Source organism: Sulfurimonas sp. hsl 1-7, assembly GCF_030577135.1.
In the GTDB taxonomy this organism is placed as follows: Bacteria; Campylobacterota; Campylobacteria; order Campylobacterales; family Sulfurimonadaceae; genus Sulfurimonas; species Sulfurimonas microaerophilus.
Genome location: NZ_JAUIRR010000004.1, coordinates 57,672 through 115,342, shown reverse-complemented (window position 1 = coordinate 115,342; position 57,671 = coordinate 57,672). Strand labels below are relative to the sequence as shown.

The 57,671-nt window shown below is 38.0% G+C and carries 57 protein-coding genes and 1 pseudogene (2 of these 58 cut by a window edge); 35 read left to right on the top strand and 23 right to left on the bottom strand.

Going from position 1 to position 57,671, the window contains the following annotated elements; translation table 11 throughout:
- The 3 genes from acpP to accA form a co-directional block, all read left to right on the top strand.
- Positions 1-204, top strand: the 3' portion of a protein-coding gene (gene acpP / locus QWY88_RS09390) for an acyl carrier protein (RefSeq protein WP_193113119.1). Its footprint begins 27 nt before the window's first position; the window shows 204 of its 231 coding nt (coding positions 28-231); the start codon falls outside the window, past its left edge; its stop codon occupies positions 202-204.
- 121 nt (positions 205-325) lie between these two features.
- Complete coding sequence (locus tag QWY88_RS09385; RefSeq protein ID WP_304546132.1) at positions 326-1,543, top strand: beta-ketoacyl-ACP synthase II; 1,218 nt, start codon at positions 326-328, stop codon at positions 1,541-1,543.
- 16 nt (positions 1,544-1,559) lie between these two features.
- Positions 1,560-2,495, top strand: a complete 936-nt coding sequence (gene accA / locus QWY88_RS09380) for an acetyl-CoA carboxylase carboxyl transferase subunit alpha (RefSeq protein ID WP_304546131.1) — start codon at positions 1,560-1,562, stop codon at positions 2,493-2,495.
- Between the two features lie 7 nt (positions 2,496-2,502).
- Here the strand turns inward: accA and QWY88_RS09375 are convergent, their stop codons facing one another.
- From QWY88_RS09375 to QWY88_RS09355, 5 genes are read right to left on the bottom strand one after another with little or no spacing between them, the layout of a single operon-like run.
- Positions 2,503-3,300: a 3'-5' exonuclease gene (locus QWY88_RS09375; RefSeq protein WP_304546130.1), complete on the bottom strand. Its 798-nt coding sequence runs from the start codon at positions 3,298-3,300 to the stop codon at positions 2,503-2,505.
- A complete protein-coding gene (locus QWY88_RS09370; protein WP_304546216.1) occupies positions 3,287-3,874 on the bottom strand; it encodes a phosphoribosylanthranilate isomerase in 588 nt (195 codons plus the stop codon). Before QWY88_RS09370 ends, QWY88_RS09375 begins: the two co-directional genes overlap by 14 nt.
- A 17-nt stretch (positions 3,875-3,891) precedes the next feature.
- Positions 3,892-4,533, bottom strand: coding sequence for a ribulose-phosphate 3-epimerase (rpe, locus tag QWY88_RS09365; protein ID WP_304546215.1), 642 nt, complete (start codon positions 4,531-4,533; stop codon positions 3,892-3,894).
- Between the two features lie 51 nt (positions 4,534-4,584).
- Positions 4,585-5,979: a chemotaxis protein CheX gene (locus QWY88_RS09360; RefSeq protein ID WP_304546129.1), complete on the bottom strand. Its 1,395-nt coding sequence runs from the start codon at positions 5,977-5,979 to the stop codon at positions 4,585-4,587.
- The gene (locus QWY88_RS09355; protein WP_304546128.1) at positions 5,979-6,776 is read right to left on the bottom strand and encodes an HDOD domain-containing protein; all 798 of its coding nucleotides are present in this window, start codon (positions 6,774-6,776) and stop codon (positions 5,979-5,981) included. The genes QWY88_RS09360 and QWY88_RS09355 overlap by 1 nt, the downstream gene beginning before the upstream one ends.
- A 159-nt stretch (positions 6,777-6,935) precedes the next feature.
- Between QWY88_RS09355 and rpmB the strand changes: the two genes are divergently transcribed.
- The 3 genes from rpmB to argJ are packed head-to-tail and all read left to right on the top strand — an operon-like array spanning position 6,936 to position 9,441.
- A complete protein-coding gene (rpmB, locus tag QWY88_RS09350; protein WP_013326380.1) occupies positions 6,936-7,124 on the top strand; it encodes a 50S ribosomal protein L28 in 189 nt (62 codons plus the stop codon).
- Positions 7,125-7,139: 15 nt separating this feature from the next.
- Entirely contained in the window at positions 7,140-8,270 is a 1,131-nt protein-coding gene (locus QWY88_RS09345; protein ID WP_304546127.1) for a potassium channel family protein, read from the top strand.
- On the top strand, positions 8,263-9,441 hold the full coding sequence (argJ, locus tag QWY88_RS09340; protein ID WP_304546126.1) for a bifunctional glutamate N-acetyltransferase/amino-acid acetyltransferase ArgJ: 1,179 nt from the start codon (positions 8,263-8,265) through the stop codon (positions 9,439-9,441). Before QWY88_RS09345 ends, argJ begins: the two co-directional genes overlap by 8 nt.
- A 63-nt stretch (positions 9,442-9,504) precedes the next feature.
- Here the strand turns inward: argJ and QWY88_RS09335 are convergent, their stop codons facing one another.
- Positions 9,505-9,645: a hypothetical protein gene (locus QWY88_RS09335; RefSeq protein WP_304546125.1), complete on the bottom strand. Its 141-nt coding sequence runs from the start codon at positions 9,643-9,645 to the stop codon at positions 9,505-9,507.
- 166 nt (positions 9,646-9,811) lie between these two features.
- Here QWY88_RS09335 and QWY88_RS09330 point away from each other — a divergent pair, with 166 nt between their 5' ends.
- From QWY88_RS09330 to QWY88_RS09320, 3 genes are read left to right on the top strand one after another with little or no spacing between them, the layout of a single operon-like run.
- Positions 9,812-10,084, top strand: coding sequence for a hypothetical protein (locus QWY88_RS09330; protein WP_304546124.1), 273 nt, complete (start codon positions 9,812-9,814; stop codon positions 10,082-10,084).
- 56 nt (positions 10,085-10,140) lie between these two features.
- Positions 10,141-10,785, top strand: coding sequence for a carbonic anhydrase (locus tag QWY88_RS09325; protein ID WP_304546123.1), 645 nt, complete (start codon positions 10,141-10,143; stop codon positions 10,783-10,785).
- Between the two features lie 3 nt (positions 10,786-10,788).
- The gene (locus QWY88_RS09320) at positions 10,789-12,381 is read left to right on the top strand and encodes a SulP family inorganic anion transporter (protein WP_304546122.1); all 1,593 of its coding nucleotides are present in this window, start codon (positions 10,789-10,791) and stop codon (positions 12,379-12,381) included.
- Here the strand turns inward: QWY88_RS09320 and QWY88_RS09315 are convergent.
- From QWY88_RS09315 to QWY88_RS09305, 3 genes are read right to left on the bottom strand one after another with little or no spacing between them, the layout of a single operon-like run.
- A complete protein-coding gene (locus tag QWY88_RS09315; RefSeq protein WP_304546121.1) occupies positions 12,378-12,911 on the bottom strand; it encodes a gamma carbonic anhydrase family protein in 534 nt (177 codons plus the stop codon). The genes QWY88_RS09320 and QWY88_RS09315 overlap by 4 nt on opposite strands.
- Positions 12,912-12,914: 3 nt before the next feature.
- Positions 12,915-15,008 (bottom strand): RNA degradosome polyphosphate kinase, encoded by a 2,094-nt coding sequence (locus tag QWY88_RS09310; RefSeq protein ID WP_304546120.1) that lies wholly within the window; start codon positions 15,006-15,008, stop codon positions 12,915-12,917.
- Between the two features lie 54 nt (positions 15,009-15,062).
- Complete coding sequence (locus QWY88_RS09305) at positions 15,063-16,277, bottom strand: apolipoprotein N-acyltransferase (protein WP_304546119.1); 1,215 nt, start codon at positions 16,275-16,277, stop codon at positions 15,063-15,065.
- An 85-nt stretch (positions 16,278-16,362) separates the two neighbouring features.
- On the opposite strand from QWY88_RS09305, the gene yajC reads away from it, so the two are divergent.
- Genes yajC through QWY88_RS09230 form a run of 15 tightly spaced genes read left to right on the top strand, consistent with a single transcriptional unit; the run spans position 16,363 to position 31,790 of the window.
- Positions 16,363-16,629 (top strand): preprotein translocase subunit YajC, encoded by a 267-nt coding sequence (yajC, locus tag QWY88_RS09300; RefSeq protein WP_304546118.1) that lies wholly within the window; start codon positions 16,363-16,365, stop codon positions 16,627-16,629.
- On the top strand, positions 16,619-18,184 hold the full coding sequence (secD, locus tag QWY88_RS09295; protein ID WP_304546117.1) for a protein translocase subunit SecD: 1,566 nt from the start codon (positions 16,619-16,621) through the stop codon (positions 18,182-18,184). The genes yajC and secD overlap by 11 nt, the downstream gene beginning before the upstream one ends.
- A 1-nt stretch (position 18,185) precedes the next feature.
- Positions 18,186-19,157, top strand: a complete 972-nt coding sequence (gene secF, locus QWY88_RS09290) for a protein translocase subunit SecF (RefSeq protein WP_304546116.1) — start codon at positions 18,186-18,188, stop codon at positions 19,155-19,157.
- 16 nt (positions 19,158-19,173) lie between these two features.
- Positions 19,174-19,512 carry a DUF6394 family protein gene (locus QWY88_RS09285; RefSeq protein WP_193113100.1) on the top strand — a complete coding sequence of 113 codons (339 nt, stop codon included), beginning with the start codon at positions 19,174-19,176 and terminating at the stop codon, positions 19,510-19,512.
- Between the two features lie 11 nt (positions 19,513-19,523).
- Complete coding sequence (leuS, locus tag QWY88_RS09280; protein WP_304546115.1) at positions 19,524-21,977, top strand: leucine--tRNA ligase; 2,454 nt, start codon at positions 19,524-19,526, stop codon at positions 21,975-21,977.
- 3 nt (positions 21,978-21,980) lie between these two features.
- Positions 21,981-22,502, top strand: a complete 522-nt coding sequence (locus QWY88_RS09275) for a hypothetical protein (RefSeq protein WP_304546114.1) — start codon at positions 21,981-21,983, stop codon at positions 22,500-22,502.
- 2 nt (positions 22,503-22,504) lie between these two features.
- Complete coding sequence (locus QWY88_RS09270) at positions 22,505-24,049, top strand: GGDEF domain-containing protein (RefSeq protein ID WP_304546113.1); 1,545 nt, start codon at positions 22,505-22,507, stop codon at positions 24,047-24,049.
- Positions 24,049-25,194 (top strand): bifunctional folylpolyglutamate synthase/dihydrofolate synthase, encoded by a 1,146-nt coding sequence (locus QWY88_RS09265; RefSeq protein WP_369811226.1) that lies wholly within the window; start codon positions 24,049-24,051, stop codon positions 25,192-25,194. Before QWY88_RS09270 ends, QWY88_RS09265 begins: the two co-directional genes overlap by 1 nt.
- Positions 25,187-26,128 carry a M23 family metallopeptidase gene (locus tag QWY88_RS09260; protein WP_304546112.1) on the top strand — a complete coding sequence of 314 codons (942 nt, stop codon included), beginning with the start codon at positions 25,187-25,189 and terminating at the stop codon, positions 26,126-26,128. The genes QWY88_RS09265 and QWY88_RS09260 overlap by 8 nt, the downstream gene beginning before the upstream one ends.
- A complete protein-coding gene (locus tag QWY88_RS09255) occupies positions 26,044-26,415 on the top strand; it encodes a bactofilin family protein (protein WP_193113095.1) in 372 nt (123 codons plus the stop codon). The genes QWY88_RS09260 and QWY88_RS09255 overlap by 85 nt, the downstream gene beginning before the upstream one ends.
- Positions 26,399-29,380 carry a transcription-repair coupling factor gene (gene mfd / locus QWY88_RS09250; RefSeq protein WP_304546111.1) on the top strand — a complete coding sequence of 994 codons (2,982 nt, stop codon included), beginning with the start codon at positions 26,399-26,401 and terminating at the stop codon, positions 29,378-29,380. Before QWY88_RS09255 ends, mfd begins: the two co-directional genes overlap by 17 nt.
- A gap of 2 nt (positions 29,381-29,382) precedes the next feature.
- Positions 29,383-30,192, top strand: a complete 810-nt coding sequence (locus tag QWY88_RS09245; RefSeq protein ID WP_304546110.1) for a TIGR00282 family metallophosphoesterase — start codon at positions 29,383-29,385, stop codon at positions 30,190-30,192.
- Positions 30,193-30,194: 2 nt separating this feature from the next.
- A complete protein-coding gene (locus QWY88_RS09240) occupies positions 30,195-30,869 on the top strand; it encodes a response regulator transcription factor (protein WP_304546109.1) in 675 nt (224 codons plus the stop codon).
- Positions 30,863-31,210, top strand: coding sequence for a hypothetical protein (locus QWY88_RS09235; protein WP_304546108.1), 348 nt, complete (start codon positions 30,863-30,865; stop codon positions 31,208-31,210). The genes QWY88_RS09240 and QWY88_RS09235 overlap by 7 nt, the downstream gene beginning before the upstream one ends.
- 4 nt (positions 31,211-31,214) lie before the next feature.
- Positions 31,215-31,790, top strand: a complete 576-nt coding sequence (locus QWY88_RS09230; RefSeq protein ID WP_304546107.1) for a hypothetical protein — start codon at positions 31,215-31,217, stop codon at positions 31,788-31,790.
- Between the two features lie 17 nt (positions 31,791-31,807).
- Here QWY88_RS09230 and QWY88_RS09225 read toward each other — a convergent pair whose 3' ends face one another.
- The 14 genes and pseudogenes from QWY88_RS09225 to QWY88_RS09160 all read right to left on the bottom strand — a co-directional run bounded on the left by QWY88_RS09225 (position 31,808) and on the right by QWY88_RS09160 (position 48,780).
- Positions 31,808-33,628, bottom strand: a complete 1,821-nt coding sequence (locus QWY88_RS09225) for a DNA polymerase III subunit gamma/tau (protein ID WP_304546106.1) — start codon at positions 33,626-33,628, stop codon at positions 31,808-31,810.
- Positions 33,629-33,696: 68 nt separating this feature from the next.
- Complete coding sequence (murD, locus tag QWY88_RS09220; protein ID WP_304546105.1) at positions 33,697-34,896, bottom strand: UDP-N-acetylmuramoyl-L-alanine--D-glutamate ligase; 1,200 nt, start codon at positions 34,894-34,896, stop codon at positions 33,697-33,699.
- Positions 34,893-35,636, bottom strand: coding sequence for a glutamate racemase (murI, locus tag QWY88_RS09215; protein ID WP_304546104.1), 744 nt, complete (start codon positions 35,634-35,636; stop codon positions 34,893-34,895). The genes murD and murI overlap by 4 nt, the downstream gene beginning before the upstream one ends.
- 11 nt (positions 35,637-35,647) lie before the next feature.
- Positions 35,648-36,994, bottom strand: a complete 1,347-nt coding sequence (rho, locus tag QWY88_RS09210) for a transcription termination factor Rho (protein WP_304546103.1) — start codon at positions 36,992-36,994, stop codon at positions 35,648-35,650.
- Positions 36,995-37,102: 108 nt separating this feature from the next.
- Positions 37,103-37,357 (bottom strand): annotated as a pseudogene (locus tag QWY88_RS11715) (methyl-accepting chemotaxis protein); the annotation flags it as partial.
- A gap of 928 nt (positions 37,358-38,285) precedes the next feature.
- Positions 38,286-39,257, bottom strand: a complete 972-nt coding sequence (locus QWY88_RS09200) for an LLM class flavin-dependent oxidoreductase (protein ID WP_304546101.1) — start codon at positions 39,255-39,257, stop codon at positions 38,286-38,288.
- Entirely contained in the window at positions 39,254-39,649 is a 396-nt protein-coding gene (locus tag QWY88_RS09195) for a globin domain-containing protein (protein WP_304546100.1), read from the bottom strand. Before QWY88_RS09195 ends, QWY88_RS09200 begins: the two co-directional genes overlap by 4 nt.
- A 318-nt stretch (positions 39,650-39,967) precedes the next feature.
- Positions 39,968-42,001 (bottom strand): TonB-dependent receptor plug domain-containing protein, encoded by a 2,034-nt coding sequence (locus QWY88_RS09190; protein ID WP_304546099.1) that lies wholly within the window; start codon positions 41,999-42,001, stop codon positions 39,968-39,970.
- 64 nt (positions 42,002-42,065) lie between these two features.
- Entirely contained in the window at positions 42,066-42,857 is a 792-nt protein-coding gene (locus tag QWY88_RS09185; RefSeq protein ID WP_304546098.1) for an ABC transporter ATP-binding protein, read from the bottom strand.
- Entirely contained in the window at positions 42,848-43,876 is a 1,029-nt protein-coding gene (locus QWY88_RS09180) for a FecCD family ABC transporter permease (protein WP_304546097.1), read from the bottom strand. The genes QWY88_RS09185 and QWY88_RS09180 overlap by 10 nt, the downstream gene beginning before the upstream one ends.
- An 8-nt stretch (positions 43,877-43,884) precedes the next feature.
- The gene (locus QWY88_RS09175; RefSeq protein WP_304546096.1) at positions 43,885-46,119 is read right to left on the bottom strand and encodes a TonB-dependent receptor; all 2,235 of its coding nucleotides are present in this window, start codon (positions 46,117-46,119) and stop codon (positions 43,885-43,887) included.
- Positions 46,116-47,138, bottom strand: coding sequence for an ABC transporter substrate-binding protein (locus QWY88_RS09170; RefSeq protein ID WP_304546095.1), 1,023 nt, complete (start codon positions 47,136-47,138; stop codon positions 46,116-46,118). Before QWY88_RS09170 ends, QWY88_RS09175 begins: the two co-directional genes overlap by 4 nt.
- Positions 47,139-47,149: 11 nt before the next feature.
- Entirely contained in the window at positions 47,150-47,908 is a 759-nt protein-coding gene (locus QWY88_RS09165; RefSeq protein WP_304546094.1) for an energy transducer TonB, read from the bottom strand.
- 95 nt (positions 47,909-48,003) lie between these two features.
- On the bottom strand, positions 48,004-48,780 hold the full coding sequence (locus tag QWY88_RS09160; RefSeq protein WP_304546093.1) for a TOBE domain-containing protein: 777 nt from the start codon (positions 48,778-48,780) through the stop codon (positions 48,004-48,006).
- A gap of 62 nt (positions 48,781-48,842) precedes the next feature.
- On the opposite strand from QWY88_RS09160, the gene surE reads away from it, so the two are divergent.
- The 11 genes in view from surE to QWY88_RS09105 are tightly spaced (at most 56 nt apart) and all read left to right on the top strand, a layout consistent with a single transcriptional unit that may run on beyond the window.
- A complete protein-coding gene (surE, locus tag QWY88_RS09155; protein ID WP_304546092.1) occupies positions 48,843-49,631 on the top strand; it encodes a 5'/3'-nucleotidase SurE in 789 nt (262 codons plus the stop codon).
- Positions 49,624-50,265, top strand: coding sequence for a tRNA threonylcarbamoyladenosine dehydratase (locus QWY88_RS09150; RefSeq protein ID WP_304546091.1), 642 nt, complete (start codon positions 49,624-49,626; stop codon positions 50,263-50,265). Before surE ends, QWY88_RS09150 begins: the two co-directional genes overlap by 8 nt.
- Positions 50,265-50,645: a hypothetical protein gene (locus tag QWY88_RS09145; RefSeq protein ID WP_304546090.1), complete on the top strand. Its 381-nt coding sequence runs from the start codon at positions 50,265-50,267 to the stop codon at positions 50,643-50,645. The genes QWY88_RS09150 and QWY88_RS09145 overlap by 1 nt, the downstream gene beginning before the upstream one ends.
- Entirely contained in the window at positions 50,629-50,877 is a 249-nt protein-coding gene (locus QWY88_RS09140; protein WP_304546089.1) for a thiamine biosynthesis protein ThiF, read from the top strand. Before QWY88_RS09145 ends, QWY88_RS09140 begins: the two co-directional genes overlap by 17 nt.
- A 56-nt stretch (positions 50,878-50,933) precedes the next feature.
- Positions 50,934-51,431: a transcription elongation factor GreA gene (greA, locus tag QWY88_RS09135; protein WP_304546088.1), complete on the top strand. Its 498-nt coding sequence runs from the start codon at positions 50,934-50,936 to the stop codon at positions 51,429-51,431.
- Positions 51,418-52,422: an N-acetyl-gamma-glutamyl-phosphate reductase gene (gene argC, locus QWY88_RS09130; RefSeq protein WP_304546087.1), complete on the top strand. Its 1,005-nt coding sequence runs from the start codon at positions 51,418-51,420 to the stop codon at positions 52,420-52,422. Before greA ends, argC begins: the two co-directional genes overlap by 14 nt.
- The gene (locus tag QWY88_RS09125) at positions 52,412-53,149 is read left to right on the top strand and encodes a UDP-2,3-diacylglucosamine diphosphatase (protein ID WP_304546086.1); all 738 of its coding nucleotides are present in this window, start codon (positions 52,412-52,414) and stop codon (positions 53,147-53,149) included. Before argC ends, QWY88_RS09125 begins: the two co-directional genes overlap by 11 nt.
- A complete protein-coding gene (locus tag QWY88_RS09120) occupies positions 53,150-54,091 on the top strand; it encodes a chemotaxis protein (RefSeq protein WP_304546213.1) in 942 nt (313 codons plus the stop codon).
- An 11-nt stretch (positions 54,092-54,102) separates the two neighbouring features.
- A complete protein-coding gene (locus tag QWY88_RS09115; RefSeq protein ID WP_304546085.1) occupies positions 54,103-56,514 on the top strand; it encodes a hybrid sensor histidine kinase/response regulator in 2,412 nt (803 codons plus the stop codon).
- Positions 56,514-57,008 carry a chemotaxis protein CheW gene (locus QWY88_RS09110; RefSeq protein WP_304546084.1) on the top strand — a complete coding sequence of 165 codons (495 nt, stop codon included), beginning with the start codon at positions 56,514-56,516 and terminating at the stop codon, positions 57,006-57,008. The genes QWY88_RS09115 and QWY88_RS09110 overlap by 1 nt, the downstream gene beginning before the upstream one ends.
- Positions 57,009-57,019: 11 nt before the next feature.
- Positions 57,020-57,671, top strand: partial view of an ABC transporter permease gene (locus tag QWY88_RS09105; protein WP_304546083.1) — the 5' portion only. It continues 467 nt past the right edge of the window; 652 of the gene's 1,119 nt are visible here — the first part of the coding sequence; it begins with the start codon at positions 57,020-57,022; the stop codon falls past the right edge of the window.

Below are 57,671 nucleotides of genomic sequence, written 5' to 3'. Positions count from 1 at the left end.
GTAGTAGTTGAACAACTAAGCGTAAGCGCTGATGAAGTTAAAGAGGATGCGAAATTCGTTGAAGACTTAGGTGCTGATAGCCTTGACGTTGTTGAACTAGTAATGGCTCTAGAAGAGAAATTCGATATCGAAATTCCTGATGATGAAGCTGAAAAAATTCAAACTGTTGCTGATGTAGTTGCTTACATTGAAAGCAAAAACTAAGAAAGATTAGTTTTCATTATAAAAGGGTTTTCCCCTTTTATAAAAATTTGAAGTATTTTTACCAATTAACTTTTATAGTTGGTTTATAAAAATATTTAACTTAATATTACGGAGATATTTAATGAGAAGAGTGGTAGTAACTGGGTTAGGAATGATTAACTCTGTTGGTAATGACAAAGAGAGTTCATTTAAAGCAATTTGTGATGGTGAATGTGGTATAGACACTATTACTATTTTTGACCCGGAAAACTTTTCTGTAAAAATTGCAGGTGAAGTGAAAAATTTTGATCCAGAAACTGTAATGCCTCCAAAAGAGGTAAAAAAAGCTGATAGATTTATCCATTTCGGTTTAAAAGCTGCTGCTGAAGCTATGGAAGATGCAGGTTTCCCTGAAGATATCGATAAAACAAGATTTGGTATCTCAGCAGGTAGTGGTATCGGTGGATTACCTTCAATCGAGAAAAACTCTGTAATTTTAGAGACTCGTGGTCCAAGAAGAATATCTCCATTCTTCATCCCTGGAGCACTTGTAAATATGCTTGGTGGGTTTGTATCTATTGAACACGGTGTTCAAGGTCCAAACTTATCTTCTGTAACAGCTTGTGCAGCTGGTACACACGCAGTAAGTGAAGCATGTAAAACAATTATGTGTAACGGAGCTGACAGAATGTTAGTTGTTTCAGCTGAGTCTGCAATCACTGGTGTTGGTGTTGGTGGTTTCGCTGCAATGAAAGCTCTTTCAACTAGAAACGATGATCCAAAACACGCTTCTCGTCCGTTCGATGCTGGTCGTGATGGTTTCGTTATGGGTGAAGGTGCTGCTGCATTAGTACTTGAAGAGTATGAGATGGCAGTTGCTCGTGGTGCTAAAATTTACGGTGAAGTTATTGGTTTCGGTGAAAGTGGTGATGCAAACCACATTACAACTCCGAGTCTTGACGGTCCGGCACGTGCTATGAAAGCTGCATACGAGATGGCTGGTCGTCCAAAAGTTGATTATGTAAATGCTCACGGTACTTCAACACCGATCAATGATAAAAATGAAACAGCTGCTGTAAAAGAGCTTCTTGGTGGAAAAGAAAACTGTCCTCCGATGAGTTCAATTAAAGGGCAAATCGGTCACTGTTTAGGTGCTGCCGGTGGTATTGAAGCTGTTACTTGTCTAATGGCTATGAGAGATGGTATCATCCCTCCAACAATCAACTATGAAACGCCGGATGAAAACTGTGATTTAGATTACGTTACTGAAGGTGCTAGAAAAGCTGAACTGAATGTAGTTATGTCAAACTCATTCGGTTTTGGTGGAACTAACGGCGTTCTTATCTTCAAAAAGATATAAACGATAAGGAAATAATGTGGCTACATACTTAGACTTTGAACATAAAATCAAGTTCATTCAAGAGGATATCATCTCTGCACAAGTTCGTCATGACTATGCAGCAGTTGAAAAGTTACAGGCGAATCTAGAGAGTGAAGTTGAAAAGATTTATGGAAATCTTACTGATTTTCAAAAATTACAACTGGCTCGTCACCTAGATCGCCCATACGCACTTGATTATATCAATCTAATTGTAAGAGATAAGTATGAGATTCACGGAGATAGACATTTCCGTGACGATGCTGCGATTATCTGTTATATGGGATACATCGGTGACGAAAAAGTTATGGTTATCGGTGAGCAAAAAGGGCGTGGTACAAAGAATAAGTTAAAACGTAACTTTGGTATGCCACACCCTGAAGGTTACCGTAAAGCTTTACGTGCTGCAAAATTAGCTGAAAAATTCGGTATGCCGATAGTGATGCTAGTAGACACTCCGGGTGCATATCCTGGAATTGGAGCTGAAGAGCGTAACCAGTCTGAAGCGATCGCTAGAAACCTTTTAGAATTTGCTGAATTAAAAGTACCAACTATCTCTATCGTTATCGGTGAAGGTGGTTCAGGTGGAGCACTTGCAATCGGTGTAGCTGATAAGTTCGCTATGATGCGTTACTCTGTGTTTAGTGTTATCTCTCCTGAAGGTTGTTCTGCAATTTTATGGAACGATCCTTCAAAAGTAGAGGCTGCTACAAATGCGATGAAAATTGTTGCAGCTGACCTTAAAGAACTAGACCTTATTGATGATATTATCAATGAGCCGTTAATTGGTGCTCATCGTGAGAAAGAAGCAGCTGCAACAGCTATCTCTGATTATGTTTTAGAGTCTCTTAAAGAGTTAAAATCAATGAATGAAGAAGAGCGTATGGAAGCGCGTTACAACAAACTTGTAAAACCGGGAGCTTTCGCAGAGTAATTTAAAATTACTCTTCCTCTTTTTTAGCTAAAGGATCAAACTTCGGACGTTTGAGCCTTTTTGCCTCTTTCGAAAAATTTATCAAATCTTCTACATTTTTTATATCTTCATCTAACTTTTCTAACGATAATAAAAATAATCCGTACGTTGTCAGTACATCACTCATAGCTCTATGGTGCTGTGCATTTGGATTGAGGTTAAGTGAATCGTTTAGATAGGAGAGTGCGTATCTGTATGAGACTATTGTTCTCTCAGCAAGTGCAAGCGAACAAAGTGAACGGTTCAGTAGTGGTGGCAGTCCTATCTTCTCCATACTCTTAGAGATAAACATATAGTCAAATTTCACATCATGCGCTACAAATATCGCATCACCTAAAAATTTACGAAACTCATTTAGTACTTTGGGAAGCTGTGGAGCATCTTTTGTGTCTTCTGCTTTAATCCCAGTAATCTCTGTAATTGCAGGATTGATCTGCTCTACATATACTAAAGATTCAAACTTATCGATAATCTTATTATTTTGTACTTTAACGGCAGCTATTTCGATAATCTGATGTTTTTCAATTTTTGAGCCGTTTGTTTCTATATCTACGATACAAAACTCTGCTTCTTCTACAGGTATAAAACGTGTATCAAAGTAAAAGTAGCCTTCATGTTTGACGATATTTAAACCTTGTAGTTTAAAAAGCTCCAGAGATGTATCTAGCTCATCATTTAGTTGATCTTTTAATGTTTTAAGCGATAAACCTCTTGTAGAGAGTCTTGAGATACTTTTATCATCAAGGGAAATATTATGTCGTAGCATTTTTGATAAACTCTTTCACTTTTTTTGGATCTTTTTTCCCGTGGCTGATCTCAACCCCACTGCTTACATCTACACCGTAAAAACCATACTCTTTAACTGATGCAACATTTTGCGGATCAAGTCCTCCTGCGAGGATGATTTTAGAACAGTCAACACCTTCAAACCATTCGATGTTGATCCTTTTTCCTGCCCCGCCATACGCTTCACAATATGCATCTACAAGTCTGTATTCGTTTGCATACTGTGAGATATCCTCTTTAGTTTTAGCACGTATAACCTTGATGTGCGGTACCTCTAGCTGTGCGCAGAAATCTTCATCCACTTCATAGTGAAGTTGTGCAAGTGTAGCACCAACCTCTTTACAAATTGAATTTACCGTTTGTGGTGTTTCATTGACAAAGAGTGCTACTTTTTCAACAAAAGGGGGAAGCTGTTTGATCAGCTCTTGTGCTTGTTTTATCGTAAGATATCTCGGCGATTTTTCATAAAAAACAAAACCAAGGGCATTTGCTCCGGCTTCAATTGCGCTCATAGCATCTTCAATTGAAGTTATTCCACAGATTTTTGTACGCATAGCCATTATTGGAAACTTTAAACTTGTAAGCTCTTAATAGCTTCAGCTCTGTTTTCATGTTTGAATACATAGCTTCCCGCAACAACAACATCTACACCTGCATCTTTGAGTACTTGTACGTTTTTATCGCTAACACCGCCGTCAACTTCGATTAGACAATTCGGATTGATCTTGTCACGAAGTGCTTGAAGTCTTTTTGCTTTAGGGATTACCGTCTCAATAAAACTTTGTCCGCCAAATCCTGGATTTACACTCATTAGTAAAACCATATCTAAATCTTGTAATAAAAATTCGATAGATTCAGGCGGTGTATGTGGGTTTAAAACAATAGCAGGCTTAATTCCGTAACTTCTGATCTTTTGAATAAGTCTGTGTGGGTGTTTCTCCTCTTCAATATGAAAAGAGATATATTCAGGTTTTAAAGGAGCAAATAGTTCAACAAAAAATGTATTGTTCTCCACCATTAAGTGAATATCAAGCGGTTTAGTTGCAGCTTTTGCAACCGCTTCAACAACAACGGGGCCGATTGTCAGGTTTGGAACAAAATGTCCATCCATTACATCAACGTGAACTAGATCACAGCCGCCTTCACAAATCTCTTGCACATCACGAGCGAGATTACCGAAATCGGCAGATAAAATACTTGGAGCTACTTGCATCATTATAAAATCCATATTAATAAGTTACGAAATTATAGATGAAAATAGCTTTTATCTTGTTAAGAAAAATAAAAACCTGTCATTACTAAAGGCGAGGTCAACTTCTACGGCATTTCTTCCTTGTGTAATTTCAAGCAGTGAATCGATGTCCGGATAGGTTCTCGGCAGGGTAATATCAACGCTGATATTTTCATCCGCCAATAGAGTTTTAATCTTACCACCCACTATGTTTACAAGTTCTGCTAGTGTATCTAAGATCATATCTTTATCATCTGTCTCTTCACCGATAAGCAGTTCACAAGCTTTTTTAGCGATACTAAGCGGGAAAACCAAGATTACCATTCCGTCTATATCTCCGTAAAAGCCGATAGAACTTGCTACTTTCCCCTGTTTCTCAGTGATAACTATCTTATCCACTTTGGCATTTTTTTTCACTGCTTGTGCATTGGTCATCATCTCAATAGTCGCAACTGATGCATCAATGAAGTTTGGCAGTTCGCTTACCACCTGTTTTGTAAGGGCACGTTTGTTTTTTGTAGCTGCTGCACTGCTTGCACCAAGTTCTTCTAACAACTCTTTATTTTGTAAGATATCATCCATTTGATTAAAAAACATGATACCGGCATCTTCTAGTGTCTCTTTAAAAGATTTTGGTGTCTTATCGAAAGTCATTCCGACAAAACAGATTGTTGCGTTAAATTCAGCCGCAGAAGATGCGAGTTTTGAGAAAAAATTAAGTGCATGAATATTCATACTTACAACTTTATAGGCATCAAAAATAAAGAGTCTAAAACCTATTTGCAAGGAGTTGTTATGGTATGCTATATTAAAAGTACTACCAATCTCTGCATCTAAAAAAGAATTAACCGTATAGATAATTGCATTACCGGTAACACGAGTTGCAACTTTTTGTCCCATCTGTCCAAGATAAGTATTTTCGATTATAAGATCGTAAGAGTCTTTTGCTGCAGATTTTTCATTAAACTCCTCTTGAGTTTGTGCGATGATGGGGTTGTGCCCGTTATCGTGAAGCTCTATTGCCATTGCAGCACGTTGTGATTTGTCGTCACTAAAAAGAAGAACATTTTTTTGTTGATTTCTAAAGCTGGATGTCAAAAGTTCTGCAATCTCAAGTGTCTGGAACAGTGAGAAATTTAACCCTTCAGAATAAAACTTCATCATTGCCTTATATTTCTTGGCATCATAATCACAAAAACCGACCATGCTTTGGTTCTCGCTTCTTACTTTCTGAAACATTTTTACAAAAGCATCTAAACCGTTTCTATTAAAAAAGATCACCTTTTTTAATGATACTAAAACCATCTCTACATTTAATTTGAGGGTCGCTTCAATATCTTCTACACTGAGTAAAGAGTTTACGGCATTACCGTCTAAGAAACCTTGGGGATGGAATACTCCAATCCCATTTTTTACAACTGCTCTCATTACTGTACATCCATTAAAGTGATAAAGTCGGGATAGATATCTTCAACAAAGTCTATCTGAAAGTCGATAAAGTCATTGAGTGTCGCCTCAATGAATTCCGGTTTGGATAAAGTATAAAACAGAAGGAGATGCATCCATTTCCCAAGCAAGTTGATCTTTTTATCTTCTGAAGGTTTAACACCCGATGCACATTGAAGTATTTCAGATGTAATAGGATCCATTTCCCATTTTTCCGCAATCTTTTCACAGATATCAAAAAGGTCCATGTCGCACAATCTCTTTAATATTGTATTGTAGTCTATTGCACTTGCACTTCTTAAAAGGTTTACATCCTCTAGTTTTTGACCAAAAAGAGCATCCGCAACGATAATACTAGATGGAAGTAATGTGATCGCAGATTCAATGTTTTTGTCTTCAATTTTGAGATGTTTTAAAATCTTCTGCCAATTTGTCGTTAAAATTGCCTGGAGCTCGTAAAAAGTATGTGAGTTAAGTTTAAAAAGTGACCATTGTGCAGGACTTAGTAAACTGATCATATAGTTATATACGGCTTGTTGTGAACCTGAGAGACCTAAAATTCCAAAGATTTGAGATATATCGCTTACCTCTTGTCTAAAGCCGTAGATAGGTTTATTGACAATATTTTTGAGATAACTACTCATTGCTGCATCTTGAGATGCTACTTTAGCAGCCTTGCTTAACTCCCCTGCATTAAGGATAGCTACCGTTTGTTTTAAAACCTGAGGAGAAGGGGGAATCTTTCCTATAAAATCATCAATTTGTGCTTTAGTAATCAACTTGTCTACTTTTTATTTTGTAATTGGTTTAATTCTAGCTATAATTACATAAAAGAATTATAAATCGCTATTAGAGCGTTAGAATTATTTCGCTTAAGTTGAAGTTTTGCTTTAATTTGGTATAATTCGCAACTTTAAATATCATTCAAGGATACTGAAATGGCAAGAAGATGTGCTATCAGCGGCAAAGGGCCGATGAGTGGAAACAATGTTTCTCACGCAAAAAACAGAACTAAGCGTCGTTTTTTATTAAACCTAAGAACAGTGCGTATCACATTAGAAGATGGTACAACGAAAAAGATTAAGATCTCTGCAAGAGAGCTACGCACACTTAAGAAAAATTCGTAGTTTTAGGAATCTAGCTTGAATCTTTTAGAAAGGATTCGTAAATTCCTAAATTGGGAGATCGCTCCCAAACCCGACTCAAAACTTCTTCCTGAAGTTTACCCCCACTTAAAAGCATTTCGTTTACCCCTAATTTTAACCGTAGTAGTGATGTTGATCGGAACTATAGGTTACGTACTTATAGATGATTTTCCAATCATTGATGCGATATATCAAACAGCTGTTACATTTACCACAGTAGGTTTTGGAGAGATCCGTCCTATATCTGATGCAGGTAGAATTTTTACAATCAATCTGATCATTGCAGGATTTGCGGTATTTTCAAGTGCAATTGGTATTTTAGTCTCAGAACTAAATAAGGGGCATATAGTAGCTATACTCAAGGAGCGAAGAATGTTGTATAAAATCGCAAGATTGAAGAAACATTTTGTTGTGTGTTATCATAACGATTATACGATCGAAGTAACAAAACAGTTACGTAAGAATCATATACCGTTTGTAGTAATAGACCCAAGACCGGAAATTCATGAATGGGCAGTAGAGTATAAATATCCCCATTTCTTGCAGGCTGAACCGCATGCAGAATTATCGATGTTAAAAGCGCATTTAGCTTCTGCTAAAGGTATGATCACACTATCAGATTCTATCGCGGACAATATTGCTCTAATTGCATCTGTAAGGTTGTTTGAAAAAGAGCACTTTTTACCTCGTCCGTATTATGTGATCTCTGCGGCTGAATCTATGAGTGATGTAGAAAAGCTTAAAAAACTGGGTTCAGACACGGTTGTAAGTCCTACAAAACTTACTGCACAAAGGGTTTCTGCAATGGCTGCTCGTCCTGATATGGAAAATCTTTTAGAAGAGTTTTTATATAAAACAGACAACCCGATCGATATGCAAGAGATTGAGGTTCCAAAATACTCTTGGGCAGTCCTAAAAAAACTCAAAGAGACACACATTAGAGAGATTGCTAACACTTCTGTTGTAGGGATTACGAAAAAAGACGGGAAATTTGTTGCAATGCCAAAAGGTGACGTTCTTGTTACAAGCGAATGTAAACTTTTAGTAATTGGAACACAAACTGGTATTAAAATTACCAGAGATATATTAAAAAAGAGATTGAAGCCTAAGGAGCTGAAGTTTGTATAAATTAGAGAAGATAGATGGCGGTGTTTGTGCCGCTAACGGTTTTTATGCAGATGGTATTAGTGCCGGTCTAAAAGCAAACAATGCAAAAGATATGGCATTTATTTATGCAGATACGATGTGTGAAATTGCATCGACTTTTACAACAAACAAGATGGCAGCCGCACCGATCAAGCATTTTAAGGCAAAGGGTGATTTTAAAACAAACTTTGTACTTATTAACTCGAAAAATGCCAATGCTATGACTGGTGATGCAGGTATTGAGGATATTGAAGAAGTACTTTCACATCTACCTGCTGAAGCTGTAAACCCTGTAATGAGTTCAACAGGTGTTATCGGTGTAAGATTACCAAAAGAGAAGCTTATCAACGGTTTAGCACAGTTTGACCTTTCACAAAAAAATCCGACAAGTGCTGCACAAGCTATTATGACAACGGACAGCTTTAAAAAAGAGATTGCATTTCAAGTGACATTACGTGACGGCAGTTCGTTTAATATCGGTGCTATGGCAAAAGGGGCAGGGATGATTAACCCTGCTATGGCTACAATGTTATGTTTTATAACAACAGATGCAGATGTTTCAAATGCTACGATGCAAAAGATACTTGACCGTGTAGTTGTAACTACTTTTAATGCGGCTTCTGTTGACGGTGATACTTCGACAAACGATACTGTAATGCTGCTTTCTAACTCTAAAAGCGGTGCTTACGATGAGGAAGCTTTTGAAGATGCTCTTCATCAGATCATGGAGTTTATGGCAAAACAGATGGTAAAAGACGGTGAGGGTGCTACAAAACTGGTAACTTACAAAGTAACTGGTGCAAAAGATGACCGTGAAGCTGAAATTGTAGCAAAAGCACTTTCTAACTCTTTACTTGTAAAAACAGCACTCTACGGTGAAGATCCAAACTGGGGACGTATCGCTTCAACTGTCGGTGCAAGTGGAGCAGAAGCAAAAGAGGAAACGCTAACTATCTCTTTTGATGATGTATGTGTTTATGAAAAAGGAAAACTTTACTTTAATGCAGAACTTGAAAAAGTTGCAGCCGAAGTGATGAAAAAAGCTGAGTTTACAATCTCTTGTGATCTTGGATTAGGCTCAGGCGAGTTTACGGCATTTGGATGTGATCTCGGATATGAGTACGTTAAAATTAACGCGGATTACAGAACGTAATTCTAATTTATGAGTAGAGGAGTCAAGTTATTCCTCTCTCACTAATGCACTTATGTCGCATTATTATTTTTTAGACTTCTTCTCTACTTTCTCTTTTTTCTTGTAGTCTTTAATGTTCTTTTTAACATCTTGTTTAAGCTCTTTTTTGAGCAGGTTTTTCAATTCTTTTCTAAGGAATTTTTTCACTTTTTTCTTATCTATCATACTATCCCCTTTGAGTAATGTTACATATATGATAGTTCAAGATAACTTAGGTAATTATAAAAGTTGCTTATAGGAAAAAGAGTGTGCTGTTTTTATAGTTTTCTTTATATACATAGCTTATTTAAATTATAAGCATCCATTTACCATTTAGAGATAGAATTACTCCATGAAATTTTTGCTTTTAATTTTTGTTTTTATTACTACTGTTACTTTCAGTTCTGTAGACTTCTCGGAAGTGACAACTGAACACACTGTAGTATCTGTACAAGAGTGCGAAAAATCGCAAGAGTTTGAAACAAGTGATGATAGAGATGACATTAAATGTACAAAAGAAAACTATAAAATCTCTTTTGAAAATCAGCAATGCCTAAATCATCCACAGCTTGACCTCTATCAAGATTTTCTTGATACACCTCACCTAAGACCACCTATCGTTTAATATTCTTACTTTTCAAATTTTTAATTTTTACAACAACACAAATCAAGGAATATACAATGATAGAAAAAAGTGGACTATTAGAGGGCAATGAAATATTTGTCAATAGTTATTTTAAAAAACACTCAGAAGAACTTTTAGATTTAGCACAAAATGGACAGCACCCTAAAGCACTATTTATCGGGTGTGCAGATTCACGCGTGATCCCAAACCTTATTACTCAAACAGATCCTGGGGAGCTTTTTGTCCTTAGAAACGTGGGTAATTTTGTAGCCCCATATAAGCCTGATGAAGATTTTCACTCAACGGCAGCAGGTATTGAGTACGCAGTAACAGCACTGGAGGTATCTGAGATCATTATTTGCGGCCATACACATTGTGGAGCGATAGCATCTTTGTATACGGACCTTGAAGATAAAAAGTTTATCCACACAAAAAAATGGTTGACACTTGGCCAGAAGCCAAAAGCACTTGCAAAACTTGCTCTTGGAAAAGATGCTTCCCAACAGGAGTTATTACGCTTAACTGAGAAAATTTCAGTGATATCGCAGATAGAGAATCTTTTAACGTACCCGTATGTAAAAGAAGCGGTTGCAAATGATCAGATCCATATCCATGGCTGGATGTATGATATTGCAACAGGAGAGATAGAATACTACGATCCTGATGCTCACGAATTTATATCATTATTAAAAGAGAAGTAAACCATGTTAAGTATTAGAAATATAAAAGGGGACTTCTTTGGCGGTATGACGGCTGCAGTTGTTGCACTTCCCTTAGCTCTTGCCTTTGGTGTGGGTTCAGGGATGGGAGCAATTGCGGGACTTTACGGAGCAATCGCACTAGGAATTTTTGCAGCACTTTTTGGCGGAACAAAAACACAGATCAGCGGACCAACTGGTCCTATGACTGTTGTAGCTGCAACGGTTATTAGTGCGCAGATTGCATACTTTGGAACACTTGAAGCAGCACTACCATCAATCTTAGCGACATTTATACTCTCAGGTTTACTACAAATCGGGATGGGGCTGATAAGAATCGGAACATATATAAAGTATATGCCGTATCCTGTGATTTCAGGATTTATGAGTGGTATCGGGGTGATTATTATCATCTTACAGATTTTTCCGTTTGTAGGTTTGACTTCACCAAAAGGGATTATAGATACGCTTGGTTCTTTGGATGTTGCTCTATTTGATTTTAACCCATCAGCAGTGTTTTTAGCACTTGGAACGATTGCTACGATTTATCTTTTTCCAAAAGTCACAAAGGCAGTGCCTTCAACTTTGGTAGCACTGATAGTTTTTACTTTAGTGGCATACTTCTTAAAACTAGATGTACCTGTAATTGGAGATATCCCAACAGGTTTACCAAGTTTACATCTCGATGCACTGGTACCGACAAACTGGCATGATCCAATGCTCATAGTTGTTTCTGCAATCACTTTAGCGGCTCTTGGAGCGATTGATTCTTTACTGACATCGGTTGTAGCTGATAATATGACAAAAACACAGCATCAGTCAAACAAAGAGTTGATAGGGCAGGGGATAGGAAACTCCGTTGCAGGACTAATTGGTGGTTTACCAGGGGCTGGTGCTACAATGCGAACGGTTGTAAACATTAACTCCGGAGGGAAATCAAAGCTTTCAGGAATGATTCACGGTATATTACTCCTTGTTGTTTTAGTGGGTGCGGGAGTATATGCAAAAGTTATCCCATTAAGTGTTTTAGCCGGGATTTTAATAACGGTAGGGATAGGGATCATTGACTATAAAGGGTTAAAAGATATTCGCTATATCCCTCGTTCAGATGCTTTTATTATGGTTGTCGTATTACTTTTAACTGTATTGGTAGACTTGCTTCAAGCAGTTGCTGCGGGGATGGTAATGGCCTCACTCTGGTTTATGAAGCAGATGAGTGAAAATGCACATGTAAATGCAAAAGGTAAACTACATGCTCCAAGCGGTGATGAAGTGGGCAAAAAAGTATATATGCAACACTTTGAAGGACCTATATTTTTCGGTTTTACATTCGGTTTTAAAGAGATCGTACGTGAGATGCCGGAAGTGGAAGCAGTTGTATTTAATATGTTTGATGTGCCATACATTGACCAAAGCGGACTCTATGTGATGGAGGAGACTATAATTTCTCTTAGACAAAAAGGGATAGAGGTTTATTTCTTAGGGATGCAAACGCAACCTAAAGATATGTTTGAAAAAGTTAAACTTATCCCTAACCTTGTGTCAAAAGAACATCTTTATGACGATTTTACAGCATTTAGTAAGGCTGTAAAAATCTAGTTGTAATCGTTTTTAAAAGAAACGTAGCGTTTAGCCGATGCGTAAAGCTCGGCTACCTCTTCATCTGTAAGTTCACGTACAACTTTTGCAGGACTTCCCATAATGAGACTTCTCGGCGGGAATTTTTTCCCTTTAGTCACAAGACTTCCTGCACCTACGATGCTCTCTTTAGCGATCATGGCATTATCGAGTATTGTCGCACTCATTCCGATCAGACATGCATCTTCGATCGTACAGCCGTGAAGCATTACACGGTGCCCGATAGTCACATCGTTTCCTATAATTGTAGGACTTCCGTCACCTTCCTTATGTCTATCGTTACCTTTGTGGTGTGTAACGTGGATCATAGAACAGTCCTGAACACTTGTTCTGTCACCGATTTTGATGTAATGAACATCACCTCTTATTACCGTTCCAAACCATACAGAACAATCTTCACCTATTTCAACATCTCCGATCACGTCAGCTGAAGGTGCGATCCATGTTTTTTCACCTATCTTTGGTTCATAGTCTTTAAATTTATGTAGCATTTTTTAACTCTCTATAAATAATCTTTCAACCAAATGTTGAATGTTTGTTGATGATTCTTTTCTTGTCGCTTTAGTGATCTTGTTTACATACTCTTCTAAGAGTTTATGGCTATTGATCGAGCGTTCATCCCCTTTAACTTTTGTATATGTACCATCGCTTTGAAGCTCATGAGCCAGAACGTTGTCTGAGCATTGAAGGTTTAAGATCTGAATGATTTTTTTCTTTGCATGCTCATCTTTAACCGCTGTTAAAAGTTCTATACGTCTTACCAGGTTTCTAGGCATCCAGTCGGCACTTGAGATATACACTTGCGAAGCATCGTTTTTAAAGTAAAATGTACGTGCATGTTCGAGGTATTTTCCAAGTATCGAGATTACGCGAATGTTCTCACTTACACCTTCGATTCCAGGTTTTAGACAACAGATTCCACGAACTATTAAGTCGATTTTTACACCCGCTTGACTTGCTTTATAGAGTGCACGGATCACATCATCATCAACAAGCGAGTTGATTTTTGCAATGATACGTCCGTTTTCACCCTGACGTGTTTCATTGTGGATAAGTGAAAGGATCTTAGGCTTAATCTGTGCTGGAGCCATATAGAGCTCGTTAAGTTTTCCTTTTTTACTGAATCCTGTCAGGAAGTGGAAAAAGCGTGTAAGATCATTAGTCACTACATCCTTACATGTCATATAGCTAAAATCTGTGTATATCTTTGCAGTTGAAGGGTTGTAATTTCCTGTTCCCAAGTGAGCATATTGTTTTAGTCTGCCGTTGATTCTACGTGTTACAAGAGCAGCTTTTGCATGAACTTTTAACCCTTTAATACCGTAGATAACGTGTGCACCCGATTTCTCTAATGCTTTTGCCCAGATAAGGTTGTTTTCTTCATCGAAACGTGCTTTTAGCTCAACCATAACCGTTACCTGTTTTCCGCTTTCACTTGCGTCCATCAAAGCTTTTACGATCGGTGAATTTTGTCCTGAACGGTAAAGTGTCATCTTGATCGATACAACATCAGGATCTTTTGCAGCAGTTTGGATCAGTCTTACAATCGGCTCAAAACTTTCGTACGGATGGTACATAAAGATATCTTGTTTATCGAGAACTCCGAAGATATTTTCATTTCCGTCTAACGGCGGTAAGTTTTTCGGTTTAAATGATGGTGATAACAGGTGTGCATAATCTTTATTGCCAACAATCTGCCAAAGACTTGAAAGGTTTAGGTCTGTATGAAACGTATAGATATCATCTTTGTAGATATTTGCATGACGGTTAAAGAAGTTAATGATCTCGCTGTCTGCATTACTTCCAACCTCTAAACGTACCATCTCCCCTTTTCTACGAAGTTTTAGACCCTCTTCAAGGATCTCCATAAAGTCGTCAGCTTCCTCCTCTTCGATCTCGATATCGGCATTTCTTGTAACACGGAATGATGCATATTTCATTAGCTTATATCCCGGGAAAAGCTCATCGATATGTTGTTCAACTGCACTCTCTATCGGTACATATATACCGTTGCCAAGTTCTACATATCTGTTTAAAACACGAGGAACCCTTACAATTCCGAAACGTTCAATACTTAAGTTTTCCGTATCTTGAAGTTTTACGATCAAACCGAAACTCAGGTTGTTTAGGTGCGGGAATGGGTGTGTCGCATCAACGGCAATAGGGATAATAACAGGATAGATATTTTCTTTAAAGTACTGATTTACCTTATGCTTGTCCTGATTGTTAAGCTCGTTGTAGTTTTTAACACTAACACCTTCATGTTCGAGTTTTTTAAAGATCTCAGTTCTACAGTGCTCTACAACCTGCTGCTCTTGGTGAAGATAGGCTCTGATCTCTCTTAGCTGCTGTAGCGGTGTAAGTCTGTCAGCGCCTGAAACGATAATACCGGCAGAGAAAAGCTTTTTTAGCCCCGCTACACGGATCATATAAAATTCATCTAAATTTGTTCCGTAGATAGCAAGAAACTTTAAACGCTCTAGAAGCGGTAAGCTTTCATCTTGTGCTTGTTTGAGAACTCTTGTATTGAATTGTAACCACGAAAGTTCGCGGTTATTATAAAAATTTGGATTTTTTAAGTTTAACATACAACCTAGCCCTATTAAGTATAGTTTTTATGTATTATATCTTAAGTTACATTTTTATTTTATTACACCGCTTCCTTTATAGTTGGCAGCGTGGTAAATAGTAACGCCGTATTTACGTGCATAATACTTCATAAGCAGGCGCTGGAGTGTCGGTTCTATCGAAGGTGTGAACCAGGCATTGTTACTTATCGCTACCATGAAATCGATATCCCCTTGATAAAGTACATCGCAAGTCGCTTCATAGCAGATCGCATTTCTTATCTTCGTTTTATTGATCGTAAAGTCGGTTGGTTTATCAGCTGTTACAAAATCACTTGCCCCTTGAAAAAATGTATCGTTTACAAACTTTTTCATAAAAGATGGAAGGGGTATATACTCCCCAAAAGGTACCAGTACAATTTTTTTGGCAACGACATACTTCCCTTGATCAAACATATATGTTACATTGTAGTGTTTGCCGTCTTCAACTAAAAGAGCACCGGCTATAATCGTAATCTCATTTGAGAACTTTTGTAGTTGTTTTAGGAGTCTTGGGCTTTTATTCATAAAAAGGGGAAATACAGATTCCGGAAGTACTACAATTTCATACCCCTCGCGTTTGGCTTGGATGATCTCATTAAAGATCATATCAACGGTTGGATAGAGATTCTCCTGCTGCCATTTATCTTCCTGCTTCACATCTGTTTGAACAAGTTTTACATTGAGCGGAATATCTTTTTGCGGAGGATATCCGAAATTAACGGCGAATACTAATGCTAAAAGAGGGTAGTACTTGTATTTTGGATAGTGTTTATAGGCATAAAGTGCAGAGGCCAGAGAAACTAATACAATAGCAAACTGGTATTTATAAACACCGATAAAACTGTCGATAAAAAGGAGTTCCGGTTTAAACCAGTTCCAGTCAAACGGTTCAAGAAAACTAAGACCAAACAGAATTGCCCCGCGAATAAAAGGGTTGTTTGTAAAGTACATAGGTAAAAAGAGCAGAAGATAGAGCAGGCCAAATCCAAAAGTGATTAAAGGAGTCATAAACCCTACACCCTGATACTCAAAACTGTACCCTATCCAGTAAAACCAAAGTATCCCTATGGTAAAACCGGCAACCAAGACGGAGCGTTTTGGAATATATAAAATACTCCCTATTGCAATTAAACCGAGAAAGGTGTTTAAAAGTTTATTTTCTAGGCCAAAATCACTTAAGTAAATAAATGTACTAAAAAAAAGAGCACTCGTTAAACCAAATAAAATATCTTTTGTTCGTTTGTTCATACTGAAATTTTACACAATTTTACTCAGATATTAGTATTGTTTTTGTATAATCTCCCAATTTTATTTAAATAAGGAACTTGAAGGTATGGAATTAATCTCTCAATTATTACCGTTTGTATTTCTAATCGCAATTATGTACTTTGTGATTATTCGTCCACAACAAAAAGAAGCGAAAGCTAAAAAAGATATGATCGAGTCATTAAAAAAAGGTGACAAAGTTATCACTAACGGCGGTTTTATCGTAGTTGTTCAAAAAGTTGAAGAAAACTTTTTCAGTGTTGAGATGAATAAAGACACAGTTGTAAAAATCACAAAAGACTCTATTGCAAAGAAGTATGAGGATGAAGCTTAATTATCGTATCGTAATCTTCGCTTTAGCAATAATTTTCGGGATAGTTTTTTCTGTCCCGTCACTGCTTCAAACTGAAGGTGGGAAAAAAATCACACTAGGTCTTGATCTTCAAGGTGGTCTTCATATGCTTCTTGGCGTAAAAACAGAAGAAGCTACAAAATCTCGTATAAAATCTATAACAGCAAGCATTAAACATTTCAGTGAACGTAATGACATCTTAATAGATGGACTTACTTTTGATGAAAGTGGTATTAAATTTGAAGTTTTAGATAGTGATGAGATCGCAAAAATACAAGAGTACCTAAAAGAGATAGATGGTGCAGTAGTATCTTTAAACAATCAAATTGTCTCAGTAACTCTTTCTCCTGAAGAGATTGCAAAAACAAAACAACTTGCAATCGATCAAGCTATTGAGACTATCAGAAACAGACTTGACCAGTTTGGTTTATCTGAGCCTGTTGTTGCAAAACAGGGTGAAGAGAAGATCTTAGTTGAACTAGCAGGTATTAAAACGCAAGAGGAAGAGCAACGTGCTCGTGAACTTATTAGCCGTGCTGCAAAACTAGAGTTAATGGCTGTTGATGAAGACAGAGCAGCTCGTGTTTACAATATGAGTGCAGCAGATGCGGCAGCTTACGGTGATGTTATCTTAGAAGATGCAAAAAATCCGGGCGTGAAGTATCTTGTTCGCGAGATTCCTATCTTAGACGGCGGAATGCTTACAAATGCAAATGTAGGATTTGATCAAAACAACCGTCCTGTAATTAACTTCAAGCTCAATGCTGAGGGTGCAGAGATTTTCGGTGACTTTACAGGTAAAAGTGTAGGAAAACGTTTAGCTATCGTACTTGACGGTAAAGTGTACTCGGCTCCAAACATTAATGAGAGAATCGGCGGCGGTTCAGGACAAATTTCAGGAAACTACACTGTAGTTGAAGCAAAAGATTTGGCGATCGCTTTAAGAAGTGGTGCATTGCTTGCTCCGATCTACCTAATGGAGAAACGTTCAGTTGGACCAAGCCTGGGAGCTGATTCTATTAAAGCTTCTATGGTAGCTCTTATCGGCGGTTTCGTTTTAGTAATTGTATTTATGGTTGTTTACTACCGTGGGGCAGGTGTTATTGCAAATATTGCACTTATTGCAAACCTCTTTTTGCTTTTAGCGGTAATGAGTCTCTTTGGTGCGACATTGACACTTCCTGGTATGGCTGGTATCGTTTTAACTGTCGGTATGGCGGTTGATGCCAACGTTATTATCTCTGAGCGTATCCGTGAACTTATCCGTGAGGGTAAATCTATGCACAAAGCGATAGAAGAGGGTTATGCAAACGCTATGAGTGCTATCTTAGATGCAAACATCACGACGCTTATCGCTTCGGTTGTTTTATATGCATACGGAACGGGTGCTATAAAAGGTTTTGCAATTACTATGAGTATCGGTATTTTAGCTTCTATGCTTACTGCTATTTTAGGTACGCACGGAATCTATCAGATGTTAGAGAGTAAAATGATGAAAAGCAAAAACTATAAGTTTTGGTTTGGGATAAAGGCATAATATGGAATTTTTTAAATATACAAGACCATTTAACTTTATGGGCAAATCAAAAATTGCCGCAATTATCTCAATAGTATTAATTTTAGCTTCGTATGCACTTCTTGCTACAAAAGGGTTAAATTACGGTGTTGATTTTGCCGGCGGTACAATTGTACAGGTAAAATACGACACAACAGCACCTATTGATGATATGCGTCAAAAGCTTGAAGGCAATGAGGTGTTTGCTAATGCTTCTATTACGGAGTTTGGTTCACCAGATGAGGTTGTAATCCGCCTGAAAACTACAACGGGAAGTGTGACAACTGATATCGGTGACCTTACTCGCGAAGCTCTAAAAGGGACTGGAAACTTTGAAGTTCGTCGTGTTGACATTGTTGGACCTAAAGTTGGAAATGAACTAAGAGAAAAAGGGGTCATGGCGATGCTTCTTGCTATTGCCGGGATCCTTGTTTATGTAGCATTTAGATTTGAGTGGCGTTTTGCGGTTGCTTCTATCTTTGCACTTATTCATGATGTCTCTATCGCTCTGGGAGCTGTGAGTTTGTCGGGAATCGATGTAAACCTTGACGTTTTAGCAGCACTTCTGACACTTCTTGGATACTCGCTCAACGATACTATCATTGTATTTGACCGTATTCGTGAAGGGATAGAAACAAGTAAGAAAACTGTTCTTGCAGAGATCATTAATGAATCTGTTACAAGAACATTGGCACGTACAACATTAACATCACTTACGACTTTCTTTGTTGTACTTACTCTTTTCTTATTTGGCGGTGAGATTATTCACCCATTTGCATTTACGTTATTAGTAGGTATAATTGTAGGTACATACTCATCTATCTTTGTTGCTTCTCCGGTATTGATGTGGTTTGGATTTAGCGTTCAAAACTATCATGAGAAGTTGGCGCAAAAAGCAAAAAGAGAAGCTGAGAAAAACAGAATGCGTGAGCAGTTTGAATCTGGTGTAATGTAAAAAGGAGATTTGAGAGATGGATTGGGGTAAAGTAGTATACGTATTTTTTTCGTTAATGAGTTTAACGTCAATTGCAGGGTTCTTATATGAGAATACTGCAGTTTCACTGTTTATTGCAGCAAGTTTAAATCTTGTTTCAACAATTTTAAAAATCGGAGTTAGAAATCTACTTTCTGCAGAGCTTCTTGCATCTTCATTAGTAGCTGACTTACACCTTATACCGGCATTTATATTTTTAGTAATTGTTGGTGATGACACATGGGCTATAGCACTTGCAATCGGTGCATTAATAGCAAATGTATTTTCTATGGGACTTGTGTATATTGAGAGTTCCAAAACACACGAAGAATATTAGGAGAATTTTAATTGGAATACAACGCTAAAAGTATTGAGCAAAAATGGCAAAACTATTGGAGAGAGAACAATAGTTTCGAGCCGAGTGAAGATTTTACGAAAGAGAAAAAATATATTCTTTCGATGTTCCCGTTCCCTAGTGGAAGACTTCATATGGGGCACGTAAGAAACTACTCAATTAGTGATGCTTTTGCTAGATATCATAGACAGCAAGGTAAAAATGTTCTTCACCCAATCGGATTTGACAGTTTCGGTATGCCGGCTGAAAATGCTGCAATTAAAAACAATGCAAATCCGAAAACTTGGACGTATGATAATATTGATTATATGAAAAACGAGTTTTATTCACTCGGTTTTTCATTTTCTAAAAAACGTGAACTTGCAACTTCAGATGAGCTTTATACGAAGTTTGAACAAGCGTTCATTATCGATATGTACGAAAAAGGTTTACTATACCGTGAAAAAGGGATGCTTAATTGGTGTCCGCATGACCAAACTGTTCTTGCAAACGAGCAGGTAGTTGATGGTTGTTGTTGGAGATGTGATACTCCGATCGTTAAAAAAGATATGAACCAGTACTACTTTAAGATCACGGCTTATGCAGATGAGCTTTTAAAAGATCTCAAAAAACTTGAAGGCGGTTGGCCGAAACAAGTGCTTACTATGCAGGAAAACTGGATCGGAAAATCTAACGGTTTAGCATTTGACCTTTTCTTCGACGAGGATTCAAAAGCAAAACTAGACGGTAACTTTGAGAGCTTTGATGTTTTTACAACTCGTCCAGATACTATCTACGGTGTAAGCTACACAGCTCTTGCTCCTGAGCATAAAATCGTTTCATATATGATCGAGAACAAACTTTTAAGCGATGAGAAAATTGCTGCGATCGAAGAGATGATCAATGCTTCAAACATCGACAGACAAAAAGAGAAAGCGGGTCTTTCATTAGACCTAAACGTAATCCATCCGTTAACAGGAAAGAAAATTCCTGTATGGATTGCAAACTTTGTTTTAATGGATTACGGTTCAGGTGCGGTAATGGCAGTACCTGCTCACGATGATCGCGACTACGAGTTTGCTACAAAATACGATCTTGAAATCAATCCTGTAATTAAGCCTTTTGAGGGTGAATTAGAGCTTGATAAAAAAGCATTCACTGAAGTGGGTGAGCTGTTTAACTCTGCAGAGTTTGACGGTATGAATTCAAAAGAGTCTCAGACAAAAATCATTGAGCATTTTGAAGCAAAAAATATCGGTAAAAAGACAACAAACTACAAGTTAAAAGACTGGGGTGTTTCACGTCAGCGCTACTGGGGTGCTCCGATTCCATTCATCCACTGTGATGATTGCGGCCTTGTTATGGAAGACAAAGCTAACCTTCCTGTAGCACTTCCTGAAGATGTTGAGATCACGGGTGAGGGTAACCCACTTGAAAAGCATCCAACCTGGAAACACTGTAAATGTCCAAAATGTGGAAAAGACGCAGTTCGCGAAACAGATACGATGGATACTTTCGTTGAGTCTAGCTGGTACTTCTTACGTTTCTGTGCATCAGAGTTAAATTGGGAGGATGAAGCATTCTCGGCAGAGCAGATCAAGTACTGGATGGGAGTAGATCACTACATCGGTGGTATCGAGCACGCTATTTTACACCTTTTATATGCAAGATTTTTTACAAAAGTATTCCGTGACCTTGGATATGTCGATTTTGATGAACCTTTTGACAGACTTCTTACTCAAGGGATGGTTCTTAAAGACGGTGCGAAGATGTCAAAATCTAAAGGTAACACTGTAGATCCTGATGAGCTGATCGCAAAATACGGTGCAGATACTGCAAGACTTTTCATCCTGTTCGCAGCTCCGCCGACACAAGAGTTGGAGTGGAATGACAGCGGTGTTGAGGGTGCATTTAGATTTATCAAACGTTTCTTTGAAAGATCTGTAAATGTAGTAGCGACTGATACTATTCCGTCAATCGATCACGCAACTCTTTCTAAAGAGGAAAAATTTGCTCGTAAAAAAGTGTATGAAGCACTTCAACGTTCAGAAGACGTATATAACGAAAGATATACTTTCAACACTATGATTGCAGGTGTTATGGAAGCTATGAATGCACTTAACGCACAAGAAAACTCTGATGTTTGGACTGAAGCTTACTGGATCTTTACATCTATTTTAGAGCCTGTAATCCCTCACACTTGTTGGGAGTTAAGTGAGAAATATTTCGGACTTAAAAACCTGAACAAACAAACAATACTTGAAGAGGTATTTGTTGAAGACTCTATCACTTTAGGTGTATCTGTAAACGGTAAAAACCGTGGAGAGATTGAAGTTGCAAAAGATGCAACTAAAGAAGATATACTGGTAGCTGCGAAAGAGGTAGTTGCTAAATGGCTTGAGGATAAAGAGATCGTAAAAGAGATCGTTGTTCCTAACAAGCTTGTTAATATTGTAATAAAAGGTTAGGGTTTGAGAAAGTATCTGCTCTATTTGAGTGTATTAGCGCTGTTGGTTCTGGGCTTTAATAGTTGTGGATACAAACCTAGCTCAAAATTCTCCCGCAGTGTTACGGGAGAGAAAATCTCTACGAGTGTACAGATCTCAATGGTAGATCCGGAAAATACCGTGGTTATTAAAGATGCCGTAGATGCTGCTATAGTTTCAGTGTTTCATGCATCTTTAGTCGATAGAAAGTATGCCGATTCCCATTTAGATATCAGAATGTCTGCACCTACATACACTCCGATTCAGTACAACAGTGACGGTTATGTTATTGCTTATCGCGCAACTGTCAAACTCTTTATAACAAGAGAGACTCAAAATCAAAGAAAAACATACTCTTCACACGGTACATATGACTTTAGCGTTGAACCAAATGCAATCATTACGGACCAAGAGAGATTTAACGCCATTAAATTGAGTGCATCAAAAGCTATTAACGGCTTTATTGCAAAAGTTTCCGCAGAGGGATCTCGTAAAAGTAGGGAGTAGTCATGACGATACAAACAATCATAAACAACACGATTAAGCGTTTAAAATCTGAAGGTAAGTTACTTACTCCGGATTTTTATGCTGAGGCTTTTTGTAAAGAAGCAAAAATAGCAAATATGAGTATTGAAGATTGTCATCACCTTACAAGATATAAAGAGATGCTTAATAAGGAACTGCAAAAAGATCTTCAAAATTATCGTATCAATACGATGCATGAGTTTGTAAGATTTCTAGTCTCTAAGCTAAATCGAACGAACCAGAGTTTATGTTCAGACACTTTAGAAGCACAAATACACCTGACAAAAAGAATTTTACAAGTTATTGAGGTTTTACACAATAAAGAAGCTGCCGAACTGGCACGTAAAACAATCGATATGATGGAAAACGCTCCAAAACCTGAACAGCTTGATAACTACAGACAACGTTGGGTGAACTTTATCACAACTTATGACGATACTTTTTTACAAAAACTAAAATATCTCGGAGAACTTGATACTACAGATCTGAAAAAATCTATTGAGAGTTTAAAAGAGCTAGATGTCAGCATAAAAGATAATGAAGTTGATTTGGAAAAAATTTCTAAATTTCTCGTTGCATCATTCGTCCCCTCTATCGCTTCAAGTGTTAATGAAACGATAGCTGGACTTAGTAACAGGATCAGAAATAATCCTGCACTTTTAGAAAATAATGATATCGCAGCGGAGATCAAATCTGCAATCGCTCTAAGAATTTCGCTTGATAAAAAAAGTGTGAAAGAGATGATCGAGTCAATTGACGGAGTACTGGATAAACTCTCTATCCGTTTAATCGACATGATAGAGAAATCGGACAACTCCAACGTAGAGATTCAATCGATTAAAAAAGAGTTAGAGTCTTACAATGAAAAGTCGATTACCAACTTTACACTCGCACATAAAAAACTTTTTACCATTGCTGTTGCTTTAGAGAAAAATACGGCTGCACTGAGTAATGATCTCAAATCACACAATAAAGATGTGAACTTGATGAGTGTAAAGATAAAAGAGCTTGAACAAGAACTTGAAGATGTAAAAAAAGAATCGAAAGAGGATTATTTAACAAAACTCTATAATAAACGGGCTTTAGATGAGTTCTTGGAGCTTAAAGAGGGTGAGTTTAAAAGGTATGAGAGAAATTTCAGTATTGTAATGTTTGACCTTGACCACTTTAAACAGGTAAACGATAACTTTGGGCATGAAGCTGGTGATGCAGTACTTGGCGCATTTGGAAAAATACTCAAAAAAGAGTGTAGAAACGTAGATATCATAGGGCGTTACGGCGGTGAAGAGTTTATGGCTATCTTAGGTGATACTGATCTAGAGGGGAGTGTAATCTTTGCCAATAAAGTACGTGAACATGTTGAGCGTTCAAAGTTTATGTACAAGGGTGAGCGTATAGATGTAACGGTGAGTGCCGGTGCAGCGGAGAGAAAAGATTATGTCTCTTTAAAAGATACGATCAATGATGCAGATAAGTTTCTCTATCTTGCTAAGAAAAACGGACGAGATAGAGTGGAGTCAAAAAAATAGTGTTACAACAGTTTTTAGAATCAAAGCCGCTTTATTATACAGAGATAGACTACACGCGTATGCCGCGTGCTTATGAGTCCATAAAAGAGCAGATAAAAATTCCCAAGATAATACATCTAATAGGTACAAACGGCAAAGGGACAACAGGACGTTTTTTAGCTACTGCTTTATATAAGAGCGGTAAAAATGTACTTCATTACACCTCTCCCCATATTTTAAAGTTTAATGAACGTATCTGGATTAACGGGCAAGATATCAGTGACGAGTATTTAGATTCACTTCACATAAAGCTCCAAAAACTTCTGGACAAAGAGTTTATAGATAACCTGAGTTATTTTGAATATACGACGTTTCTTGCACTTTTAGCTGCATCAGATTGTGAGTATCTGGTTCTTGAAGCGGGTCTTGGGGGTGAGCATGATGCTACGGCTGTATTTCCAAATATCTTAACACTTGTGACACCTATAGACAAAGACCATGAAGCCTTTTTGGGAGATACTATAAACTCTATCGCTACAACGAAACTACAAGCTGTACAGACAAAAGCTATTTTGGCAAAACAGAAACATCCTGAGGTGTACGATGTTGCAGATGAACTCGCATATGAGAACTGCTTTGAGGTGAAAAAAGTTGAAGAGTATATTGGGCAGGAAGATAAAGAAAAAATTGCTCTAATAGCTGATGAAAACACTCTGGCTCCATATCTTGTTGACAATCTGTCACTAAGTATCGCTGCGTTAAAAGAGTTGGGTGTCGAGTATGATGTAAAGCACTTTAAAAACGCAAAACTTTTTGGAAGGCTGACACGCTTAGCGGATAATATCTTGGTTGATGTAGGACATAATGCGTTAGCTGCGGAATCTATTGCAAAAAGTTTAAAAGGTTCAAAATATACTTTAGTGTATAATAGCTACAAAGATAAAGATTACAAGAAAATTTTAGAGATTTTAAAGCCTATAATAAATGAGGTTTTGATCATCGATGTAGATGACCAAAGAATCGAAGAAAAAGAGAAAATAGAAGCTGTCTTAAAAACTTTTACAATCCCATATAAAAAATTTGAAACACTTGAGAGTGAACGTTCATATCTTGTATTTGGTTCATTTAGTGTAGTGGAGGCATTTTTAAAGGTGTATCGTGAATAAACATTTTACCATAACGATCCATGACGATAACGGTGTACGACAATTCAATCTACATAAGTTTGTAAAAAAAGCGTTGTATTATGCAGCGATTTTTTTACTGACATTGGCAATGATTGCAGTAGCTACAATCTTATATTTAAATGATGCTGTTGATTCGATGCAGATGAAAAAAGATGGAATAGAAAAGGCATATCAAGAGTTAGAAGGGCAAAATTCGAAACTTTTATCTAGTATGCAAGAGACGCAAAAGTCGTTATTGGTGAAAAAGCAGGAGCTGGAAGAGCTGTCTGATTCCCTTACTGAGATTGAGCAGATGATAGGTCTTAAACCAATCAATGAAGAGAGTTTGGAAGAGCGTGTAAGTTTGGCAAAACTCAGCTCATCACAACGTTTGACACTTTTAAATCTTCTCCCTAGCGGCTCACCGATTGAGTACAAAGGGATTACGAGTAAGTATGGTTATAGAATCCACCCGACTCTAAACAGACAAGAGTTCCACAGGGGGACTGATCTAAAAGCACCTATGAATACTGCTATATATGCAACTGCAGACGGAGTTGTAGAGTGGGCCGGAATGCACAAAAGCAGCGGATACGGAAATCTTATCATACTTGAACATGTGTACGGATTTAAGTCTTACTTCGGACATTTAAATAAAATTGTGATAAAATCCGGTCAATTTGTAAAAAAAGGGCAGTTAATCGGCTATACTGGTAACTCAGGTATGAGTAACGGTCCCCATCTACATTACGAGATACGTTTTATACACAGAGTTTTAAATCCATATTATTTTATAAAATGGACACAAAAAAACTATAACGAAATTTTTGATAAGGAGAAAAAAGTTCCATGGCAATCTTTAATAACAGCGACGTCCCGGATAACATATCAACCGATTCTAACACAACCATCATCACAACTGGTGCAAAAATAAAAGGGGAGTTAGAACTCTCTTGCAACCTCTACATAGATGGTATATTAGAAGGTAACATAAACTCAACAAAAGAAGTAAATGTTGGGAAAAACGGTCACATAAAAGGTGAAATAGTTACAGAGAGACTAGTTGTTCAAGGGTTTGTTGAAGGCACAATCGATGCACAAAGAGTTGAGATTAAAGCTGCAGGACATGTAAGCGGTGAGATCAAATCAAGTGAATTAGTGATTGAAGCTAAGGGAATTTTTGAAGGTAACTCGATCATAAAAAATGACGCAACTATATAACTACTTTAAAACTTCTAAAGGTGATTTAGAAGTTTTACTCTGTGAAGATCTTAAAGAATCACATGAGCTAGAAAGCGTAGCAAAGTTCTTTAATCAAGATGTTTTGGTATTACCGGACTTTCGTGCCTCGCGTGGTGATGATCTGCGCTCTTACAAAGAGGAGTTACAAGAGCTTTTAAACAAGCTGCGACTCTATCACAGTGCGAAAAAAAAGCCTCTTGTTATCTCTCCACTTAAAACTTTACTTTTTGAGCTTCCTAAAGCGCAATACCTCGACTCTTTAACACTTGAGTTTGGCGCTGAGATAGATCTAAGTTCATTTAAAGAGACTATGCTGCATTGGGGGTATACCTATGTAGATATGGTTCAGGTTGAAGGGGAGATCTCTCATCGTGGAGATATCCTCGATATATTCATACCATCTACAAGTAATCCAATCAGGATTTCCCTTTTTGATGTTGAAATAGAGCAGATAAAAGAGTTTGACCTAGATACCCAAAGAACTATGGGGGAAGAGTTAGACTCTATAGAGGTAAGCAGTGCTTTCTTTGCACTTGATGAACAGAGATATAATGAGTTAAACGAGAAGATTGAAAACAGCGAATACGATGCACTCTCCCGTGATATTGCTTCTCTTGGTTTTTGGCATTTGGATGATATGGCCGAGAACTTTTTGGAGAATAAAAAAGTAAAACTCTCCCGTAATTTAGATGATCTGCTTAAAGATGCCTACGGGATCAACAATCCGACTATCTCCAGAGCATGTTTTGAGTTAGAGCTCTTAGAAGAGAATGATGATATTAAAGAGTTGGTAGTTGCCGATGTAGCACAACTTCTAAAAGTACATAAAGATAAAAAGATCACAATTATTGCCGCAAATACTGCGACGATAAAGCAAGCGGGTATTTACGACACTACAAATATAAACATCGTTGAAGCACCGTATATCTTAAATGTTATTACACCCGATGAGGTGGTAATATCTCTTAATAAACCGGATAAAAAACGCCGACGCCGTAAAAGCTCAATCCTGCTTGACGATCTTAAAGCGGGTGACTATGTCGTTCATGAAGAGTACGGTGTGGGTATCTTTGAAAAGATCGAACAAGCCGAAATCCTCGGCGGTGTAAAAGATTTTGTCGTCATCAAATATGTGGGTGATGACAAGATCCTTTTACCTGTTGAGAACTTGGATTACATTGACCGCTACATTGCAAGCGGCGGGGGTGTACCGGTTCTTGATCGTCTCGGTAAAGGAAGTTTCGGAAAACTCAAAGAGAAAGTTCGTAAACGCCTACTAGAGATTGCAGGGCAGATTGTAAATATTGCTGCAGCTCGTGCGCTTATCAAAGCACCGAAAATCTCAGTTGAGCAAAAAACGTTAAAAGAGTTTCAAGCACTCAGCGGGTTTGACTATACGGATGATCAAACACAATCGATCAACGAGATCATCTCACAGATGTCGAGCGGCAAAATTATGGACAGACTTTTAAGCGGGGATGTCGGTTTTGGAAAAACGGAAGTAGCGCTCAATACTATCTTTGCTGCATACAAGTCTGGATTTCAGTCTGCTTTTATCGTTCCGACAACGCTGCTCTCTTCGCAACACTTTAGAAGTTTGGATGAGCGTTTCCATGATCTTGGAATCCGTTACGCAAAGCTTGACCGTTTTGTATCTACAAAAGATAAGAACAACATTATCAAAGCGCTTGCTAACGGTGACCTTGACTGTGTTGTAGGAACACATGCACTCTTTGGTTTAGAGTTTAAAAACCTGGGTGTGGTGATCGTAGATGAGGAACACAAGTTCGGTGTAAAACAAAAAGAGAAGATAAAAGAGTTGTACCATAATGTTCATATGCTCTCTATGTCGGCAACTCCGATTCCGAGGTCACTTAACCAAGCACTAAGCTCGATCAAGACTATGAGTCAGCTTTTAACACCGCCTAGTGAGCGTCAAGGGGTACGTACCTTTGTAAAAGAGTATGATGAGAAGCTGATCAAAGAGGTGATCCTGCGTGAGCTTCGCCGCGGCGGGCAAGTATTTTATGTACACAACTCGATTGATCATATGCCTATTAAGATGGGTGAGATCAAAGCGATATTACCTGATCTTAGAGTCTTAATGTTGCACTCAAAAATCTCGGCAGCCCAGACTGAAAAAGAGCTGCTTAAATTTGAAGCGGGTGAGTACGATATGATGATCGCCACTTCGATCATTGAAAGTGGTATCCATATGCCTAGAGTAAACACTATCATTGTTGACGGTGCCGATCGTTTCGGTATAGCAGATCTGCATCAGCTTCGCGGACGTGTAGGACGTGGACATATCGAAGGGTTTGCTTACTTTATCGTAGAGAACAAAGAGAACCTGACAGATGAAGCAAAAAAACGTCTTTTAGCACTGGAGTCTAACTCGTTCTTGGGAAGCGGTTCAGTTCTGGCTCACCACGATTTAGAGATACGCGGTGGCGGAAACTTAGTGGGTGATGCACAAAGCGGACACATTAAAAATATCGGATACTCTCTGTATCTTAGAATGTTGGAAGATGCGATCAAGGAGCTGAGTAATACAGTTGACGATAAGAAAATGAAAGTGGATATCAAACTTGCAATCTCTGCATATCTATCAGAAGATATCGTTCAAGAAGATAGACTTCGTCTTGATATCTACAGACGTTTGTCGCAGTGTGAAGAGGCTGTTGAGATTTATGAGATCGAAGAGGAGCTCATAGATAGATTTGGAGAGTTGGATATCCCTACAAAACAGTTTATAGAGTTGATGGTTATTAAACTTTTAGCCTTAGAGAAAAAGATCAAAACTATCTCAAACTATGGGCAAAACATTACATTTACGTATTTGAACGATTCTAAAGAGACGATCAAGTCTGATTCTAAAGATGATGATGACATAATTAAAGCGACACTCTTTTATCTAAGAAACAATAAACCAAAGGTATTATAGAAATGAAAATAGCATTTATCGGAGATATCATCGGACGTCCGGGGCGAGAGATGATTCAAAAACACCTGCCCAAAATTAAAGAGGAATACGGTGTTGATTTTGTAATTGCAAACTATGAGAACGCTTCACACGGGTTTGGACTTACGACTAAAAATTGCGGAGAGTTATTCTCTTACGGTGTAGATGTTATGACGGGCGGAAACCATACCTGGGATAAAAAAGATATTCTCCCTCTGCTTGAAGAAGATAATCTGCTTCGTCCAGATAACTACCCAGAAGGTGTTGTAGGGACAGGATGCGGAGTGTATGATGTAAGTGGAGAGAAACTTGCAGTACTCAATATTATGGGGCACTATGGTATGCCGTATGTTGATAATGCTTTCCGTTGTGCACAAAAGAGAGTTGAAGAGCTCCATAATGAAGGTGTGAAAAATATTTTTCTAGACTTTCATGCAGAAGCTACAAGTGAAAAAAGAGCGATGCTTATGTTGCTTGCAGGGAAAGTTAGTGGTATAATTGGCACACATACTCATGTGAGCAGTGATGACTTTCAAATTGTAAGCAATACTGCGTATATGACAGATATGGGATTAACAGGGTGTCGTGACAATGTGATCGGAATGGATGCAAAACAACCTCTAAAGCAGTTCTTAACAGGTTTAAAAGGGCATTTCGATATACCGAAAAAGTGTAAAAAGATTTTACAAATTGCGATCATGGATCTAAATGAGGGGAGATGTACAGAGGCTTTCAAACTGAAAGTTTTTGACAACGGCAATGTGATCAAAACAGATGCATGGATAGAGGAGTAGGGATGTCTGCAAATATCGTTATCGTAGAAGATGAAGAAGATTTACTAGAACTCTTAGAGTATACTCTGCAAAAAGAGGGGTATGAGACTATAGGGTTTTTAAATACAAAAACTGTTGTTCAGATCCTTGAAGAGGAGGAGATCGATCTTTTAATCATGGATAGAAATCTTCCCGGAGTTGAGGGGAGTGAATTTGTTTCAGAGCTTCGAAATGACGGTATAGACGTGCCTGTAATCTTTTTAAGTGCAAAAGATAAAGATGAAGATGTGGAAGAGGGATTTGTTCGCGGTGGGGATGACTACCTGACAAAACCTTTTAACATGAAAGAGTTGCTTTTACGTGTAAAATCAATCCTCAAACGTACATCGAAAAAAGTCTCTGAAGGGAAACTATCGTACAGAGATATGGTTCTTGATAAGAGTACGAGAGAGCTAAAAGTTGACGGGAAAAACGTTGAGGTTACAAAACTGGAGTTTGACCTTCTGTGTGAGTTTATTACAAACAAAAACAGCGTACTTGATCGAGATTATCTTCTTGAAAACGTATGGCAGGATTCTCAAAACTATCAGTACAAAACAGTCAACGTTGCGATCAACAGACTCAAAGAGAAGATAGACCCGGATAAAACAAAAGACTATATCCAAACCGTTCGCGGAGTGGGTTACAAACTATGTTAACTATCAAAAACAGAATTTATATGCACTTCTTTATCATTGTAAGTGCGATATTTATTATTATCGGTCTTATTTTAAAATACACGCTTGTAGATACAAAACTGCCACCGGATTTTTGGTTCTCATACTTTGAACTTGTATTTATTTTGTATGTGGTGAGTTACTATATACTGAAAAAGTTTGTTTTTAAACTTGACAAAGATATCAATGCTCTTATCAAATATCTTGAAGAGCTAAATGACAAAAACTACGATGCTCACTTAGAGATACAGCATAATCTGGAGTTCTTAAAGATCTCTCTGCTACTTAAAAATCTTGTGAAAAGACTTTATAAGAAGAAATAAGTAAATGGAAAACTTGGAAATATTAAATTCTCTTCCTGTTCAAGTATGGACATTGGCGGGAGTATTTATTGGTTCTGCATTTACATTACTTGGAACATGGTATACAAATAAAGCACATGATAAACGCTTTAAAAGCCAGTTTGAATATGATGATAAAATTAGACAAGAAATATTAATAAGAGAAAAACTAGAGGAACTCTACATAGTTTCTAATAAATATTTTAATACTCTTATATCTCATCAACTTCCATATAGAATGGTAATGGAGGGGGAATTGACTTTTAATCAAGCCCTTGACCTAATAATTGAATGGGGTGAAAAAAAAGATTATGAACCTCAAAGACTGACTATGTTAATTAATATGTACTTTCCTGAACTAAAAAAGCAATATGATGAAATTTTAAAAATAAGAAATAGTTTAAATGATATTAAGAATGCCTATAAGGAACAATATAAGAGTGGTGATATTGATGGTACAAAATGGTTAGAACTTTTTCAACCAAAACTTGAATTATTAGCTGAAAAAACGACAGAATTTGAAGAAAAACTAACACATTTAAAGATAAATATTAGTAAATAAACAAATTTAAAATTAAATTATATCTTCGACTGAATAGTCACTTTCTTCGCTTCAAAAAGTTCTATCGCTTTTTGTACCATCGGCTCTTGTGTAATATCTGTACCGTTTACTTCATCTTGGCGTGAAGGCTCATCACAGTTTGTTACACAGCTTGCACTCCCACCCATCTCAATATCTGCAGTCGTTGAACCGCTTTGGGGAGCTTCTTGCATTTGCGGCGGAGTTTGCATAGCTTGTTGCTGTGCAGGAGGAGCTTGGAACTCTTGGCGAGGAGCTTCCTCTTGTGGTTTAGGAGTTTCTTGAACCTGAGGTACAGTTTCCTCTTTAATTTCCTCTAGCGGTTTGCTGCAGGCTATCCCCTTGATTTGAGTTTCAAAACCAAAGGTTTCACGTACAAGCTGTTTGATCACAGAGTATCCATGCTTGAGAAGTTTTTTACACTCTTCACTTGCACAACTCTCCCAAGTAAGTAAATTATTCTCAAACGAGATAAAAGTGATGTTGTTTTTGAAACACTCTCCCAACTCATAATTACGATCGGCAATTGAGTCTACAAGCATATCAAACTGTGCTTGATGCGGATTTACTACGGCAGTTACAGGTGTTGGCTCCTCTACTACTTCCTCTTGTACAGCTTCTGGTTCTTGAATCTCCTGTTGTGGAGCTTGAACTGTTTCTGGTGTGTGGGGTTGTGTCTCTTGTACTTGTGCAGCCATCTCTGGTGTAGTGCTTTGTACCTTGATCTTAGCAACAGAAAGGTTCTCTTTTGGAACCTCTTTTTCAAATGATTCGATCATCTGATCGATCTCTTGGATTTTTAACGCTTCGATCATCTTAAAGAAGATCATAGAAAGAACAAATGAACCGTCTGCATTTATGCTAAAGAGGTATTTTGATTCACTTAAAATTCTAAAAAATCTGTCAAGTACAAGTGTTGAGAAAAGTGCATCGTGGTTGTACATCTTCTCTTTGAGGTATGCGATCAGCTCATCAACAACCATCTCACTGTCATAATCCTCAAGAACTTTTGTAAGCTCTACTAGTTTTGCATAGTTCTTTGTAAAAACAGCATTGAAAAGATCTGCTATAAACTGTGGATCAACAAGCCCTAGCATATCTGTTACGGTTGGGATATCTACATGGTTTTTAGAGTAGATAATAGCTTGATCAAGAAGTGTCAACGTATCACGAAGTGAACCGCTACCACTGCGGGCTAGGATCTCTAACGCATCATGCTCATACGCAATTTCCTCTAAGTTCAAGATATGTACGAGGTGCTCTACTATTTTGTTTGTCGCAATGCTTTTAAAACGGAAATGCTGTGTACGGCTTAAGATAGTTGCCGGAAGTTTCAGCGGATCAGTAGTAGCCAAGATAAACTTCACATATTCAGGCGGCTCTTCAAGAGTTTTTAGCAGGGCATTAAACGCCTCTTTTGTGAGCATATGCACTTCATCGATAATGAAGATCTTGTAACGTGCTACGGCAGGGCGGTATTTTGTCTGCTCAATCAGGTCACGGATATCGTCAATCTTACGGCTTGAAGCCCCATCCATCTCAATGATGTCCATATGACGGTTTTCAATAGCCATAGTACAGTTTTCACAGTTGCCGCAAGGGTGGTGTGAGACACCTTGCTCACAAATAAGCGCTTTTGCAAAGATACGCGCAGTTGAAGTTTTACCGCTTCCTCTTAGACCTGAGAAAAGGTAAGCGTGTGAAAGACGATTTGAATCGAGTGCGAGTGAAAGAGTTTGGGCAATCGTGTCTTGTCCGATAAGCTCGTCAAAGTTCTTTGGACGATATTTTCTCGCTAATACTTCAGATGTTTCTTTCACACTTTTCTCCGCTTTTATAGATAGAGAGATTTTAGCATTTAAAGTGTTAAAAGAAGATTATTAAAGAGCTATAGTTTTGCTACACTCTCTTTAAATAGATTCCCTCTATGAGCGTATGATTGAAACTCGTCTAAACTCGCTGCAGCGGGGGAAAGCAGGGCTACTTGATCCTTTTGCAGTGCTTGATCTATTGCACTTACTGCATCTACCAAGTCTTTGCATTTATGGGCTTGAATTTGGTACTTATCTGCCAGTGTGATGAGTTTATCTTTGTTTGAACCGATTGCATAAACTTTAAGATTTTTTCCCTGTAAAAACTCAAAAAGTTCACTTAGATCTACACCTTTGTCATCACCGCCTAAAATGAGGTGAATAAACTTATCTTCATAACGTTTTACGGCTGCGATCGTAGCATCTAAATTTGTTGCTTTTGTATCGTTCACCCAAAGGCGTTTATGGGCATCGTAAAACTCCTCTTGACGGTGTGGATCGAGTACAAATGAGTTGATCTTGTCATACTCTATGCGGTCAAAAAGAACTTTATCAACTGCCATTGCCAAAAGAGCATCCATTAAGAATGCCCCTTTGAAGTTTACTCTCTCTTTATCTATGCCGAATTTCTCAGCCAGATCGGCTTCGTCTTTATATGTGATGATATTTGCCGCACTTGCGTACTCTTTATAAGCTTCCGGGATAATAGCCGTAGAGCCTTTTTTCATCATTTTTAGAGGCTTGAGTTTTGCATCGATGTATTCTTGCATGCTTCCGTGCCAAGAGAGATGATCGGGGCTCAGAGGTAAAAGTACGTAGATATTTGGAGCAGCTTCATTTGTATAGTGGATTGTAAATGAACTAGTCTCTAAAATCCAGATCGGAGCTTTTGGATCAAGCGAGCCAAGCGGTGTACCGATGTTTCCGCCAGCTACACTTTTTTTGTCTTCTAAAAGATGCTGTGTCATCTGTGTTGTAGTCGTTTTACCGTTTGTACCGCTGATCCAGATTTTTAGGTTCATCACATCTTTGAAGTAATCATACTCGCTGATAAGATTTTTTGCACTCTGTATCATCGGATGGTGTGGAGGCATTCCCGGTGATGGGATCTCTAGATCTGAAAAGTCGGGATTAAACTCGCTTGATGGGCGGATGAGGCGTTTTTCCTCATCAAAGTAAGGCTCTTTTACATTATCGTCGTAAAAGATAGAATTTTTTATTTGCAGCCCTAAGGGTTTTGTGGTTACACCGTAACCAAAGAGAGAGACTCTTTTCATAGTTCCAGCCATTTATTTGCAATTTTTCTAAGTGCTTCAGGGTTTTCCGATGCAAAAAATTTGAGTGTCGGCTCAGGATATTTTTTGCTTAGATCAAATCTGTTGCTTAGGTACTCTACGATCGCATCACCTGAATGGATAAGTTTCGTATTCTCACCGAAATGGTTTTGCAGTTCATCTGCGATAAGAGGGAAGTGTGTACAGCCTAGGATCAAAGCATCAGGCGTTGAAACATCTTTAAAATAGTGTTTCATCGTCTCGGCTAAAATCGTACTGTTGTTTAGTTCCTCTTCAACGATAGGTACAAAAAGTGGTGTTGCAAGAGAGTTGATGTTTGTATAGGAGAGATTTGTTAAACCGTTTTCATACGCTTTTGAATTTACAGTCGCTTTTGTTCCCAGAACTAAAACGTTTGCGTCTTTATTTTCCAGTATATTTGCACACGCAAGTACACCCGCTTCAACTACACCGATAACGGGACAAGATGCAGTTTCGTTCATCTCATTTAGAGCATAAGCACTGACAGTGTTACAAGCAACTACAATCATATCGAGCTCAAAGTTTTTAAACATCTCAACCGCTTCGATTCCGTAACGGATGATTGTGTTTTTATCTTTTGAACCGTAAGGGACGCGAGCCGTATCGCCATAGTATACGATCTCTTCAAAAAGTTGGTGTTTAAGCAGCGATTTTACAACCGTTAGTCCACCAATACCACTGTCAAATACACCGACTTTCATACTGTTTGTCCTTACTTATCTGTATTCATACTCTCTAAAAACTCAGCATTTGTCTCTTTTTTACCCATTGTAGTATAGATAAATTTAAGAGCTTCAACCTCATTATCTTGTTTATGAAGCATTTGGCGAAGGATAAATACTTTTTGTAAAGTATCTTTACCGATAAGAAGATCATCTTTACGAGTACCAGATTTAAGGATGTCGATTGCCGGGAAGATACGTCTGTCTGCAATTTTTCTATCAAGAACAACTTCACTATTACCAGTACCTTTGAACTCTTCAAAGATAACTTCATCCATTCTACTACCTGTGTCGATCAGGGCTGTTGCAACGATCGTTAAACTTCCGCCGTTTTCGATGTTTCTTGCAGCTCCGAAGAATCTTTTTGGTTTGTGAAGTGCATTCGCATCCACACCACCAGAAAGTACTTTACCACTTGAAGGTGTAACAGTATTGTATGCACGAGCAAGACGAGTGATAGAGTCAAGAAGGATTACAACATCACGACCAAGCTCAACGCGACGTTTTGCTTTTTCGATTACCATCTCTGCAACTTTAACGTGGTTTTTCGCAGGCATATCGAAAGTTGAGCTGTATACTTCACCTTTAACGCTACGCTCCATATCTGTTACCTCTTCTGGTCTCTCATCTACAAGAAGTACCATTAGATCAACTTCTGCATGATTTGCAGTGATACCGTGTGCAATCTCTTTTAAAAGTTCTGTTTTACCGCTTCTTGGAGGTGCAACGATAAGGCTTCTTTGCCCTTTACCGATAGGAGCAAAAAGATCCATCATACGGCCAGTGAAACCTTTTTCTTTGTACTCTAGTTTAAGTTGTTCTTGTGGATAAAGAGGAGTTAAGTTGTCAAATAGTGGACGTTTTTTAGATTCTTCCGGTGGAAGTGAGTTTACAGCTTCTATTTTAATAAGTGCGTAGTATCTTTCTTGATCTTTAGGAGGGCGAACCTGTCCGGTTACAACGTCTCCGTTTCTTAATGCAAAACGACGAATTTGTGTATTCGATACATATGCATCATTGATTGATTCGTTAAATGATTTGTCGATTGAACGGATGAAACCGTATCCATCTTGCATAATCTCTAAGATACCGCTAAATAAGATGTATCCGCCTTGAGCAGTTTGTGCTTTTAAGATCTCAAAAATTACATCCTGACGTTTAAGTTCATTTGGATGTTCAACACCAAGTTCTGTAGCGAGTGTTACTAAGTCTTCAATACTTTTAGTACGTAACTCTTCAACACTAGAACCGCTTACAGGAGTATGTGTTCTTTTTGAATTAGTTGTTTTGTTATTTGTTTTTGTTTTACGGGGTTGTGATTGAGTGTTTTCGCTCATGAAAAGTCTACCTTGATTTTTTGGGATTGTTATGTGAGAAAGATTTAAGATAAGAAGCGTATCTTGTTTTAATAGTGTAATTTTACAACATTACACTACCTAAAGTCAAGTTTTAAGATTTGCGATGCCGTCAACAACAGCTGAAATCTCCACTTTTGCTTCACTTAAAGTCTTTTGTGTACGCTCTGCTAATTTTCTTACTTCATCAGCTACTACGGCAAAACCGCGACCATGTTCACCTGCACGGGCAGCTTCAATGGCAGCATTGAGTGCCAGTAAGTTAGTTTGTTCTGCAATATCGGCAATTGTGTCTAAGATGGAATTGATATCTTGACTTTGATGCTGAACACTTATGAGCCTTTCATCAAATGCAGCGTTATCTTGATCTAAAGATTCTACTTGTGTTTTATAGCTCGAAAGCTCATTATCAATACTTTTTTTATCTTCTTGAAGTGTTAGGCATTGAGTATTTAGTTCATCTATCTGTATTTCAAGTGTTCTTTTTTCTTGATCGTATTGTTGCTGTAGCTCTTCTAGTTTTTTACTCCAAGAACTCTCTGCAGCTTTGAGTTGGTTTTTTTGATTCTCTAGCTCAGTTAGGTATGAATCGTTAGAATTTTGAAGCTCAGAAATGCGGGTCTCTAGTTTTTGGTTGTCTTTTGCCAGCTCTTGAGCTAAAAGGTTCTCTTTATCCTCTTGGGGTGTTCTGTTTTTTGAACTAAGTATATAGGCGATGATAAAACCTATAATTAAAGATATTATAGAACCTGCGATCGTATAGCTCCAAGAGTTTTGTTTGTTTACTATTTTATCTTTATATACAATCTTCTCTTTATAAACTATTTTTTCATTTTTAGTGCTTTGTGTTTCAATCAGTTTTTTCGCATCTTCATTGATCTGTATGTAAAGTTCTTTGATCTCTCCCAGTTGCGTGTTGTCTATTTTGTTTTTTAGATTTGAAAGGTTGCTGAGTGTTTTGATGCGAATATCTTCGAGTGAATTAACTTTTGTCTCATCAATGCTGAGTGCCGATGTTATCTTATCGTGTGTTGAGAGGATAAGATAGTATAAAGAGACTTTCTCCTCTGTCGTCAGTTGAGGTGAAATGAGATCAATTTTTTTGTTGAGTGTTTTATAATTCTCTTCAATCTCTGAAGAAAAGAGGCTTGCTGTAAATAAAAGTATAAATAGTATTTTTTTCATACTTTTAATTCAGCAAATTTTATACCACTTTTTAGAGTTCTAGAAGGGATATAAATGCCGATGAAAGCTAGTCACAATAAAATATTTTTTATTTAATATATGGTTGAATCTCTTCATGAAAGAGTTTTAAAGTTTTTCGTATTCTTCTTGCATCAACAGATGCAGGTTTTAAAACTAAATGCAATTTGTTTATCCTCCTTTTGATATCCAAGAACTCTTTTCTACACTCATCTACACTCCCGACAACGGCACAACTCATAAATTTTTTTGCATCGAAAAACTGGTATCTTTGATCGAGCAGGGCAGTGTAATTGGCTTGATTGAAGCTGGGCTGCTCTTTAAAAGCATTCAAAGAGCGCATCGACTTTACAAAGTGATCAGTTGCCACAACCGCATTCTCATACGCTTCAACTGCATTATGTGAGGTGTAAAATACACGCATTAGTACCACTTCCGGCTCTAGACCTGAGAGTTGTTTATAGTATGCAACCGCTTCTTCACACTCTTCAATTGTTGCGCCTTGGGAGAACATAAGCCCATAGTTGTTTCTTGCTGCAAACTCTATACTCTCTTTAGAGGAAAAAGTAGCGATATAAAAAGGGATTTTTGACTGGATCGGTTTTGGGTAAAACTCCTCTTTTTCATAGAGTGTTTCATCAATCTCTCTAACGTTGTTAAAGAGTCTCACTCGAAGCTCCTCGGAACTTGCCTGAAAGTTTTTAAGATCAAGTGCAAATCCCCCTTTGGCAAAACCGGCATTTATCCTTCCCATGCTTAAGTTATCAAGTGTAGATATCTCTTCTGCAAGTCGAAGCGGTTGGTAAAACGGGGCTAAAAAAGCTGCACTTCCTATGCTGATCTTTGAGGTCTTAGCCGCTACATATGCCATCATTAATGAGGGATTAGGGATAACGCTAAAAGAGTTGAAATGGTGTTCTGCAAACCAAACTTCATCAAACCCTAAAGATTCTACATAAACGGCTAGTTCCACGTCATTTAAGATTGCTATGTGAGGAGTTTTATGATAGTTTTCAGTAAGTAAAAAAATTCCCAGTTTCATACATTGCCCTGTAGCAATTCTCTTTTTACTTCATGCCAGTGGTGGCGTTTGATCGCATTTGTATTTGTACGACGGTTTATCATACGGATTGAAAGGGGTTCGATCCAGCTCCAAAACTCCTCTAAATGCTCTTTTGGAAACTTTAGTTCTTTTAGTGTTTTTTTATACATAGCCAACCAAATCTCTCTGTCGTTTTCATTGATGGGTATCTTAAAGTGGCGCTGTCTAAGATGAGGGTCTCCATGTTGAGAAGTAAAGACTGCTCCACCTCCGAGTGCTTCGACAAAGAAGTCTACACTTCTATCTATCACTAGCTTTAACGCTTCGGGATGTTGAGGGAAGAGTGTTTTAAGATTTGTTTTTAGCAGTAGATGGTGATGGTGTTCTACCATCNTAACGCTTCGGGATGTTGAGGGAAGAGTGTTTTAAGATTTGTTTTTAGCAGTAGATGGTGATGGTGTTCTACCATCTTTCTTATATACTCAGCACCTAATGTTTTAAAAATCTTATTTGAAGGAAAAGGTACGCTTGGGTATATGATGTCAATCATTGCATCAACAACACGTATCTCATCACCGCCGAAACGGGGCTGAGGTTTCTCTTTTATCTCGTTATTTAGCTGCGTAAAGGAGATAACCCTCTCGCTATGACAGTTGTTTTGTTCTTCTGTTTTATTCATTGAAGTTTTCCTTTTGTTGGATTTTTTCGGTTTAAAATTTAAGAGTTACTTCTAACCCGAGTGTACGACCTCGATCAAAGTAATACCCTGTTGTATATTTTGTTGCGTAATGGTTGTTTGTAAGGTTTCGTCCGTAAAATTTTGCAGTAGTAGGTACTCCGTAATAATCGAACTCTTTTACAATATTGGCATCAAAACGTGTATAGTCACCCAAGTCGGCATTTGAGAGTCCCATAGGGCTTTTAGAACTTGTATAGCCACTCACCTGTTTGCCTGAAATGTTAAAGAGGTACTCCTCCCATCTGTGTGAGAGCAGGGCAGTAAAAGTATCTTCGGGTACAACAACTCCGACTTCATCCGTTACACCTGCAAAATCTTGAGTCTCTTTAGAGAGGATTTTTGTCCATGAAAACTTGTAGTTGGTTGTTTTGGCAATTTTTCCATTGAGTGTCAGTTCAAGACCTTTTGTATGTGAATCAACTTGGGTGTAGTAGTAATACTCATCACCGTCAACGATGTATGTATTGGATGTTGCACGTTTCTCATTTTCTACTTTTGTATCAAAATAGGTAATAAGAGAGTTAAATGAGCGGGTAAACTTTGAATCGAGTGAGATCTCATAACGTGTCTGTTTTTCAGGATCGAGTTTGCTTCCATCTTGCGTCTCTAAGGTAAAGTCACCAGATACTCCTTGATCACCGTAAAAGTAGCGTGCACTTAAAGTTTGAGTATCTAAGATGTTATAAACGGCACCAACTGTGATGATTGACGCTGGTGCTAAATCTACACCGTTGTTTGCATCAGGATTAGCTAAAGCTTCCGATTTTGCCGCTGTAGAGTTTTTTATGTGTTTTTGATCCCATCTGTATCCTGCATCAACCACCAAGTCACCGTCAAATAAACTTTGTTCTACCGAAGCCGATGCACCTTTAATAGACGTGTCGTATTTAACATACGGGTTAAATAGATCAGAACCAAATCCGTTACTTTCAACATATTGTCCGCCAAACTGAAGTTTTGTATCTCCAAATGTAGCGTTGTGTCTTAAGCTGTATGATTGTGTTTTTTCTTCATAGTTACGTGTTGAAGCTGCGGGCAATATAAAGTTCTCATTATGCTCAAATTGTTCATATTGTGTATGTGCAAGAGAAAAAAGTGTCACTTGTCCTTCGCTCCAAACCATACTCCCATCAACTGAAAGAAGAGTCGTTTTTAACGGATCGTAATACCATTTCGCATTATCGAGAGTACCGTCAAGTTTTATACCCCTTTGCATCTCTAAAGAGCCTATATCTTTATAGGCCATAAAGTTCAGGTTAAATTTTCCGTTACTGATTCCACCGTTTACCATACCCGATGTACTCTCAGTCCCGTCAAACCAAGTCTCTTTACTTCTTCGATCGAAACGTGAAACCATCGCACCTATATATCCATTCCATGAATCACTGCTTCCAAAACGTGTCCCGGTGTACAGAGACTGGCCGTTTGCATAGGGCTGACTAACAGCTTTTTCAAAAAAAGCACTTAAGATCCCTTCTGTCTTTTTTGGTTGTTTTGTACGGATAATGATATAACCGATGTTTACACCTGAACTGCTGTTTGAAGCACCGACATTAATAGATGGAGCGATCGAGAGAGCAGTAGCACTTCTTACAATCTGAATCTCCTCAATAGCGATGAGTGGAAATTTGTAAAGCATACGGCTAGCTGCGGGAGGAAGAATTGCCCCGTCTATAATATAGGTGATATTGCTACTACCGCGCATTTTAAGATCATACGGGCTACGGCGTCCGTGATAACTTAGATCCATTCCAGTCGCTTTATTTAAAAGATCAATCACATCTTTTGGACTATAAGCCTCAATATCTTTTTGTGTAAGAACCTCAGTACCTGCTTTTGTACTTTTATGTATCTTGTATAAGTTTGTAGGACTCTCCAATTGCAGATCATCTCTATGCTCAACATCAGAGTTTACATCGATTGTCTCAAGCACAGTCTCTGCAGCGGTAAGTGAAGTTGTTGTAAGTAACATGACAGTTACAAAACTAAAGTATGTTTTTTTCATTGTTTTTCCTTTGTATATGGTTTGATATAGCGGTGCTTTTAAAAATATGAATCTTTAAAAAGTTTTATAAAACTTTTTTTGAGAAACTCGGTACACATAAAGGGTTGTTATTATGGTGTACAATTTCTGCTTCTATGTTGTAGAGATTATTGATCATCTCCGATGTTATTACCTCTTTTGGAGAACCGCTTAAGAGAATCTGTCCATCTTTCATACTCACTACACGTGAAGAGACCATCATTGCATGATCAGGGTAGTGAGTCGTTTTTAAAAATGTGTACCCCTCTTGTGAAAGGGAGCTAATCATCTGCAAGAGTCGGATCTGGTTACCGTAGTCAAGACCTGAAACGGGTTCATCCATAATGAATGTTTTTGCCTCTTGTGTCAGTGCACGGGCAAGTAAAACCATCTGCTTCTGTCCGCCGCTGAGCTGCCCGAAAGGTTTGTTTTGCAGATCTGCTATGCCGATCTTCTCCAAAGCCTCTTTTGCCATAGATATATCGTGTTTGCCAGGACTTGCAAAAAGCCCCATCTTAAAAACTCTTCCCATAACTACCATATCTAATACCGAATAGTTAAACGGAACATTATGATACTGAGGAATATAGGCTATCTGCGATGCTATCTCATTTTGTTTATACGATTTTATATCTTTGTTATGGAGTAAAATATCCCCTTGATCCTTTTTTAACAGCCCTAAAATAAGACGTATTAGTGTACTTTTTCCGCAGCCGTTTTGCCCCAGTAAAGAGACAACTTCTCCTTGGTGCAACTCAAAGTCAAGACCGTGAAGCACTTTGTATTTCGGATAGGAAAAATGGAGATTTTTTACTTCTATGATAGGTTTTAGTTCCATGCTGCCCTCGCATTTTTGAGTACAATAATAAAGATAGGTATACCGATAAGCGATGTAAGTATCCCAATAGGGATCTCTACACTCATTGCCAAACGCGAAACGGAATCGGCCAGGAGTAAAAACAACCCTCCGAATATAGCCGAAAGAGGAAGTAGTAAAGCGTGTGAAGGACCAATCGCCATACGTATAATATGTGGGATGATAAGTCCAATCCATCCGATAATTCCCGCCATTACAACACTAAGTGAACTTGCAAGTGTTGCGAGTATAATGGCTAATATCTTTATCATCTTTACATTCACACCCAGTGCTTTTGCTTCCTCATCGCCAAGGCTTAAAATATCAAAATATTTCCCCATAAGTACCATAGAAAAAATACTGATAAGCATCGGAATCGCTACGAGCAATACACCGTCTAGTTCAGCCATAGATAAACTCCCCATCAGCCAGTAAACAATAGCGGGCAGGGTAGAGTAAGGGTCTGCAACATATTTGATAACTGATAAAAAAGCGGTAAAAAGTGAACCGCTGATAACCCCGCCGAGAACCAACATAATGCTTGATCGGGAGTTGTTGACCATAGAGCCTATTAAAACAGAGAAAGCTACAGCGATAAATCCAAAAGTAAAGGCAAGGACCTGAATAAAAAACCACTCCTCAGTAAGCAACATTCCAAGTGCTGCTCCAAAAGATGCCCCTGCAAGCACACCTAAAATTCCGGGTGAAACGAGAGGGTTGACAAACATCGCCTGAAATACTGCTCCCGAGGTTGCCAATGATGCACCGATAAGGATTGCTAAAAGTATACGGGGGAGGCGAATCTCTAAGATGATATTGTCTAAAAGGGTAACAGTGCCTGGGTCAAGTGTAGTTGTTATTCCGAAAACTTTATAATTTATGTAGCTTTGGAATGTACTGAGATCAATCGGGTATTGCCCCCATAACAGCAAGAGAGTTGCTGTTATAAGTAAAAGTATAAGGCCAAGGAAAAGAAACTTACCGTTTTGTACGCGTGTCATTTAAGCCCTTAATATTTTAGATTTAAACTTGCAAACATTCCAAAAGGTGCACCTGTCTGGTATGTACTAGCAGTTGAGTCAGCTGCTAGTGCATTATCGGCTGCGATGATTGTCGAGATATATTTTTGGTTTGTCAGGTTTGTTGCCGTAAGTCTGAACAGTGTACTTTTAGAGCCGAACATTTTTGGCGCTTTGTAGGCAACGTCAAGATCAACTAGTGTAAAAGCATCAATTTTTTCAGTATTTGCCGCATCACCGTATCTGCTTGATGTATATCTTACACTTGGTGTAAATGTCCAATCTTTTAGAGTGTAAGAGAGGGCTCCTTTAGCCATAAACTCAGGTGCATCAGGAAGCTGGTTCCCTTTAATATCTGTCGTTGTAGTATCTGAAGCTTGAAAATCTTCCGTAAAGTAGTATCTGTTGTATGAAAGTGAAGCAATAAACTCTAAACTCTCGGTAATTACACCGTTAGCTGCAAACTCTGCTCCGTATCCAAGCGCTTTACCCACATTCGCAGGATAATTTACGCCGTTTGCATAGATGTTTGCCTGTTTATTGTTTACAAACGATACAAAAACACTTGGATTGAGTGTAACTCCGCCTGCCAATACACGAGCTCCAAGGTCAATATTGTCAGATGTTTCAAGTTCTAAGTCGTCCCATAAGTTTTGAAGCGTAATTCCTTGTGCGACAAAAGCTGTTCTGTTACTTGCATATGTCGGGAAAAGATTCACATCAAACCCGTATGTTCTAGAGTAATCTACATAGATTGTATCTGTAGAACTTAGATCATATGAGAGATAAAGTGCAGGGATAAAAGTGTTAAATTTCTTTTCATTTACACTTGAGAATGGATCGAGTGTAGCTTGCGTAATTGCAACATCATGATCCATACTTGTAGCACTTGTAGTACCGGTATAGCTATCGATTGAAGCAAGGGTAAATGTTTGGTATTGAAGCCCTATGCTATAGTGGATTTTGTCCATATCACCGCTAAGTTCAACAAACGGTGCCTGAAGCGTATGGTATGAAGTGTCAGCTAAGATTGCATACCCTTTATATGAAAGATCCCCATTGCCATCTACAACATATTTTTTCTGATCTGTCGGTGGTCCGGGAGGAAGTTGTCTGTGGTACCAGTATCCTACTTTTGCATTTACGGCATCACCGAAACTATGATCATACGATGCGATTGCACCGTAAAGATCATGCTCCATTTGCCAGTTCATAACCATAGGTGTAGAGTTCTTTGTTTTACTGAACCAGTATTGTCCTTTGTCTGTTTTATAGTAAGGTTTTAAGACGATAGTATCATCTTTGCCGGCTTTGTATGTCAGATCTGCTACTACAGCAGTTGTGTAAAACTCTTGTTTGTTCCAGTCATAATAGTTGTTTGATGCACTAGTCGGTTTTGTTGTAGCAAAATCTTTTGAGAAATAGGTGTCTAGATCTTTTGCCTCGGCATAACTTAAACTTGCATAGTTATGGTGCTCGTCAATATTTCTGATCACATAAAGCTCTGATGAGAATCTCTCATTTGGTTTATATGAGAGCCCAAACATCCCGTTAAATCTTTGCTGCTCACCTTCCCCTTTAGTTTTGTCGTTTTTTAGAGCAGAAACTGAACCAAATACACACACATCACCCATATCTCCGCTATCGAAACGTACAAATGTTTTACTAAAGTTATTGCTTCCGAGTGATTGTGAAAGGTGTGCCCCCGCCTTATTCTTTGCTTTTAGAATATTGAGATCGATTTTTCCAATCAAAGATGAAAACCCTAAGTTTTTATCAACACTCAGATACCCTTTGTGCAGATCTACAGATGAGATGTTTTCAAGATCAACCATCTGTTTTCCCCCGCCGGGATTACTTGAGATTGGAGTTCCGTTGATCAGATAAACTCCGCCGGGACCTGTCTGGCTTTTAGCACGGATGCGGATCGGATCGTGATATGCCGGTTCGTTTGAACCTGTCTGATCAACGGGTGTAAAGTTTACCGATGGTGAAAATTGAATAACCGTGTAAGGATTCATATTCGCCTGAGTTGAAAGAGTAGATAAACTTTTTTGCGTAAATGTTTGTTTATTTTGTTTAGAGTCTTTTTTCTCATCTGAAAGATAGAGGCCGTTTTCCTCCTCTTCAATACTGGAATTAATAACAATTTTCTCAACACTCAGCGGTGTTGCATGTAAAGCCGTAATCGCAACAAGCGATAATAGAGGTAGTTTTAACTTCATTCTTGATCTTCTCCTAATATAGTCTGAATCTGTTTGTTTGTAATTTCTACTTGTAAAAAGAGTTTGTAAAACTCTTTAATACGTTTGTTGAGGTTTATGTTATACACCTCCGGATGAAAAGTATGTGCAAGCCACTCTATGCCGATAACTCTCATAAATGAGGGTGGACGGTCGATCCAGTTAAAAGGTGTATTTGGTACTAGATAAACACGTTTATTTTTGACTGCATCTAAGTTGTGGAAGAGTTGATTGTGAAACAGGTTTTTATAAACCATACGATTTTGTGCGATGATCACTTCGGGATTATATTTGTAAAGTGTTTCAATATTGATCTGTTCGAGCCCTCTAAGATTGCTTTGTTTGCATTTATGTACATTTTCTCCCCCTGCAAAGTTCATCGCTTCTACATGAAACGATTTATCACACTCTGTTTGTAATCCGTCATTACCTTCTGCGTAGTAATATCGAATATCTTTTACATTTTCGAGTTTTGTTTTAATCTCATCTATACTTTTTTGTGCATAAGTACTTAAGAGTTTTCCTCTATTTTGTTCATCGATAGCATCAGCAGTTACTTTGATGGCACGAGGTATATCTTCGATTTTTCTGAAAGGGACTGTAAAAGTGGGAAACTTTGAACGTTGAATAGACTTTTCAACTGTCGCAACCATCATATCATCAGCCCAAACTAAAATGAGATCGGGACGGCGAATAAGAAGTGTTTCAAGATTGATGCCTGCTCCAGTAGAGTGGAAAGTTCCAATGACGGGTAAAGATAAAAAGTAGGGGTCAAGATACTCTTTTGTCGCAAAATTGTTAGGGTTTTTTGCTTTAAAGTTAAGTCCTACCATTTTTTTCGGATTAAGTGCATAGATAAGGTAGTTCATAGGTGGTGAAGAACCAAATACTTTCGTGATCTTCTCAGGTACTTTTACCTGATTATGATAAAAATCTTCTACAGTTTTTGCCTGCAAAGATATAGCCAATAGAAAAACCAGTAGAGGTATAAAAAAATTCATTTAAATTTCCTTTATGAGTGTTGGAGTGAAAATGCAATAGGAATTTTCAAATCAACTTTTTGATTAATGTGAGGAAACTCTCCGTCTAGTGATGACACGGTTTGAAGAGCTCTTTTATCCAATACAGAGCTATCGCTGCTTTGAACGAGTTGCAGATTTGAGACTTCTCCGGTTGTGGAAAGAGAGAATGAAACAACTACAACCCCTTCGAGATGCAATCTCTTGGCAATTGCGGGGTATTTAAGAGCATTCTGGATTAAAGAACGGATAAGTGCTAACTCTGGAAGTTTCTGTTCGGACAAAGGAGAATTCTGCGGTATTAGTATTTTCCGCTCTTCAATCTTTTGCTCTGTATCGGGAATTTGAGGCGTAAACGCCTCAGCGGGAACAACGGCTTCTTTTGATTGTTCCTGCTGAAGAGTTTCTTGTTCTATCGGTTTTACTACGGGTTGTTCTTTTTGTTTTTGAACGACTTTTTTCATTTTTTCATTTTTTTGTTTTAAGACCCTTTTTGTTATCGGTACAGTTTTAGGCTCTGTTTTAACATTTTGTTTTTTAGGTTTTATAACTTCATATGAAGATAATGAAACAAGGGTTGCTTTTTCCAAAACACTCTCTTTTGGCTTAATAAAATCTACAGATGCCAGCTTGAGGGTAAGTGCAAGCAGGAGTGCATGTAAAAATAACGATATAAAAAAAGCTTTTAGTTTTAAATATCTATTTTGTTGTATACTGTATGATATAACGCTTGTTAAAGTAAGAGTACTCATGTTTAAACCTTCTTTTTTTATTTTCTTATCATTATGTTTTTTTGGATATAACGAATTGTAGAAAAAAAAACCTTAAACTTTTATTTAGTGAAAAATTATGAACCTATGATTATATTTGAGTACTCAATTAATGCATACGCTTTTTTATTGAGTTGTAGTTTTTCTGCTTCTTCGTTAGGCAGCAAAGAGATAAGGGAGTATTTTTCATTGATTTGTAAAGAGACTTCACTGTGTGTATCGTTGCTGATAAGAGACTCTACTTTCCCCTCAATTATATTTAACTTATCTTGCTCTTGAGGTTTGTCTGGTCTGATTTCGATATCGCTTGATTTAATGATCGCATATACTTCATTTCCAACGTTTAGATGCATATTGTCCGCAGATTTTGCAGTGATAGAAGAGTGTAAAACTCCACCGCCGCTGATTTGCATAGAGATAATAGCATTGATCTTATTTATAGTAATTTGTGTAATAGTTGAAAGAAGCTGATTTCTCGCACTTGTCGTTAAAAAGTGACGGTTTAAAATCTGTGCCAAGTGTTCAGGATTGTCACCCGCTTCTGAGAATCTGTTGATAAATTGACGGTGCAGTTCATTTAGTTTTTTATAGGTATTGATCAGCTCATAGGCATAATCGGTAAGTTTTGTACCGCCGCCCCCTTTACCGCCGATAGTTCTATTGATGATCGGATGATCGGCAAGTTCGTTCATAGAGTTTATACGCTCCCATGCAGCTTTGTAACTCATCTTCATCTCTTTTGCAGCTGCATTAATAGAACCTGTTTGTGCAATTTTTTCTAAGAGTTCAATTCGCCCGGAACCTAAAAAACTTTTATCATCTTTTGTTAACCAGAATCTTCCGTCAATTTTCATCTACACAAACCTTTTTTCAATTATATTCGAGAATTTTACCATATTGTCTGTAAAATATGTTTATGGAAAAAAGAACAACTATACTTGTAACAAATGATGATGGATATGAAGCAAAAGGTTTATTGGAACTGGCAAAAACTCTAAAAGATATAAAAAATGTAGATGTAATTGTAGTAGCTCCTGCAAATGAAAAATCGGCGTGCGGGCACTCGCTAACACTTGTAAGACCGTTACGTTTTATCTCTGTCGAGGATGATTTTTATAAACTTGACGACGGGACGCCTACAGATTGTGTATATCTTTCACTCAGTACGATGTTTGAAGATAAAAAGCCCGATCTTGTGATCAGCGGGATCAACCGAGGCTCAAATATGGGTGAGGATATTACATACTCTGGAACTGCCGCGGGTGCTATGGAAGGGGTGCTTCACGGGATCCCTTCAATTGCGATCTCTCAGGTGATGGACTTTACCAATCCGGGTGGAGATTTTACTTTAGCGCGAAAAACAATTAAAACTTTAGTTGAGAAGATTATAGCAGGGGAGTATCCTCTGCCGGATCGTGAATTTTTAAATATCAACATCCCGCCTGATCTGCAAGAAGCTGAGATGAAAGTAACCTATGCAGGGTACAGACACTACGAAAACGATTCCCATGTTCATAGAAATCCGCGTGGAGAAGAGTACCATTGGTTAGGTTTGCATCCGCTTTCATTTTCACCTAGAAAAGGGATGGACGTTATGAGTGACTTTGAAGCGATTGAGCAAGGGTATGTTTCAATTACACCTATAATGCTTGATCTAAGTGCTTATAAAAGTATGAATAGCTTACAAGAGTGGATCAATGGCTAGATATACAAGGACAAGGCTTCTTTTTGGAAACGATTTTGAGAGACTGCAAGATGCAAAAATCATTTTACTCGGTGTCGGGGGAGTAGGGAGTTTCTGTCTGGATTGTTTGTACAGAAACGGCATTACCGATATTACTATTGTAGATTTTGACACTTATGATGAAACAAACCAAAACCGTCAAATGTGGTCGGAACTCCATGAGCATGAAGTGAAAGTGGAAGCACTTCAGGAACACTATCCGGAGATAAAAATAATTCATCAAAGAATCGATGAAGAGTGGGTGAAAAATTTTGATTTTGACGAGTACGATCTGGTTTTAGATGCGATCGATGACACAAAAGCAAAACTTGCCCTCGCGCAAAAGTGTTACAAAAAACTGATCTCCTCATTCGGAAGTGCAAAAAGGGTTGACCCTACAAAAGTACAGGTGGCGGATATCTGGAAAAGCTACGGAGACAAGTTCGGCTCAAAGATCCGTTATGAACTCCGAAAGAGAAAATTTACTAAAAAGTATAAGGTGATCTTTTCATCTGAAGAGGCACAGATCAAAGAGAAAGGTAGTTTTATGGGTGTAACTGCCACTTTCGGTCTTACAATGTGTGCTGAAGCAATTAAAATGTTAAGGAAAAAATAGTGTTTGATTTTTTAGATAGTGACTGGTTTAACATAGCGTTAGAGATCTTTTTCGTCATTTTGATCAGTTATGATGTAAAACGGTATATTGAGACGAAAAAAGGTGAGTTTATCGTTAATATCATTATAACAATCGGATTTGCGATCTGGACGTTGTATCCGTATTACAACTCTTATTTTGGATGGGAAGAATCACAAAAAGAAAAGATGATGTCTGTGTGTGAGAACGATGCGAATAAAACGGTTTGTATCTGTATTGATGAAAAAATTTTTAAAGAGTATACATATCAAGAGTATAGGGCGGTTGATAAAAACAGCTCAGAGCATTTAGAGTTTATGAAAGAGGCTAAAGAGGATTGTATGGATGATGGATGGTTTTGATCTAGAGTCTGCTTTAGTGTGTGAAGGGATCATCGGTGATGGCTGCGGCGGTGGCAGGATCTTTTTTGTAGAGGACCAAAAGTTGCAAGTGTACGATCCTTTTACCAAAGAGAGCAGAGTACTTTTAGGTGATCTGAAAAATGTGATCCGAATAAGTAAATCGGGCTGTATAATCACCATAGAAGAGGAGAGAAAAAACACAGAGTTTGATCTCTCAACTTTAAAAAGTTAATTTTGCTATAATTATGGGAAGAAACAATAAAAGTATTATTTAGGAAAAGATAAGATATGAACAATGTAGAACCTATGACACTTTTCGGTTATGAAAAACTCCAAGCCGAAGTAAAAGATCTTAAAGAGGTAAAACGTCCCGGTGTTGTAAAAGCGATAGAAGAAGCGTTAGAACACGGTGATTTAAAAGAGAATGCTGAATACCATGCAGCAAAAGAGATGCAAAAAAATATTGATAACCGTTTAGCAGAGCTGCAAGAGCTTTTAGGCAATGCACAGATCGTAGACCCAAGCGAGCTTGAACATGCAAAAGTGAGTTTCGGTTCAACTGTTATCATGACAAATTTAAATACGGACGAAGAGGTGACGTATACGATTGTCGGCGGTGCTGAAAGTAACCCGGATATGGGGCTTATCTCATTTAACTCTCCACTCGCCAAGCAACTTCTCGGAAAAGAGGAGGGGGATGATGTAAAAGTTCGTCTTCCTGGCGGTGAAGTGGAATTTGAGATCGATGAAGTAAAATATCAGGAGATTGTTTTTGATTCACATTAATGTCGGAGTGATTGGAGCAAGCGGTTATACAGGCTTAGAGCTTGTAAAAATGCTTGTAAAACATCCAAACTTTAAACTTACATACCTTGCAAATTCAGAGGGGGGAACTACTGCAGATGAACTGCATCCTTCACTCAAAAATGTGTGTAATTTGGAAGTTCAAAAAGCAAGTGTTGAACAGGCAAGTATAGATTGTGAACTTGTATTTTTGGCATTACCTCATAAAACTGCGATGGCGTATGTAAAACCCTTAATCGCAAACGGTGTAAAAGTGGTTGATCTCTCAGCTGATTATCGCTTACCTTTATACACTTATGAGGCATTTTACACTGAACATACTGATGTTGCAAACTTAGAACACAGCGTATATGGTCTGCCTGAACTTTTCCGTCAAGAGTTAAAGAGTGCAAAACTCGTTGCAAACCCTGGATGTTTTCCAACGTCGGCAATTTTGGGAGTTTTACCTTTTATGGATTACCGTGTACAACATACGCCGATCATCATTGATGCCAAAACAGGTGTGAGCGGGGCAGGGAAAAAACTGAGTGATACAACACACTTTGTAAATGTGAACGACAACCTTTTTGCATACAACCCTTTAATGCATCGTCATGCACCTGAGATTGCAGATAAACTCGGTGTTGATTTTGAAGAGATCAATTTTGTGCCCCATTTAGTACCTCTTACTCGCGGTATGATTAGTTCTATCTACATTCAAGTAGAGGGTGATTTTGATGAGCAAAAAGTGTTAGAAGAGTACTATAAAGATGCTCCTCACGTGCGTATCTCAAATCAGCCTACGACTATGAAAGATGTAGCGGGTACAAACTTCTGTGATATCTATGCAAAAAGAAAAGGGAATATCCTCTTTATCTCTTCTGCAATTGATAATTTAATGCGCGGGGCTTCAAGCCAAGCCGTAGTAAATGCAAATATTATGATGGGTCTTGCAGAAGATGCGGGGATTCCAGATATAGCGTATGTCCCGTAACATTACGATCAAAGAGGGTGCATTTGTTATCTCAGATGCACACTACTCCACTACACGCCCTGAGCTTTTAGAATTTGTAAAAGCTATTCATTCGAAAGAACTTCAACCTACACAACTTTTACTTATGGGTGATATTTTTGATGCTCTTTTTGGCTCAATTGAACATACATATAAAGATAACTATGAGATGATTGCTTTATTAAAAGAGATAGCTGATGAGATCGAAGTTATTTACTTTGAGGGGAATCACGATTTTAATTTGCAAGCGGTATTTGACAATATGAAAATATATCCGATTCAAAAACAGCCTGTCTTAGCAAACTACCAAGATAAAAAGGTTTATCTGGCTCACGGGGATTTTGACGGGAAGATAGGTTATAAGATCTATACAGCCTTGATTAGAAACCCTTTCATGCTGAAGTTACTAAAGCCAATTGATAATCTTTTTAATCATTTTATCCTTAACTTTGTCGATCAACATTTGATGAAAAAAGATGACTGTAAAGAGCTGGGTTGGTTTGAGCAGTTTATAGAAAATCGTTTTAAAGATCGATTTGAATGTGACTATTTTATAGAGGGGCATTTTCATCAAAATAAAACGCTTCAAGTTGACGGAATCTGTTACGTGAATTTGGCCGCTTTTGCTTGCAATCAAAGATATTTTATAGTAAGATCTTTGCAAAATAATACAATATTGGAAGAGAAACAATTTTCCAAAGGGATTTAAATTATGGATGATAACTCCTTAAAAATAGGCTCTAATGAGATGGAGCTTGTTGACTTCCGTATCTTCAAAGAGGACAACGGAGAGATTTATGAAGGTATATACGGGATCAACGTCTCTAAAGTAAGAGAGATTATAAAAGTACCTTCTTTAACAGAACTTCCTGGAACACCGGAATTTATCGAGGGTATCTTCGACCTTCGCGAAGTTGTTATACCTGTTGTAAATCTAGCAAAATGGATGGGTATAAATGAACCGGCAAATATACATCAAAGTTCAAGAGTAATCATTACGGAATTCAATAATGTTCTTATCGGCTTTATAGTTCACGATGCAAAAAGAATAAGAAGAATATCTTGGAGCAATATTGAACCGGCAACTTTTATAAGCTCTGCTAGCGGTTTAGACGGTAATAAGATTACGGGTGTAACAAAGATTGAAGATGATAATGTACTCCTTATCTTAGACCTGGAAAGTGTTGTACAAGAGTTAGGACTTTATGAGCCTGATACCGAGATTCAAGTAAAAAGCTTAGAACACTTTAAAGGGATCGCTATGGTTCTTGATGATAGTTCTACAGCTAGAAAAATTGTTACAGACGCCTTAGAAAAAATGGGCTTTGATGTTATCGGTGCAGTTGACGGTGAAGAGGGACTTAATAAATTAGAAGAGCTTTACAAAAACTACGGTGATAAGTTAGAAGACCATCTAAAAATTATTATCTCGGATGTTGAGATGCCGAAAATGGACGGATTCCATTTTGCCGCACAAATGAAAGACGATCAACGTTTTAATCAAATACCGATTGTATTTAATTCGTCAATCAGTGATCACTTTAGTGAAGATCGTGGTATAGAAGCTGGTGGTGAAGCTTATTTAGTTAAGTTTAAAGCCGGAGAATTTTATGAACAAGTTGCACGCATCGTGCACGCACATATGAAGTAGGAGTATAAAATATGGATGAATTTCAAGAGATACTACAAGACTTTTTAGTCGAGTCGTTTGAACTTGTTGAAAAGTTAGATGAGGATTTGGTTGAGTTAGAATCTAATCCTGAAGATTTAGAGCTTTTAAACGGAATTTTCCGTGTAGCACACACTGTAAAAGGTGCATCTTCGTTCTTAAATTTTGACATTTTGACACATCTTACTCACCATATGGAAGATGTATTAAACAAAGCAAGACACGGTGAACTTGTCATTACTCCTGATATTATGGATGTTATTTTAGAGTCGGTTGATTTAATGAAACAACTGCTTGAACAGATCCGTGATACAAGTGCAGACAGTGGTATAGATGTTTCTGCATGTGTTTCAAGACTTGATAAAGTAAGTGGCGGTACGGGAGAAGTAGATACTCCTGTAGCTGAAACTCCTGCACAAGAAGCGCCAAAAGAGGTGGAAGAAGTTGTAGAAACAGCATCTGACGATGATGAACTTGATTATGAGAATATGTCACCAGAAGAGGTTGAGGCTGAAATTGAAAGACTATTGAATCAGCGTCAGGAAGAGGACAAGAAAAAACGTGAAGCAAAAATTGCAGCGGGTGAAAGTGTACCGTCTTTAGAGCCTGATGCACAACCGGATGAAGAGTTTGCAGCGGAACCGAAAGAGGAAACTCCTCCTCCGCCACCGCCTCCAACAGCTCCAACACCTCCAAAAGCAGCAGCTTCAAGCGGTGGAGACTCAGAACCAAAAGCGGCAGCTCCTGCGAGAAAGTCACCTGCTGCAGTTGAGCAAACTATTCGTGTAGATGTTAAAAGACTTGATCACCTAATGAACTTAATCGGTGAGCTTGTACTTGCGAAAAACAGACTTATCAAGATCAACGATGATGTAGAAGAGCGTTATGAAGGTGAAGAGTTCCTAGAGGAGCTTAACCAAGTAGTATCTATCGTATCTCTTGTAACAACTGACTTACAGATCGCTGTTATGAAAACACGTATGCTTCCTGTTGGAAAAGTGTTTAACAAGTTCCCTAGAATGATTCGTGATTTATCTCGTGAACTCAATAAAAAGATAGAGCTTGTAATTTCAGGTGAAGATACAGAGCTTGATAAATCGATCGTTGAAGAGATCGGGGATCCTTTAGTACACATTATCCGTAACTCATGTGACCATGGTGTTGAATCACCGGCAGATCGTCTTGCCAAAGGGAAAGATGAAACGGGTACGATTATGTTAAAAGCGTACAATGAAGGGAATCAGATCGTTATCCAAATTGATGATGACGGTAAAGGTCTTGATGCTGAGATGTTAAAGGCAAAATCACTTGAAAAAGGGATTATTACCGAAAAAGAAGCAGAGAGTATGAGTGATAAAGAGGCTTTCGGACTTATCTTTAAGCCGGGCTTCTCAACAGCTGCTCAAGTAACGAACGTATCTGGCCGTGGAGTTGGTATGGATGTTGTAAAAACAAACATCGAAAAACTTAACGGTATTATCGATATAGACAGTGAGATTGGAAAAGGGACTTCTATGAAGTTGAAGATCCCTTTAACACTTGCTATTATCCAAGCACTTTTAGTCGGTGTTCAAGAGGAACATTATGCGATTCCGCTTGCATCGGTTTTAGAGACGGTTAGAATTTCAACAGACGAGATCTACACTGTTGAGGGTAAAAGTGTAATGAGACTTCGTGATGATGTTTTATCACTTGTTCACATAGGCGATATTTTCGAAGTTGAGAGAATTTTAGACAGCAGTGAACATGCTTATGTTGTTGTTTTAGGTCTTGGAACAAGTAAACTTGGACTCATCGTAGATACTTTGGTTGGTCAAGAGGAGATCGTTATTAAATCTCTTGGAGAGTACCTCAAAGGTATTGACGGTATTGCAGGTGCTACTATCAGAGGTGACGGTGGGGTTACACTTATTGTTGACGTTGTAGCACTTATGGAGATGGCTAAAGATGTAAAAGCTACGGCTTTAACTGAAGCGGCTCAGGCGGGAAGTGCAGCAAATGAGAAAAACTCTGCAAGTGACTATACTGTAATGATCGTAGATGATTCAAAAACAGATAGAGCTATTATGAGAAAAGCATTAGAGCCGATGGGTATCACTATTGTAGAAGCTGCTGACGGACAAGAAGCGCTTAACATCTTAAAATCGGGTGATCATAATTTTGATGCAATGCTTGTTGATATTGAGATGCCGAGAATGGATGGTTATTCTCTTGCAAGTGAGATCAAAAAATACAACAGATATAAAAACTTACCACTTATCGCAGTAACGTCACGTACTGGTAAATCTGATCGTATGCGCGGTGTTGAGTCAGGAATGGTTGAGTACATTACAAAACCTTACTCTTCTGACTATCTTGCAAGCGTGGTACAAAGAAACATTAACTTTAAATCGGAGTTCTTATAATGGCTGATAAACTAAAAGATATTCTAAATAAACAGTCTCAACAACAAGATAATGTTGTTGGGCAACTTGATGATGTAGTACAGTTAGTTGGCTTTATGATAGGTGATGAAGAGTACGCGGTGCCTATATTATCGATCCAAGAGATTATTAAGCCGTTTACTTGGACGAGAGTACCGCAGGTGCCTAAGTACGTTTTAGGTGTATTTAACCTTCGTGGTGCGGTAATCCCTTTAATAGACCTGCGTACAAAGTTTGGACTTCCATCGAAAAAACACGGTGAAGATACTCGTTTTATTGTAATGCGTTACGGTGATGACGTAGCAGGATTTGTAATTGACAGATTAACAATGGCTATACGCATTAAAAAAGAGAATATCGGGCCGGCACCCGATACGATCAATGATGAAGAGACTATCATTGACGGTGTTGGAAAACAAGAAGATAAAATTATCACTCTTTTAAAAGTAAACAAGCTATTAGAGAGAGATTTTTAAAGTTATATTTGATGGAAACTTCTTTACAAGTTGAACTTCGAGGCAGTGAGTTACTTCTAAAATTTTTAGGAGAACTTACTGTTTATAACCTAGCTAATCTTGAAAAGAAGATAGCAAAGTTAGATTTTTCAAAACCTGCACAAGTAGAGTTTAATTTACTTCAGTTAGATTACCTAGACAGTGCAGTCGCACTTTTTATCGACCAGATTTTTCAGAAACTCGAAGATAAAAATATCCCTTACAAAATAGTACTTCAAAACGATACGGTTCAATCCACTCTTAACTTGGTTAAATCAAAACGCGTATACGCAAAAGAAGAGATAATCTCTACAAAAAAAACATTTTATGAAACACTTGGAAGAAGAGGATATCACTACTATATATCCCTTTTAAGCTTTCTCAGCTTTTTAGGTAAAGTGTTCGTATCGTTCTTGATCTACTTAAAGAAACCTCATGCAATTCGCTATAAAGAGATATTTTTTGAGGTAAATGAGAGTGGTGTAAAAGCGGTGTTGATTATAGCCCTGACCAGTTTTCTTGTAGGAGTAGTAGTCGCCTATCAAGCAGCATACCAACTAAAGATATATGGTGGAAATATATTTATAGTTGATATGTTGGGAATCTCTATTTTAAGAGAACTTGCTCCTTTAATTACGGCAATAG

Coding starts and splice junctions, on each gene's coding strand:
- QWY88_RS09255 (WP_193113095.1), top strand. CDS start 26,044: ATGGCAATCTTTAATAACAGCGACGTCCCGGATAACATATCAACCGAT.
- QWY88_RS09160 (WP_304546093.1), bottom strand. CDS start 48,780: ATGAAAATTGACGGAAGATTCTGGTTAACAAAAGATGATAAAAGTTTT.
- rho (WP_304546103.1), bottom strand. CDS start 36,994: ATGAGCGAAAACACTCAATCACAACCCCGTAAAACAAAAACAAATAAC.
- QWY88_RS09110 (WP_304546084.1), top strand. CDS start 56,514: ATGGCTGATAAACTAAAAGATATTCTAAATAAACAGTCTCAACAACAA.
- QWY88_RS09285 (WP_193113100.1), top strand. CDS start 19,174: ATGGATTGGGGTAAAGTAGTATACGTATTTTTTTCGTTAATGAGTTTA.
- QWY88_RS09195 (WP_304546100.1), bottom strand. CDS start 39,649: ATGGTAGAACACCATCACCATCTACTGCTAAAAACAAATCTTAAAACA.
- QWY88_RS09190 (WP_304546099.1), bottom strand. CDS start 42,001: ATGAAAAAAACATACTTTAGTTTTGTAACTGTCATGTTACTTACAACA.
- QWY88_RS09370 (WP_304546216.1), bottom strand. CDS start 3,874: ATGCGTACAAAAATCTGTGGAATAACTTCAATTGAAGATGCTATGAGC.
- QWY88_RS09240 (WP_304546109.1), top strand. CDS start 30,195: ATGTCTGCAAATATCGTTATCGTAGAAGATGAAGAAGATTTACTAGAA.
- surE (WP_304546092.1), top strand. CDS start 48,843: ATGGAAAAAAGAACAACTATACTTGTAACAAATGATGATGGATATGAA.
- QWY88_RS09360 (WP_304546129.1), bottom strand. CDS start 5,979: ATGAGAGCAGTTGTAAAAAATGGGATTGGAGTATTCCATCCCCAAGGT.
- mfd (WP_304546111.1), top strand. CDS start 26,399: ATGACGCAACTATATAACTACTTTAAAACTTCTAAAGGTGATTTAGAA.
- QWY88_RS09320 (WP_304546122.1), top strand. CDS start 10,789: ATGTTAAGTATTAGAAATATAAAAGGGGACTTCTTTGGCGGTATGACG.
- greA (WP_304546088.1), top strand. CDS start 50,934: ATGAACAATGTAGAACCTATGACACTTTTCGGTTATGAAAAACTCCAA.
- QWY88_RS09180 (WP_304546097.1), bottom strand. CDS start 43,876: ATGACACGCGTACAAAACGGTAAGTTTCTTTTCCTTGGCCTTATACTT.
- secD (WP_304546117.1), top strand. CDS start 16,619: ATGAAGCTTAATTATCGTATCGTAATCTTCGCTTTAGCAATAATTTTC.
- QWY88_RS09310 (WP_304546120.1), bottom strand. CDS start 15,008: ATGTTAAACTTAAAAAATCCAAATTTTTATAATAACCGCGAACTTTCG.
- QWY88_RS09175 (WP_304546096.1), bottom strand. CDS start 46,119: ATGAAGTTAAAACTACCTCTATTATCGCTTGTTGCGATTACGGCTTTA.
- QWY88_RS09150 (WP_304546091.1), top strand. CDS start 49,624: ATGGCTAGATATACAAGGACAAGGCTTCTTTTTGGAAACGATTTTGAG.
- murD (WP_304546105.1), bottom strand. CDS start 34,896: ATGAAAAGAGTCTCTCTCTTTGGTTACGGTGTAACCACAAAACCCTTA.
- QWY88_RS09125 (WP_304546086.1), top strand. CDS start 52,412: ATGTCCCGTAACATTACGATCAAAGAGGGTGCATTTGTTATCTCAGAT.
- QWY88_RS09335 (WP_304546125.1), bottom strand. CDS start 9,645: ATGATAGATAAGAAAAAAGTGAAAAAATTCCTTAGAAAAGAATTGAAA.
- QWY88_RS09325 (WP_304546123.1), top strand. CDS start 10,141: ATGATAGAAAAAAGTGGACTATTAGAGGGCAATGAAATATTTGTCAAT.
- QWY88_RS09115 (WP_304546085.1), top strand. CDS start 54,103: ATGGATGAATTTCAAGAGATACTACAAGACTTTTTAGTCGAGTCGTTT.
- QWY88_RS09140 (WP_304546089.1), top strand. CDS start 50,629: ATGATGGATGGTTTTGATCTAGAGTCTGCTTTAGTGTGTGAAGGGATC.
- QWY88_RS09200 (WP_304546101.1), bottom strand. CDS start 39,257: ATGAAACTGGGAATTTTTTTACTTACTGAAAACTATCATAAAACTCCT.
- QWY88_RS09235 (WP_304546108.1), top strand. CDS start 30,863: ATGTTAACTATCAAAAACAGAATTTATATGCACTTCTTTATCATTGTA.
- QWY88_RS09165 (WP_304546094.1), bottom strand. CDS start 47,908: ATGAGTACTCTTACTTTAACAAGCGTTATATCATACAGTATACAACAA.
- rpe (WP_304546215.1), bottom strand. CDS start 4,533: ATGCAAGTAGCTCCAAGTATTTTATCTGCCGATTTCGGTAATCTCGCT.
- yajC (WP_304546118.1), top strand. CDS start 16,363: ATGGAATTAATCTCTCAATTATTACCGTTTGTATTTCTAATCGCAATT.
- QWY88_RS09185 (WP_304546098.1), bottom strand. CDS start 42,857: ATGGAACTAAAACCTATCATAGAAGTAAAAAATCTCCATTTTTCCTAT.
- secF (WP_304546116.1), top strand. CDS start 18,186: ATGGAATTTTTTAAATATACAAGACCATTTAACTTTATGGGCAAATCA.
- murI (WP_304546104.1), bottom strand. CDS start 35,636: ATGAAAGTCGGTGTATTTGACAGTGGTATTGGTGGACTAACGGTTGTA.
- QWY88_RS09245 (WP_304546110.1), top strand. CDS start 29,383: ATGAAAATAGCATTTATCGGAGATATCATCGGACGTCCGGGGCGAGAG.
- QWY88_RS09270 (WP_304546113.1), top strand. CDS start 22,505: ATGACGATACAAACAATCATAAACAACACGATTAAGCGTTTAAAATCT.
- QWY88_RS09305 (WP_304546119.1), bottom strand. CDS start 16,277: ATGAACAAACGAACAAAAGATATTTTATTTGGTTTAACGAGTGCTCTT.
- QWY88_RS09385 (WP_304546132.1), top strand. CDS start 326: ATGAGAAGAGTGGTAGTAACTGGGTTAGGAATGATTAACTCTGTTGGT.
- QWY88_RS09230 (WP_304546107.1), top strand. CDS start 31,215: ATGGAAAACTTGGAAATATTAAATTCTCTTCCTGTTCAAGTATGGACA.
- QWY88_RS09330 (WP_304546124.1), top strand. CDS start 9,812: ATGAAATTTTTGCTTTTAATTTTTGTTTTTATTACTACTGTTACTTTC.
- QWY88_RS09315 (WP_304546121.1), bottom strand. CDS start 12,911: ATGCTACATAAATTTAAAGACTATGAACCAAAGATAGGTGAAAAAACA.
- QWY88_RS09170 (WP_304546095.1), bottom strand. CDS start 47,138: ATGAATTTTTTTATACCTCTACTGGTTTTTCTATTGGCTATATCTTTG.
- rpmB (WP_013326380.1), top strand. CDS start 6,936: ATGGCAAGAAGATGTGCTATCAGCGGCAAAGGGCCGATGAGTGGAAAC.
- QWY88_RS09375 (WP_304546130.1), bottom strand. CDS start 3,300: ATGCTACGACATAATATTTCCCTTGATGATAAAAGTATCTCAAGACTC.